The 57,671-nt window shown below is 34.7% G+C and carries 39 protein-coding genes and 1 pseudogene (1 of these 40 running past the window's edge); 24 read left to right on the top strand and 16 right to left on the bottom strand.

Annotation, left to right across the window (positions count from 1 at the left end; all coding sequences use genetic code 11):
* The coding region (locus tag BM289_RS13165) for a T9SS sorting signal type C domain-containing protein (RefSeq protein ID WP_091494250.1) at positions 1-2,070 on the top strand (2,070 nt) is incomplete at its 5' end.
* A 48-nt stretch (positions 2,071-2,118) separates the two neighbouring features.
* Here BM289_RS13165 and BM289_RS13170 read toward each other — a convergent pair.
* The 4 genes from BM289_RS13170 to BM289_RS13185 form a co-directional block, all read right to left on the bottom strand.
* The gene (locus BM289_RS13170) at positions 2,119-2,985 is read right to left on the bottom strand and encodes a cupin-like domain-containing protein (RefSeq protein WP_091494253.1); all 867 of its coding nucleotides are present in this window, start codon (positions 2,983-2,985) and stop codon (positions 2,119-2,121) included.
* Between the two features lie 80 nt (positions 2,986-3,065).
* Entirely contained in the window at positions 3,066-4,154 is a 1,089-nt protein-coding gene (gene bioB, locus BM289_RS13175; protein ID WP_091494891.1) for a biotin synthase BioB, read from the bottom strand.
* Positions 4,155-4,330: 176 nt separating this feature from the next.
* A complete protein-coding gene (locus tag BM289_RS13180) occupies positions 4,331-4,768 on the bottom strand; it encodes a hypothetical protein (RefSeq protein ID WP_091494255.1) in 438 nt (145 codons plus the stop codon).
* Between the two features lie 116 nt (positions 4,769-4,884).
* Positions 4,885-5,814, bottom strand: a complete 930-nt coding sequence (locus tag BM289_RS13185) for a bifunctional riboflavin kinase/FAD synthetase (RefSeq protein ID WP_091494258.1) — start codon at positions 5,812-5,814, stop codon at positions 4,885-4,887.
* Positions 5,815-6,004: 190 nt separating this feature from the next.
* Here BM289_RS13185 and BM289_RS13190 point away from each other — a divergent pair, with 190 nt between their 5' ends.
* Positions 6,005-8,683 (top strand): zinc-dependent metalloprotease, encoded by a 2,679-nt coding sequence (locus tag BM289_RS13190; protein WP_091494260.1) that lies wholly within the window; start codon positions 6,005-6,007, stop codon positions 8,681-8,683.
* Positions 8,684-8,806: 123 nt separating this feature from the next.
* On the opposite strand, the gene BM289_RS13195 is transcribed toward BM289_RS13190, so the two are convergent.
* Positions 8,807-9,490 (bottom strand): ComF family protein, encoded by a 684-nt coding sequence (locus BM289_RS13195; RefSeq protein WP_244165371.1) that lies wholly within the window; start codon positions 9,488-9,490, stop codon positions 8,807-8,809.
* Positions 9,491-9,588: 98 nt separating this feature from the next.
* On the opposite strand from BM289_RS13195, the gene BM289_RS13200 reads away from it, so the two are divergent.
* The 5 genes from BM289_RS13200 (at position 9,589) to BM289_RS13220 (ending at position 15,477) form a co-directional block, all read left to right on the top strand.
* Complete coding sequence (locus tag BM289_RS13200) at positions 9,589-11,130, top strand: glycine--tRNA ligase (RefSeq protein WP_091494263.1); 1,542 nt, start codon at positions 9,589-9,591, stop codon at positions 11,128-11,130.
* A gap of 262 nt (positions 11,131-11,392) precedes the next feature.
* Positions 11,393-12,211: a LytR/AlgR family response regulator transcription factor gene (locus tag BM289_RS13205; protein WP_091494266.1), complete on the top strand. Its 819-nt coding sequence runs from the start codon at positions 11,393-11,395 to the stop codon at positions 12,209-12,211.
* Between the two features lie 177 nt (positions 12,212-12,388).
* On the top strand, positions 12,389-12,634 hold the full coding sequence (locus tag BM289_RS13210) for a hypothetical protein (protein WP_091494268.1): 246 nt from the start codon (positions 12,389-12,391) through the stop codon (positions 12,632-12,634).
* 97 nt (positions 12,635-12,731) lie between these two features.
* Positions 12,732-14,789: an ATP-binding protein gene (locus BM289_RS13215; RefSeq protein ID WP_317043574.1), complete on the top strand. Its 2,058-nt coding sequence runs from the start codon at positions 12,732-12,734 to the stop codon at positions 14,787-14,789.
* The gene (locus BM289_RS13220) at positions 14,779-15,477 is read left to right on the top strand and encodes a response regulator (RefSeq protein ID WP_091494274.1); all 699 of its coding nucleotides are present in this window, start codon (positions 14,779-14,781) and stop codon (positions 15,475-15,477) included. The genes BM289_RS13215 and BM289_RS13220 overlap by 11 nt, the downstream gene beginning before the upstream one ends.
* Positions 15,478-15,600: 123 nt before the next feature.
* Here the strand turns inward: BM289_RS13220 and thiL are convergent, their stop codons facing one another.
* Together thiL and BM289_RS13235 are read right to left on the bottom strand one after the other, a co-directional pair.
* Positions 15,601-16,647, bottom strand: a complete 1,047-nt coding sequence (thiL, locus tag BM289_RS13225) for a thiamine-phosphate kinase (RefSeq protein WP_091494276.1) — start codon at positions 16,645-16,647, stop codon at positions 15,601-15,603.
* A 569-nt stretch (positions 16,648-17,216) separates the two neighbouring features.
* The gene (locus BM289_RS13235; RefSeq protein WP_091494281.1) at positions 17,217-21,272 is read right to left on the bottom strand and encodes a T9SS type B sorting domain-containing protein; all 4,056 of its coding nucleotides are present in this window, start codon (positions 21,270-21,272) and stop codon (positions 17,217-17,219) included.
* Between the two features lie 316 nt (positions 21,273-21,588).
* Here BM289_RS13235 and BM289_RS13240 point away from each other — a divergent pair, with 316 nt between their 5' ends.
* Both BM289_RS13240 and BM289_RS13245 read left to right on the top strand, forming a co-directional pair.
* Positions 21,589-22,068, top strand: coding sequence for a DinB family protein (locus BM289_RS13240; protein WP_091494284.1), 480 nt, complete (start codon positions 21,589-21,591; stop codon positions 22,066-22,068).
* A gap of 47 nt (positions 22,069-22,115) precedes the next feature.
* On the top strand, positions 22,116-22,613 hold the full coding sequence (locus BM289_RS13245) for a DinB family protein (RefSeq protein ID WP_091494287.1): 498 nt from the start codon (positions 22,116-22,118) through the stop codon (positions 22,611-22,613).
* A 40-nt stretch (positions 22,614-22,653) separates the two neighbouring features.
* On the opposite strand, the gene BM289_RS13250 is transcribed toward BM289_RS13245, so the two are convergent.
* From BM289_RS13250 to BM289_RS13285, 8 genes and pseudogenes are all read right to left on the bottom strand, one after another.
* Positions 22,654-23,613, bottom strand: coding sequence for a helix-turn-helix transcriptional regulator (locus BM289_RS13250; RefSeq protein WP_091494290.1), 960 nt, complete (start codon positions 23,611-23,613; stop codon positions 22,654-22,656).
* A gap of 148 nt (positions 23,614-23,761) precedes the next feature.
* Entirely contained in the window at positions 23,762-24,379 is a 618-nt protein-coding gene (locus BM289_RS13255; RefSeq protein WP_091494292.1) for an outer membrane beta-barrel protein, read from the bottom strand.
* Between the two features lie 228 nt (positions 24,380-24,607).
* Positions 24,608-24,718, bottom strand: a pseudogene (locus BM289_RS25850) (hypothetical protein); the annotation flags it as partial.
* The gene (locus tag BM289_RS13265) at positions 24,702-25,397 is read right to left on the bottom strand and encodes a DUF4276 family protein (RefSeq protein WP_091494295.1); all 696 of its coding nucleotides are present in this window, start codon (positions 25,395-25,397) and stop codon (positions 24,702-24,704) included. The pseudogene BM289_RS25850 and the gene BM289_RS13265, both read right to left, overlap by 17 nt.
* Positions 25,394-26,494 (bottom strand): AAA family ATPase, encoded by a 1,101-nt coding sequence (locus BM289_RS13270; RefSeq protein ID WP_091494297.1) that lies wholly within the window; start codon positions 26,492-26,494, stop codon positions 25,394-25,396. Before BM289_RS13270 ends, BM289_RS13265 begins: the two co-directional genes overlap by 4 nt.
* A gap of 92 nt (positions 26,495-26,586) precedes the next feature.
* The gene (lepA, locus tag BM289_RS13275) at positions 26,587-28,383 is read right to left on the bottom strand and encodes a translation elongation factor 4 (RefSeq protein WP_091494300.1); all 1,797 of its coding nucleotides are present in this window, start codon (positions 28,381-28,383) and stop codon (positions 26,587-26,589) included.
* Positions 28,384-28,546: 163 nt separating this feature from the next.
* Positions 28,547-29,248: an NUDIX hydrolase gene (locus BM289_RS13280; protein ID WP_091494302.1), complete on the bottom strand. Its 702-nt coding sequence runs from the start codon at positions 29,246-29,248 to the stop codon at positions 28,547-28,549.
* A gap of 47 nt (positions 29,249-29,295) precedes the next feature.
* Complete coding sequence (locus BM289_RS13285; protein WP_091494305.1) at positions 29,296-30,012, bottom strand: NUDIX hydrolase; 717 nt, start codon at positions 30,010-30,012, stop codon at positions 29,296-29,298.
* Positions 30,013-30,576: 564 nt separating this feature from the next.
* Here BM289_RS13285 and BM289_RS13290 point away from each other — a divergent pair.
* From BM289_RS13290 to BM289_RS13350, 11 genes are all read left to right on the top strand, one after another.
* Entirely contained in the window at positions 30,577-33,666 is a 3,090-nt protein-coding gene (locus tag BM289_RS13290) for a SusC/RagA family TonB-linked outer membrane protein (protein WP_091494308.1), read from the top strand.
* A 12-nt stretch (positions 33,667-33,678) separates the two neighbouring features.
* Positions 33,679-35,259 carry a RagB/SusD family nutrient uptake outer membrane protein gene (locus tag BM289_RS13295; protein ID WP_091494309.1) on the top strand — a complete coding sequence of 527 codons (1,581 nt, stop codon included), beginning with the start codon at positions 33,679-33,681 and terminating at the stop codon, positions 35,257-35,259.
* A gap of 17 nt (positions 35,260-35,276) precedes the next feature.
* A complete protein-coding gene (locus BM289_RS13300) occupies positions 35,277-36,146 on the top strand; it encodes a hypothetical protein (protein ID WP_244165372.1) in 870 nt (289 codons plus the stop codon).
* A 138-nt stretch (positions 36,147-36,284) separates the two neighbouring features.
* Positions 36,285-38,771, top strand: coding sequence for a glycoside hydrolase family 2 TIM barrel-domain containing protein (locus tag BM289_RS13305; RefSeq protein WP_091494314.1), 2,487 nt, complete (start codon positions 36,285-36,287; stop codon positions 38,769-38,771).
* A 124-nt stretch (positions 38,772-38,895) separates the two neighbouring features.
* Positions 38,896-41,295 (top strand): glycoside hydrolase family 31 protein, encoded by a 2,400-nt coding sequence (locus BM289_RS13310; RefSeq protein WP_091494317.1) that lies wholly within the window; start codon positions 38,896-38,898, stop codon positions 41,293-41,295.
* A gap of 344 nt (positions 41,296-41,639) precedes the next feature.
* Positions 41,640-43,646: a glycoside hydrolase family 97 protein gene (locus BM289_RS13315; RefSeq protein ID WP_091494320.1), complete on the top strand. Its 2,007-nt coding sequence runs from the start codon at positions 41,640-41,642 to the stop codon at positions 43,644-43,646.
* A gap of 382 nt (positions 43,647-44,028) precedes the next feature.
* Positions 44,029-45,600, top strand: a complete 1,572-nt coding sequence (locus BM289_RS13330) for a GH39 family glycosyl hydrolase (RefSeq protein WP_091494328.1) — start codon at positions 44,029-44,031, stop codon at positions 45,598-45,600.
* 87 nt (positions 45,601-45,687) lie between these two features.
* On the top strand, positions 45,688-47,925 hold the full coding sequence (locus BM289_RS13335; RefSeq protein ID WP_091494330.1) for a glycoside hydrolase family 3 C-terminal domain-containing protein: 2,238 nt from the start codon (positions 45,688-45,690) through the stop codon (positions 47,923-47,925).
* Between the two features lie 97 nt (positions 47,926-48,022).
* Entirely contained in the window at positions 48,023-49,513 is a 1,491-nt protein-coding gene (locus tag BM289_RS13340; RefSeq protein WP_208610253.1) for a cellulase family glycosylhydrolase, read from the top strand.
* A 114-nt stretch (positions 49,514-49,627) separates the two neighbouring features.
* Positions 49,628-51,574, top strand: coding sequence for a sialate O-acetylesterase (locus BM289_RS13345; RefSeq protein WP_091494332.1), 1,947 nt, complete (start codon positions 49,628-49,630; stop codon positions 51,572-51,574).
* 81 nt (positions 51,575-51,655) lie between these two features.
* On the top strand, positions 51,656-54,064 hold the full coding sequence (locus tag BM289_RS13350; RefSeq protein ID WP_091494334.1) for a glycoside hydrolase family 95 protein: 2,409 nt from the start codon (positions 51,656-51,658) through the stop codon (positions 54,062-54,064).
* A 226-nt stretch (positions 54,065-54,290) separates the two neighbouring features.
* Here the strand turns inward: BM289_RS13350 and BM289_RS13355 are convergent, their stop codons facing one another.
* Positions 54,291-54,836, bottom strand: a complete 546-nt coding sequence (locus BM289_RS13355) for a CvpA family protein (RefSeq protein ID WP_091494336.1) — start codon at positions 54,834-54,836, stop codon at positions 54,291-54,293.
* A gap of 382 nt (positions 54,837-55,218) precedes the next feature.
* Between BM289_RS13355 and BM289_RS13360 the strand changes: the two genes are divergently transcribed.
* From BM289_RS13360 to BM289_RS13375, 4 genes are all read left to right on the top strand, one after another.
* Positions 55,219-55,575, top strand: coding sequence for a hypothetical protein (locus tag BM289_RS13360; RefSeq protein ID WP_091494339.1), 357 nt, complete (start codon positions 55,219-55,221; stop codon positions 55,573-55,575).
* Positions 55,576-55,727: 152 nt separating this feature from the next.
* The gene (locus BM289_RS13365; RefSeq protein WP_244165373.1) at positions 55,728-56,177 is read left to right on the top strand and encodes a hypothetical protein; all 450 of its coding nucleotides are present in this window, start codon (positions 55,728-55,730) and stop codon (positions 56,175-56,177) included.
* Positions 56,178-56,261: 84 nt separating this feature from the next.
* The gene (gene pheS, locus BM289_RS13370) at positions 56,262-57,281 is read left to right on the top strand and encodes a phenylalanine--tRNA ligase subunit alpha (protein WP_091129601.1); all 1,020 of its coding nucleotides are present in this window, start codon (positions 56,262-56,264) and stop codon (positions 57,279-57,281) included.
* 164 nt (positions 57,282-57,445) lie between these two features.
* A protein-coding gene (locus BM289_RS13375; RefSeq protein ID WP_091494343.1) for a hypothetical protein crosses the window boundary here: on the top strand, positions 57,446-57,671 show its 5' portion. 182 nt of this gene lie beyond the right edge of the window; only the first 226 of its 408 coding nucleotides appear in the window; its start codon is at positions 57,446-57,448; its stop codon lies beyond the right edge, outside the window.

Genomic DNA, 57,671 nt, shown 5'->3' on the forward strand with positions numbered 1-57,671 from the left:
GGAGGAACAAGCAGGACCGCAACAGGAGTTGTGAGCGGAACGGCTTTTACGCCTTTTACTACTCCCGTTACCGCATCGACTACATACACATTGGTTTCTGTTACCGATGCGAACTGTACCAGAAGTTCCGGTTTTACGGGCGGTTCGGCAGTTATAACGGTTAATCCATTGCCCGCTACACCTGTAATTGGAACAGTTATACAGCCATCTTGTGTAACTCCAACAGGAAGTATAGTTTTAAATAGTCTGCTTTCAACTCCCAGTTGGGTAATTACTGAATATGGAACGGTTTCTCAAACTTATACATCATCAGGAACAACTTATACGATTTCAAATTTGAGCCCAGGAAATTATAATTTTACAATTCAGGAACCTTCCGGTTGCCCTTCATTGCCTACAGCAAATATAGAAATTTTAGCTCCAGTTACTAATACATGGAACGGGACAGCTTGGTCAAAAGGAAGTGAACCAGTATCAACAGATGCTATCCGATTTTCAGGGAATTATTCAACAACAGGTAATCTTAGTGGTTGCTCCTGTATGGTAGATTCAGGTGTAAATGTTACTGTGAATTCTAACCATACCTTGACAATTACTAACGCAGTTACAAATAATGGAGGAACATTAACTTTCGAAAATAATTCAAGCTTACTGCAGACTACTAACGCGGTAAATACAGGAAACATTATTTATAAAAGAGATTCTAAACCTGTAAGACGTTATGATTTTACACATTGGTCATCTCCAATTAAGCGTACACCTATATTTACGCTGCATGATTTGAGTCCATCTACATTGTTCGATAAGTTTTTTAAGTTTGATCCTGTTAATGGTTGGATTATAATCTATAATGGAACTGAAGAAATGACGCCGGGAAGAGGATATTGTATTCGAGCACCACAATATAATGATTTAAATTCCGCTAGTATTTTCAATAGCCAACTTACAGGGGTACCTAATAATGGAGATATTTTAGGACCGCCAGCTGTGGCTGGAAAATACAATCTTGTAGGAAATCCATATCCGTCTGCAATTTATGCAGATCAGTTTATCTATGATAATAGAGATAACATTTATGGGACAATTTATTTCTGGACGCATTCTACACTTCCTGCTCAGACTGTTCCAGGAGATCATCGTTTTTTTTATAATAATGATGATTATGCCATTTATAATTTATTAGGCACTATTGTTATTGGTGATATGGAAGGAACTCCTTCACCAACTGCAGGTAGTCAAAGTAAGCCAGACGGGTATATTGCAGCTGGTCAAGGATTTCTGGTTAGGTCAAAAACAAATCAAAGTGTGATTTTTACAAATTCGATGCGCGTGCCTGGAAATAATAGTCAATTTTTTAAATCGGCTTCAGCAACTGCAATAGAAAGACATAGGGTATGGCTGAATTTAACAAATACAGGAGGAGCCTTTAAACAACTATTAATTGGATATGCAACAGGAGCAACTAATTCCTGGGACAGCAGTTTTGATGCAGTGACTCTAGATGCTCATCCATATCTTGATTTTTATAGTATAAATGAAAATAGAAAACTTGTAATTCAAGGAAGAGCGCTCCCTTTTACAGTTTCAGATACAATTCCGTTGGGATATAGATCTGCTTTAGAGGGCGAATTTACAATAGCCATTGATCATGCTGATGGAAGCTTAAATACTCAAGCAATTTATCTTCAGGATAATGTAACTAAGAAAGTACATAATCTTACGACTGGAAACTACACTTTTACAACGGCAATTGGAGTTTTTAATAACCGTTTTGTACTCCGATATATGGATCCAAATGTTACTTTAGGGAAGGAAGATTTTACTAGTCTTGATAATATTATTTCTGTTTCAGTAAAAGACAAAAACATCAAATTGCAATCTTTTTCAGAAATTGTAAATTTAGAGGAAACTTCGGTTTATGATGTTGGAGGTAAATTATTATATAATAAAAAAGGAATTGATAATAAAGAATGGCTTATTAACAATCTACGCTCTGGACCACAGGTTTTGCTGGTTAAGATAACATTAGAGAATGGTCAAACTATAACTAAAAAAGTAATCTACCAATAGCTAAAAAAGTCGGTTGAGAAATTTAAAACTCAACCGACTTTTTTAGTGTTATGCTGAACGTCTTAAATTTTCATGTGTATTGGTGATTGCTTTTTCATTTTTGTAATCAATCCATTTTTGGCCTTTTAATTTTCGCATCATAATATCAAAATGGCGCATGATAAAAACATTGTAAGCGGCTTTTGATAAATTGGCAATATTCCTTGGAAATGCACGCAGGCTCATTGAAAATCCTGGAGTTAAATATTTCATATAGTGCCAATATCCTTCGGGCATGTACAACATTTCGCCATGTTTTAAATTGGTGATAAAACCTTCTGCATTTTTGAGTGCTGGAAATTTTTCGTAATCGGGATTGTCAAAATCAATGTCTTCTCTCGAAATTAAAGCGTGAGGGACTTTATACATATATTTGGATTGGTCTGGAGCAAAAATCATACATTGTTTTTCTCCATGAAAATGAAAATGCAGTATATTAGAATAGTCAATGTCATAATGCATAAATACTCTTGCATTTTCGCCTCCAAAAAAGAGCATTGGTAATTGTTTGACCAATTTCAAACCAATATCCGGCCATAAGAAGTCATCTTTTAAGGTTGGAACATCTTTCATTAGATTATAAAGAAAAATGCGGTAATTGGTAGGTTTCGATTCTAAAAGATTAATATAATCACTCATTTTCATTTTCAAATGAGCTTGATTGAATCCTTCTTCGTGGTTTACTGGACGATCATCATACAAAGGAACAGTAATGTCGCCTGCAATGGTATTAATATAGGATAATTTCCATTTTTGATACGCTGGCCAGTCTTCGGTCAGTTCTTCAACTACAACGGGAATTTGTTTTTTTACATATTGGGAAATAAAATCTTCTTTGGAGATTTTTTTAACCCTTTCTATTTGTTTTAATTTCATTTTCTAATAAAAAAAATTGCTTATAATTCTCAGCTACAAGCAATTTAGTAATATTTAATGAGATTTGTGAACTCTTTTGACTAAATTTTTGATTTAATCGATGCCTCAATATTTCTTTCAATTGTATGTTTTGGTCTTGACCATTTCGGTTTTTCACCTAAATCATTAAATTGAGAATCTGCAGCTTCAACCGTTTTGGGTTGCATTATTTTTATAAAAGGTTTTTGAGCAACCATTCCTAGAGTCTCGAACATTTTCATGTCTTCATTTACATCTGGATTTGGTGTAGTAAGTAATTTATCTCCAGCAAATATTGAATTTGCTCCAGCGAAAAAACACATAGCTTGGCCTTCGCGTGACATATTGGTTCTTCCTGCTGATAATCGAACTTGTGTTTCGGGCATTACAATTCTTGTGGTAGCCACCATTCGAATCATCTCCCAAATTTCAACCGGTTGTTCTTCTTCCATTGGCGTTCCTTCAACAGCAACTAAAGCGTTTATGGGAACAGATTCCGGTTGCGGATTTAAAGTAGAAAGTGCTACAAGCATTCCAGCTCGGTCTTCAATACTTTCTCCCATTCCAATAATACCACCGCTGCAAACGGTAACATTGGTTTTACGAACATTTTCGATAGTCTGTAGACGATCTTCAAAACCACGTGTTGAAATGATATCTTTATAATATTCTTCAGAAGTATCTAGGTTATGATTATAAGCATAAAGACCAGCTTCTGCAAGACGTTTTGCCTGATTTTCGGTTAACATTCCTAAAGTACAGCAAACTTCCATATCGAGTTTATTGATGGTGCGGACCATTTCTAAAACCTGATCAAATTCGTCACCATCTTTTACATTTCTCCAGGCAGCTCCCATGCAAACACGTGAAGATCCGTTTGATTTTGCTCTTAATGCCTGTGCTTTCACTTGGCTGACAGTCATTAAATCGTTTCCTTCAACTCCTGTATTGTATCTAGCAGCTTGTGGACAATAACCACAGTCTTCTGGACAACCGCCCGTTTTTATAGAAAGTAAAGTAGATACCTGAACAACATTGGGGTCGTGCTGTTCTCTGTGAATTGTTGCCGCTTCATAAAGCAAATCCATCAAAGGTTTGTTGTAGATGGATATGATTTCATCTTTTGTCCAGTTGTGTTTTTTAATACTCATGAATAATTTGTTTTTTGTTGGAGTATTAAAAGTAAGTAAATTATGATACCACACACCGTGAGCTTTCAGAAATCGATATTTGTATGTTTTTTTCAAAAAAGAAACACTCAATAATCATAAAATTTCTTAATTCTATGATTATTGAGTGTTTAAAAAGTCGTTTTTATTCTGATTATTTAATCAGCTGCATATTTGTTATTCCAATACAACATCATCATTAAAGTCACGATTACAGATGAAGCGATTCCTTCAAACAATAAACAAATGCAATAAGTTGGTACAGATGGATCTCCTCCGAACATAAATGTTTCAGATAAAGTTCTTACATAAGCGTCTCCACCTCGAGCATAGCTGTAGACTAGTAATCCAAATACGCTTAGCGATACTCCGACAACAGAAGTAGCCATTGCAGAAACAGCATTTGATACAAAATTGGTTTCTCCCTCATGAAGGTTCATCTGCATTGTCCTGTTAACACCGTAAAATATAAAGAATACATTAAGTGTTCTTAGATAAAACAAATCTGCTAAACCCAAAACATTCATTAGTAAAAAGTAAATGCCTATTCCGAGAAAAATCAAAAAACCGTTGGTAATTTCTTTAGGTAGTTTCATAGTGGTTACTTTTAAAGAAGTTAATAGTAAATATTTGAAAAACAGTGTTCTATCAAATTTACTAAAAAAATAACTACGATGATTTAAAAACCGTAAAAACTATGCGGTCTATTTTTTTAAAGAAGATTTATAAAGGCCAAAGCTTCGTTTTGATCTTGCTGAAGCTGTGCCTTTAAGGCATCAACAGAACCAAATTTCTGCTCTTCACGAATATAACGAAGTAAAGAAACTCTGATGTTTTGACCATAAATATCCTTGTCAAAGTCAAAAAGATGTACTTCAATGGTTTGTCTATCTCCATTAACGGTTGGATTAAAACCAATATTCATCATACCATAAACCACTTCGTTATTCACAATAGCTTTTACGACATACACACCAATTTTCGGAATTAGTTTATAATCTTCTTCGATATGGATGTTTGCTGTTGGAAAACCTATTGTTCTTCCTAATTGTTTTCCTTTTACAACCGCTCCGTTCAGGAAATAATCGTATCCTAAATATTCATTGGCCAAAGCCATATTGCCTTCGTTTAAAGCTTTTCTGATTTTGGTTGAACTTACTGAAACGTCTTGGATTTCTTCGGCAGAAATTTGTTCTACTTCAAATCCGTATGCTGTGCCGAAAGCAATTAAGTCATCAATATTCGCAGTTCGGTTGCGTCCAAAACGATGATCATGTCCAATGATTATTTTCTGAATCTGGAATTTGTCGACCAAAATGGTATGAACAAATTCTTCTGCAGTTAATCGTGAAAAACTTTCGTTAAAAGGATGAACGATTAAATTTTCAATGCCAGTTGCTTCAAGCAGTTCTATTTTTTCGCTAATGGTATTGAGCAGTCTAATCTCTGATTTCTCTTGAAGAACCATTCTTGGATGCGGAAAAAAGGTAAGAACCAAACTTTCGTATTTCCCGTTTTCAGTATTCTGTGTAATTCTTTCTAGAATTTTTTTATGACCAATATGCACGCCGTCAAAGGTACCAAGAGTTAAAATTGTTTTCTTGGTTGACTGAAAATCGTTTATAGAATGAAAGAGCTTCAAAACAAATTATTTAAGATGCTGCAAATTTATACTATTCTGTTTTAAATTTAATACTGAGAAATTGAATTATTAGCTAAGTTTATTTCTTTTTGTGAAAATATGCCGACTCGTCGATTAAAAAACATTAATTATCTTATATATTGCACAATCTAAATTAATTGAAGTAATTTTGATGTAATAATTTTAGGGTATGAAAAAACAATTACTTTGTATATTTCTTATTTTCTGTGGTGTGGCAGTAAATGCTCAAAATGATATTTTATGGCAGAAAATAACTTCATCATCATCACTTTCACAAAAAGCAAATAGTTCAGATTCTGGCAAATTGTACTTTAAGTTAAATGCAGATTTGCTTAGCGCTAAATTGACGTCTACAACTAGTAAATTCGCTTCTGCCACTGAAACGGAGATTACAATTCCTAATATTAATGGAACTTTTGAGCGTTTTGCAGTTTGGGAATTTTCGAATTTTGATCCAGAACTACAGGCTAAATATCCCGAAATTAGAGCTTATAAAGGAAGAGGGTTGGATGACAAAAGCGCTGTAATTTATTTTAGTGTTGCACCTATTGGAATTCAGACAATGGTTTTTCGCGGAGATAAACCGACAGAATACATTGAGCAAAATCCAGATAATAAATCAGAATATGTTTTGTTTAGATCAACAGACAACGCAGATTCGCAGATTCGGTTAGAATGTAAAACAATCGGTTCAATTTCTCAGAATAAATTTTCAACGACTGGAAAGACAGCTTCAAATGCTAAGCAGTTTAAAACGTTTCGTTTAGCTTTGTCATGCACAGGAGAATATGCAGCCTATTTTGGAGGAACAAAAGCAGGAGCTTTGACGGGAATGAATGCTACTTTAACGAGAGTAAACGGAATTTTTGATAGAGACCTTTCAGTACAGCTAGTTTTAATCGCCAATAATGATGCTGTAGTTTATACAAATGCCTCTACAGACCCTTATTCTATTGCAGCCGATGGAGCAAAAGATGGAGGAACTTGGGGACAGGAAGTTCAAACTACTTTGACCAATGTGATTGGGAATGCAAACTACGATATTGGACATTTGTTTGGTGCTTCGGGTGGAGGCGGTAATGCGCATTGTATTGGATGCGTATGCGTAGATCCAACATCTAGTGAACCTTATGGAAAAGGAAGTGCATTTACTTCTCCAAAAGATAGAAGACCTGAAGGAGATACTTTTGATATTGACTTTGTCGCTCACGAAATGGGACATCAATTAGGAGCCTCTCATACTTTCTCGTATGCTCTTGAAGGATTGGGAACAAGTTATGAACCTGGTAGCGGTTCCACCATTATGGGATATGCAGGTATCACAAATTTTGATGTTCAAAATAACTCCGATGATTATTTTTCGTATGCGAGCATTAATCAGATTCAGAATAATTTGGCAACAAAATCTTGTCCTGTTTCTACACCAATAACTAATAATCCGCCAATAATAGACGCAGGACCGGATTATACAATTCCAATTAGTACACCATTTGTTTTAAAAGGAACAGGCTCTGATCCAGAAGGAAGTACTATAACATATACATGGGAGCAATATGATAATGCAACTAATACCTCTGGAGAAAATAGTAAAACATACCCAACAAAACCAAATGGACCTATGTTTAGATCTTTGCCTCCTACAACTTCGCCTGTTCGTTATATGCCCGCTTTTAGTTCGGTTTTGAATAATGCTTTGACGACAACTTGGGAATCGGTTTCTTCTATAGCAAAAACAATGAATTTTACTTTGACAGGAAGAGATAATGCCACTCAGCCAGGAACGGCTCAAACCAGCACAGATGCTATGGTCGTTACGGTTAGTGCATCAGCAGGGCCTTTTGCAGTTACTTCTCAAAATACAGGAAACGTAGCTTGGGCAAAGGGATCGGCACAAACCATAACTTGGAGTGTTAACAATACAAATACGCTTCAAGGCTCATCCAATGTTAATATAAAATTATCTACAGATGGTGGTGCGACATTTCCAATTACTTTAGCTTCTAATACGCCAAATGATGGTTCTGAAACAATATTGGTTCCTTCCGAAATTACAGAATCTACTAATTGCAGACTTCTAATTGAACCCGTTGGCAACATCTATTATGCAGTTAATACTTCAGCATTTGCAGTTGGATATTCTGTTTCGACAACTTGTGCGACTTATAATTTTGATGGAAATTATTCAACGGGTAACAGCCAGACTTTTATTAATAAAACAGTCAGTGTGCCAGCTTCAGCAGGAACAATTTCTGATGTGAATGTTTCGGTAAATGTTACACACGATAGGTTTTCAGACCTTGAAATGCAGATTGTTAGCCCAAACGGAACAGTTGTAACTTTATTTAATAAGAGCTGTGGTACTACAGCTTCAACTTTAGCGCTTCAATTTGATGACAGTGGCACTAATTTAAATTGTGGCACAACGTCAAGCCAAATTGTAATTCCAGCAAGTGCTTTAACTGCTTTTAATAACGAAAATTCTCAGGGAACTTGGACTTTTGGTGTTCGAGATACACAAACAGGAGCTTTTGGAACTATAAATTCAGTATCGGTTAATATTTGTAATAAAGTTTATACGCTGGGAGATTCTGATTTTGAGAATATTGATTTTGCCTTATATCCAAACCCTAATCGAGGACGTTTTACGGTTCAGTTTAGTAGAGATTCAGTACGAGAAGTAAAAGTTTATGTTCACGATATTTTAGGGAAATATGTGTATGACAATACTTTTCAAGGTTCAGGATATTTTATTCAGGATATCCAGTTGCCAAATGTGCCCGCTGGACTTTATTTTGTAACTGTTACCGACGGAGACAGAAGAACAATAAAGAAAATTATAGTGTATTAAGATTCTTAAATTCCAAAAAGAAAATTCCAAATTCCAATGCTCATAACTATTGGAATTTGGAATTTTCTTTTTAGGATTTCTTTTTTATTGGAATTTAAAATTTAAAATATTTGGAACTTCCCATCAAGAGTGCGCCATCGCCATACAAACAATACTAATTTTTGCTCCAGGAATTTTTAAAAGTGCTCTGGAACAGGCTTCGAGTGTTGCTCCTGTGGTAAGTACATCATCTACAATTAGAAAATGTTTGTTTTGATTTTCTTCTGTCAAAACTGCATCAAAGATATTTTCGATATTTTCAGAACGTCCTAAAAGGTTTTTCTTGGATTGTGTTTTAGAATATACTTTTCTGAACAGAATATTTTCGTTAAAAGGGATTTGAAAACCCGAAGCAATTGCTTTTCCAAAAGTATCCACCTGATTATAACCTCGTTCTTTAAACTTTTTTTTATGAAGCGGAACAGGAATTACAGCATCAAAAGGAATTTCGAAAGAGACTTCTTTTAAATCTTCAACATACCAGTTTCCCAAAACAGTTCCAATTTCCTGATGGCCTTTGTATTTTAGGTTATGAATGAGTTCTTGAACCATTCCTTTTTTATTGAAATATAAAAATGCTGCTGCAAATTGAATATCAACTTTGCCGTAAAACTTTTTGATTGCCTCATTTTTGGGATTCAAATGATATTGAGTGAGAGGCATTTCATGGCGGCAATGTGTACAGAAAACCGTTTCATTCTGCAGTAAAAGAGCACGGCATCCGTCGCAGACTTTTGGAAAAAACAAGTTTATTAGGTAATTAATCACAAAAAGAAAGATTTTATTTACGAAAATAACAAAATCAATGGTTCAATCTTTATTATTTTTCTTTTTTTTAAAGGTACTTTTTATATTTTTGCATCACTATGGCAAAACAAGAAGATATATTTAAGAATGTGGTTTCGCACGCAAAAGAGTACGGATTTATTTTTCCGTCAAGCGAAGTTTACGACGGTTTAAGTGCAGTATATGATTATGCACAAAACGGTGTCGAATTAAAAAAGAATATCCGTGAATATTGGTGGAAATCAATGGTTCAGATGAATGAAAATATTGTCGGCCTTGATGCTGCGATATTGATGCATCCAACAACTTGGAAAGCTTCTGGACACGTTGATGCTTTCAACGATCCATTAATTGATAATAAAGATTCTAAAAAGAGATATAGAGCGGACGTTTTGGTGGAAGATTATGCTGAAAAAATTCACCAAAAAGCACAAAAAGAAATTGACAAAGCAAAAGCTCGTTTTGGAGATGCATTCAACGAACAAGAGTTTATTACAACCAACGCTCGAGTTATTGAATATTTGGCTAAAGAAAAAGAAATTAGAGAACGCTTAGGACGTTCTTTAGGAGCTGGAGATCTAGACGATGTAAAAGCTTTGATTGAAGAATTAGAAATTGCTGATCCTGAAACGGGTTCTAAAAACTGGACAGATGTTAAGCAGTTCAACTTAATGTTTGGAACTAAATTGGGTGCTTCTGCAGAAAACGCAATGGATTTATATTTACGTCCAGAAACGGCTCAAGGTATTTTTGTAAACTTTTTAAATGTTCAGAAATCGGGTCGTATGAAAGTTCCTTTTGGAATTGCTCAAACGGGTAAAGCCTTCAGAAATGAAATCGTTGCAAGACAATTCATTTTCCGTATGCGTGAATTCGAACAAATGGAAATGCAATTTTTTGTTCGTCCAGGAGAAGAAATGAAATGGTACGAGCACTGGAAAGAAACGCGTTTAAAATGGCATTTGTCTTTAGGTTTAGGTAAAGAAAATTACCGTTACCACGATCACGAAAAATTAGCGCACTACGCAAACGCGGCAGCAGATATCGAATTCAATTTCCCATTCGGATTCAAAGAATTGGAAGGAATTCACTCTCGTACTGATTTTGACTTAAAAGCACACGAAGAATATTCAGGAAGAAAATTACAATACTTTGACCCTGAATTAAATGAAAACTATGTTCCTTACGTAGTAGAAACTTCAGTAGGTTTAGATCGTATGTTCTTGGCAGTTTTTGCTACTTCATTAAAAGAAGAAACATTAGAAGACGGTTCTACAAGAACAGTTTTACAGTTGCCGGCAGTTTTAGCTCCAACTAAAGCAGCAGTTTTACCATTAGTTAAAAAAGACGGCTTACCAGAAGTGTCAAGAAAAATCATTGAAGATTTGAAATGGGATTTCAATGTGGCGTATGATGAAAAAGATGCTGTAGGACGTCGTTACAGAAGACAAGATGCTTTAGGAACGCCTTTCTGTATTACAGTTGATCATCAGACTTTAGAAGATGAAACGGTAACCATTCGTCATAGAGATACAATGAAACAAGACCGTGTAAAAATTGCTGAATTAAGAGGGATTATCGAAAACGAAGTTTCGATGAAAAACTGGTTGATGAAAATGTAATCTTTACATACTATAGTATAGATCCCAAATTCCGTAAAGGAGTTTGGGATTTTTGATTTTTAAAAAGACGTATTTTATCGATGTTTTTTGCATTTCATCTTTATGTATCAACATTTTAATGTAATGTGTTAACAATGAAATGTTTAAAAATCTAAAATCCGTATTTTTAAATGCGGAAAAATGCCGAGAAACTATTTTTTTTCGCATAGAATCAAATTAGATTATTTTGATTGTGAAGTGAGAAAAGCAACAAAACCAAAAATTGAAAAAGTATTCGTATATTATAGTTGATGATGATGCTGAAAGTATTTTGAAGACCAAAACAACCGCGGCAGGTTTTTCAGAATTATCTTTTACGGCTTCGGCATCAAATTTTCAAGAGGGTTTAAATTTGGTTTTAGAGCATAAACCATCCTTGGTTTTTCTAGAAATCGATCCTAAAAATAAAGCTAGTGAATTGTCTCTCGCTTTTATCAGTGAATTGCACCGTTTCTTTCAGGAAATTCCGAAAATTATTATTACGACCAATAAAAAAGACAAAGCCTTTGATGCCATTCAATACGGTGTCTTTGATTATATATTAAAACCTGTTGCCCATGTTGATTTTCTAAAATCGGTTTTAAGACTTAAAAAAGCCAATTTAGACAGCAAAACACCACAATTTATAGAGGAACCAACTTCTATCGTAATCGATAATGTAAACAACGTTACAATTCCTCAAAATGTCGAAAAACCTTTAACAATCTGCATCAAATCATATGGTGATTATCGATATTTAAACGCAGCCGACATTTGTTACTTTCAAGCCGATAATAATTCGACAGATATTTATTTGAATACTGGTGAAATGATTACGGCATTTAAAACGTTAAAGCATTTTGAGAGTGTTTTGACGTATCCTTTTATCCGAATTCACAACAGTTATGTAATCAATCGTAATTACATTGCACGAATTCATAGCGGAAACTCAATCTGTTACATAAAAAATTCCTCAAAAAAGATTCCTTTTTCTAAAACCTACAAAACAAATGTGGATCAAATAATTTCTGATTTTGCTGCAGGAAATTACTTAGAAATCTAAAAACCAGACGTTTACACGAATTTGCTATCCATTGGCTATCAATTGGGTATGATCTACCATAAACTCAATTTTTTGTATAAATTTTTTTCGAACTCGGTATTAGTTTTACACCATGATTCGCAACAAACAGCAAGTCATTCTCCAAAAAAATAGACAAACATTTAAAAACCTCAGGTCATGAAAAAAGCAACATTGACAATCGGATTATTTTCTTTAGTAATGGTAGCAACTTCTTTTGCAACACCAGAAATCCCAACAAACTTCGCACTTAGAGATACTGTTCCTCCAATTGATGGTGGTGCTGCAGGTGGAGTTCTTAAGAAGCCAGACCGTTTTGCAATGAATACTGAATTGTCTAAAACTAGAAATGTAAACTTTGCTAGCGTTAATCAATCTGTTGGAAATGATAAAAAAGTAGACTAATCTACAATTGAAATAAAATAATAAAGCTGTCAGATTTGACAGCTTTTTTTTGTGTCTAAAGTTTTTTACTACTTTTGGTAAAATTCAAAAAGAACAATTGAAAGAAATAAGCAAAATAGTATTACTTATCCTCTTAGTTTTGATGGGCTGTACCCAGAAAACAGGACCAAATGACGATACAGTTTCTTCTATAGACAGTCTTCCTGTCTATCTTTCTCTTGCAAATGAGAATAACATTTCGCTTCAATCCAAACAGAATTATAATCTTAAAGCGCTTAATATAATTTTAAGTCAAAAAGATGATTCTTTAAATAAGGTAAATCTTTTCAAGGTAGCCAATCGTTATTATAATATGAGCGATTGGAAAGCTTATTTCAACACCACAAAGTTGATTTTGGAAAGAGCAGAAAAATCTAAGGATTCAACAAACATGGCAAAAGCCTACACTTATTTAGGCGATTACTATTTATCTCAATCTATTTCGGATAGTGCTTTCATGAATTATTATAAAGCTGAAAAGACCTATTTGAAGATAAATGACCAATTAAACTTAGCAAAAACATTTTTAAACAAAGCTAATTTACAATACAATGAAGGTGATTTTTTTGAAAGCGAAATAGCAGTTTTTAAAACTTTAAGTATTTTAAAAAAAGAAAAAAATGTAAATGAACTTTTATATGAAAGTTATAATTTATTAGGCGTATTATACAATGAAAGAGAAGAATATAAGAAAGCATTAGAATTTCAAAATAATGCATTGGATATTCTGCAGGATAAATCTATACCAGCCGAACTTCAGTATAAAGCGGCTTCATTAAATAATATTGGTTTCATATACATGAATATGGGCAATTATAGACAGGCGAAAATCTTTTTTGAAAGAGCTTTGAAACAAAAAAATCTTTTTGGAGATAGAGCCAGTTTGTATGCAATTTTGCTGGATAACTTAGGATATACTAAATTTAAATTAAATGATTCTGTACAATTACCAGATTTGTTCTACGAATCTTTAAGAATTAGAGATAGTCTCGATTTAGTTTCGGGTGTAGTTTCATGTAAAATTCATTTATCAGAATATTTTGCTTTTAATAAAGATACAGCTAAGGCATTAGAGTTATCAAAACAAGCATTAACCCTTTCGCGAAGTACTACAAAATTTGTAAATACTCTAGAAGCACTTAAACAAACGGCCGTTGTCGATCCAAAAAATGCATCTGTTTATTCTAGAGAATATATCAAACTCAATGATAAAATGTTGAAAGCAGAACGAAAAATGGGAGAAAAATTCTCTCGAATCGAATATGAAACCAATGAAATAAAAGATCAAAATTCCAGTCTTCAGGAAAAAAATAAAACCTTGGTTTATGTCTTTAGTATTTGTACATTGCTTGGGTTGTTTTTTTATGTCTATAAAACCCAACAAGCCAAAAACCGTGAGTTGCTTTTTAAACAGCAACAACAGATTGCAAATGAAGATATTTACAATTTGATGATTTCACAACAAAATGAAATTGAGCTTACTAGAATAAAAGAAAAAAAAATGGTCGCGCAGGAATTACACGATGGAGTGTTGGGGCGCATGTTTGGTATTAGAATTAGTTTGGATAGTCTGGATAAGGTTGATGAAGCTGAAGCTGCTTCTAAAAGAAAGAAGTATCTCGCAGAATTAAAGAATATAGAACAAGATATTCGTGAAATTTCTCATGATTTAAATAGGGAAAAATCGGAATTAATTAATAATTTTGTTTTGATTCTGAATAAACTATTTGATAATCAAAGAAATACGTTTAGTTCAAAACTAATTACCTCTTTTGATCCTGATGTGAAATGGGAATTAATTAGTAATATTGTTAAGATTAATTTATATCGAATTCTTCAGGAAGGACTGCAAAATTGTAATAAGTATGCCAAGGCCGATATTATTAAAGTAGAGTTTAAGAATGAAAATGGTAATTTGGTCTTAAGTATCGAAGATGATGGAATAGGGTTTAATACCAATAAAACCAAAAACGGAATTGGTCTGCATAATATCGAATATAGAGCAACAGAATGTAATGGTACAGTTACTATAAAATCTGCCAAAGGAGAAGGAACGGTCCTAATTGTAAAAATCCCTATAGACCCAAATAATAACCTGCATAATAATGACATTTGATTTAACAGATTCAGTTTCGCAACTAGTTAAAAAGAATATTTTAATAGTAGATGATCATCCATTTATTATTGAAGGATATAAAAACGCAATAACTCGTTATAATCCAAAGCAATATGAATTTTTTATTGCGCAAGCACACGATTGTAAATCAGGATATGATATAATAGAAAACAACAACACGCCACAGTTTGATATTGCTTTTTTGGATATCAGTATGCCTCCTTATGAGGAAAAAGAGATTTTTTCGGGGGAAGATTTGGCAAAACTACTTCTCGTAAAAATGCCTTCCTGCAAGATTATTTTATTGACAATGTATACAGAACTTCTAAAAATTAAAACTATAATTAGAAGTATCCAACCTAATGGATTAATCATTAAAAATGATCTTACTTTTGACGAACTGCTTTCGGCTTTTGATAAAGTAATGAAAAATGAAAAATACTACAGTCAGTCAGTTGTAAAAATGCTGAACCAAACGACTCACAATGCTATTGAAATTGATCAATATGATAAACAGATATTAATTAATCTGGCGAAAGGATCATCTATTACCGATATGCTTATAAATATTCCTATCTCTTTGAATGCAATCGATAAAAGAAAAAAACACCTCAAAGAATTATTGAAAATAAGAAGTGGCTCTGATGATGATTTAGTGAGAGAAGCTAAAAGTAAGGGGCTTTTTTAAAAAGAAATTCCAATTAGAAAATTCCAAATTCCAATAAAAAAAGAAATCCCAAAAAAGAAATTCCAAATTCCAGTAGCTATAAGCATTGGAATTTGGAATTTTTTTATTGGAATTTTTAAAAATCTATTCTGTCAAGGCATCCCATCCTCGTGCTTTTAGAGCAATTTTGGTGTTGGCACGAGTTACAAGATGGATTCCTTCATTTTCTTCTGTCATGTGACCGATAACAGAGAAATTTGGATTTCCTTTTATTTTGTCAAAATCGTTGATGTCAATTGTAAATAGAAGTTCATAATCTTCTCCGCCGTTAATGGCAACAGTTGTGCTGTCGATATTAAACTCTTCACAAGTAGAAATGAACTGCGGGTCTAAAGGGAGTTTGTCTTCATATAAATTACAACCCACTTTTGATTGTTTGCAGATATGAATAATTTCAGAAGATAATCCGTCTGAGATATCAATCATTGCTGTTGGTTTTATGTCCAAAGCATGAAGTAAAGTTCTAACATCTTTTCTTGCTTCTGGTTTCAGCTGACGTTCTACTAAATAAGTATAAGGATCTAAATCTGGCTGATTGTTTGGATTAACCTGAAAAACTTGTTTCTCACGTTCTAAAACCTGTAATCCCATATAAGCCGCACCCAAATCTCCGGTTACAACCAAAAGATCTGTTTTTTGAGCTCCATTTCTGTAAACCAATTCCTTCTCATCAGCTTCTCCAATAGCAGTAATGCTGATAATTAAACCTTTTTGAGATGATGTAGTGTCGCCACCAATTACATCGACTTTATACTCTTTTGCAGCATGTGCGATGCCATCAAACAATTCTTCTAATGCTTCAAGAGGAAAACGATTTGAAACTGCTACAGAAACCGTTATTTGGGTTGGTTTCGCATTCATAGCACAGATGTCAGAAACATTTACGACAACAGCTTTGTATCCTAAATGTTTTAACGGCATATAAGCCAAATCGAAATGAACTCCTTCTATCAATAAATCAGTAGAAACAACTACTTTTTTGTCTTTAAAATCAAGAACAGCAGCATCATCGCCTATACTTTTTAAAGTAGATTCCTGAGTAACATCAAAGTTTTTGGTTAAATGGTCTATTAAACCGAATTCGCCCAATTGCGCTATACTGGTTCGCTGCGGATTTTTATCTTCTATCATTTTTTCTGAGTTCCAAAGTTTGTAAGCTGCAAAGGTACAAAGTTGAGGATTGAATAACTATAAACAGAGTTCGATTATTAGTTTGAAGCAGAAAGATTTGATTTTTTTATTGAGATTGTCTTGATTTTACTCCAAATGAACTTTACGAAACTTTGACTAAAATATGAAAAAGAGTAAAATAATTAAGACTGAACAATGAATTAATAGTGAACCTAAATGTTCTCTATTTGAGAATGTTTTTATCAAATTAGCAATTGTGAGGATTCCGATAATAAAAGGTGCGAACAAAATTAATATTGCATTTGGACCTGGTGCACAGATTCCATGAGGGAGAACGAAAAAAAATAGAAATGAAATTAAAATATAGGCTGCATAAAAGACCAAAGTTTTTAAAATATTTTTGTGACTAGCAGTTTGTTTTGTAAAAATATTTTTCAAATTCAGTTGATTTAAAGACAAATTTGTGATTATACCCAAAGCTTTTTCTTTATTCCAAATATAGAAAAAATAATATCGTATTTACAAAATGTTCCTGTGGTCGAGTGAAGGATTGTAGTGCGCGCAAATCATTATCGCTTCATACTAAAATGATCTTTGAATTCTTGAACCGCGCCATTTTGAGTATAAGTAACCTGAAACCAATAATCAGAAGAAGGAAGCGGACTGCCATTGAAATTTCCGTCCCAGCCTACGCCAGAAGGTTTAATCATTTTGATGAATTTACCATAACGATCGTAAATAGTGATGACGGCATCAGGCTGATCAGCAAGATCTGGGATGTTCCAGGTATCGTGGTAACCATCATTACTAGGAGTAAAAAATTTAGGATATTTGAGCACTTTGGCAAATAAAATAAGATTGTCACAATTGGCTTTGATATCTCTTATTGTAATAACATGTTCTCCTGAATCTACATCCTTAAATATATTGCTGGTTTGAAAATCGCCATCATCCAGCTGGTATTCGTAGATTCCAAAACCATTTGTTAGGTTTACGATAATGTCTATATCATCCTCAAATTCATCCGAAATCGTTACGGTTGCAATAGCTGGACTTGATTTTTCGACGGTTACAGTGGCTGGGTTATAACCGCAGTCATTACCAACATCAGGTATGTTTTTAATAGGGATAACGGTATAAATACCTTCTTGAGTTGCAGTATATGTTGGTCCCGTACCCATTTTATTGTTATTAAAATACCATTCAACAGTATAATCTGGTGAATTAATTCCGGAATTCAATACCACAGAATTTAATAATGCTCCAGTTTGATAATCGACACAAATGATTCCGTTTTGTACAGAGAAATTTTTTAAAGGATAGATAGTAATGTAAAAATCATCCTGAGCAAAACAGTTAGAATTTGTAGGCGATGCAGCATAGATATATAATGTTTGGCTGGTATTTATTTTTTGGCCTGCTGTAAATAAAGTTCCAGTTGCATTGGGACCGCTGTAATAACTTCCAACTGCTAAAGGAGGTAAAGTGTAGCTTTCGCAAATGGCAACATCTGGAGTATTAGTCAACACGGGAGTCTGAGAAATAGTGACCGAAAAACTTTTTTCGCTAACACAAGTCAGACGTGTACCTGAAACAGCATAAACATAAACGGTCTGGGAGGTTTTTAATATAGTTCCTGCTGGAATAATTGGACCTTTTCCGCTTGGTTGACTATAATAATTTCCCAACGTCAGCGGAGGCAAAGTATAACTGTCGCAAACATTTATGTTACTGAAATTACCGACATCTATTCCTAGATAATTCACTTTAAAAAAGGTTTCATTACTGCAAGAAGTAAAATCGGGCCATTCGTTGTAAATATAAATAGTCTGCGTGGTGTTTATGGCAGTTCCTTCTGTTAACTGTGTTCCTAAACCATGCGGACCTCCCGTAGCGGTATAATATTTTCCGTTTCTCAGTTTGGGAAGTTTAAAATCGTTGCAGGTTACTACGTCTGTGAAACTGTCAACAGGAGGAAGAGGTTTTATTTGAACAGTAAAACTATGTTCGTTTGAACATTCGGGACCAACTGAATAAACATAAATAGTTTGTGTTGCCGTTATAATGTCACCTGCTTTTAATCGTGTTCCTCCACCGTTGGTTTTTGTAAAATAGTTACCGTTTACCAATGGTGGTAAAACATAACGTGCACATTCCAATCTATTGACGGGAGTATCTACAGGAGGAAGCGGTTTTATGGTAATTACATATTTAAGATTTTCGGTGCAATTGGGGGAAGTAGTTGTTGCCGCATAATAATACACAGTTTGTGAGCTGGTAATCACGGTTCCGGCTGGAATACTTTTGCCTTGCCCTCCGGGGCTTTCATAATAACCGCCAATGGGAATTGCAGGCAAAGTAAAACTGCCACATCTTGAGATTGGAACAAAAATGGGAGAATTTACAATATCAATTTTAAAAGAATGCTCATTGGTACATCTTCCGTCATTTGCAAAAACAAATATCGTCTGACTGGAAGTTATTTTATCTCCCGCTTTCAAAGCTTTGCCCAAACCGCCTGATGCTGTAAAATAATTTCCGTTTGTTAAAGGAGGCAAAGTATAGGAATCACAAGTAACAACATTCGCAGGTTTGTCTATTTCGGGCAGTGGATAAACGGTAAAAGGAACTGGAATATCTCGACATACAGCCCCATTAATTACAGCATAATAATAAATAGTCTGACTTGCTGTAAAAACCGTTCCTTCGGGAATAACATCGCCGCGTCCTCCAGACTGCGTGAAAAAACCGCCCGCAGGTACTCGTGGCACAACATATTGGCCACAGGCTTCTTTTTTAAAACCAATTTCGTAAATCAGCGTTACATTAAAACTGCTTTCATTGGTACAGTTGTTTGTAGTTGGGCCTTTGTAAATGTAGTAAGTCCCGCTTTTGGTAATAACATCTCCGGGATTTAGTTTAGTTCCCGTTCCATTTATTGAAGTGTTGTATTCGCCATTTGTAATTGGTGGCAGGGTATAACTGTCGCAGGCAATTACGTTTGGAATTTTATCTACAATTGGCAACGGATTAATAATTACATTGAAATTAACGGTCGTATAACAAACCGAATTTGAAATATTTTCAATACGAACCCAGATCGTTTTTGGTGATTGTGATAATGACGTAGTGAAAACTTTAGGGTCTGCAATATTGTTTCGGGCTTGATTTGCATCCGTTTCGCTCTGATAATATCTGATTTTGTATTGGGAAGAATTTAATCCGTTTAAGATGATTGGTTCCTGAACAGTTAAATCAATGGCTACATTTTTGGAAACAGTATCACAAGCATTTAAGTCTGACGGTTTTATCACATTGATTGGGTCTGTTACCAATAAATTAAATGAAATTAAATTATCACAAAAGAAGGTTTTATCATAAATAGGCACCACTTTTATATATATGGTTTGATTCCCTGAACTTACATAAGATTTTAATTGACTTTCGGGAATAATAGGTTGGTTGGCATTAGCTGCGGCTAAAGAATCAAAATAATAAATAGAATATTTAGCTGGATCGATGCCTAATTCAGTTAAATTGTTCTGAGTCAAATCATATTGATAAGTGCCGGTTGTACTATAACAAGCAGTTAAGTTTTTAGGAGTTTTAATAATTAAATCAGTAATTACAACTTCATCCTTAACCACACAACCAGAAAGTGTTGCAGTAACTCCATAAGTTCCAGCTTTATCAACTGTCAAAGAATTGCTGGTTTCATTCGGAATTACTGTTCCGTTTAATGTCCATACATAACTGAAATTCCCCACTAAATCAGATTTTAGTGTGATTTTTTCGCCTTGGCAAAGGATTCTGTCAGGACCTAAATCCATAGTAGTCATAAAACTGCCTCCTTTTATAAAAACTGCCGAATCGTAATTGCTGTCGTTATAATCGCCAATAGCCAGTTTTATGCGATAAGTTCTGTTTGAAATTACGGTTGAAGAAGCGGTTAAAACTTTGGTTTCTCCTCTCATATTAATAGCTGACTGTGCTGGATTGGCAACATTATAACGGTCAAATAAATTAGCATTGGCAGATAAACAGGACGAATTATACTGCTGGTCTCTAATATTTTTGACCGAAACTGGGGTTGTTGTTCCAGGAACTATGGCGAGATTTGTAGAAATTCCTGTTGTTAAATCCGTTAAAATAAAAGCAAAAACGTCGCTAAAACCGCACTGAAATTCACCGTATTCATTCGAGGCAAAAAGGAAATCAAAACTAAAATTACTAGATAAAGGCGTAAAATCAAACTGAAGAAAACTGACATCTGTTACCGGTACAACTTGTCCGTTGTTGTCACTGATTAGCTGTAAATCAGGATCAGTAGCATTATTTAATTTACTGCTTTCATTGATACCAGTATAGGATCCTTCAGTATATTTGGCCATTCCGTTTCGTATAATGATTCCGCTGGAAATGGGGAAGTTTGGATTAGTACTGGTAAATTTCCCGATTCCCTGATGTGAGGAGAATTTAAAATTGCTTTCGTTTGAACAGCCATTCTGCATTAATTCTGCTCGTATCAGTTCAGGAATACCCAAGCTTGTAGTATCGACTATGATTCCTTGTGATGAAGATATAGCCGAACAAAATAATAAAAGTAGAAGTAGAGTCGCTCTCATAATTCATATTTTTATTAGTTGGGTTATTTAAAATTACGAAATTATTTATTTTTAAAATTATGATTATCAGTATTTTATGATTTTTTAACCTTGTTTAAACAAAAATGAAAGAGAATTTTAATTGTGTTAAATTATTAGAGAACCGCTTGTAAATAAAGAGCCTAAGTTGTTTAAATAGAAAAGAGAAGCGTTAGTTTTTGTTATGATTAAAGAATGAATTCTAAAATATTTTAAAAATTATTTTTTCCTACTGACAAACTGTTGTCACCGACCCATTCTACTTTTGAAGTATTAAAAATATTTAAACTTTAAAACCATGAAAACATTAGCTGCACAAGTAATTACACAAGAAGATTTATTGAAACACTGGCAAGGTCATCGTGCTCTTACACGTCGATTAATTGAGATTTTTCCAGAGAAAGATTTCTTCGAATTTTCAATAGGAGGAATGCGTCCTTTTGCAAAACTGGTTGATGAACTTTTAGCTATTGCAGTTCCAGGACTTAGAGGAATTGTAACAAAACAAACTGAAGCATTTTCAGAAGGAGGAGAAAAATTGATTTTTAAAGCACAGTATCTTGAAAAATGGGACGAAGCTACAGAAGAAATCAATAAGTATTGGGAACAATTGTCTATTGAAGATTTCAGCGAAACGTTTAATCTTTTCGGACAATACGAATTCCCAATTATTCAGAATATCTTATATTTTATTGATAACGAAGTACATCACAGAGGACAGGCTTATGTGTATTTAAGAGCTTTAAATATCGAACCGCCATTTTTCTGGGAGAGATAATTGATGATTTTTTCCTAACTTAATAGTATAAATCTAAAATTAAGACAATGAGTTTAAAGAAAATAATGTCCAATTATGCCGATTATAATTTATGGGTAAATCAGCAATTTGTGAACTGGCTTTCGCCAAAGTCAGATGAATTGTTGTATGCCGAAGTTCCTTCGAGTTTTTCAACTATAATGAAAACACTAGACCATATTTGGTCTACAGAAGAATATTGGTTTTCTGTAATTTCTCAAAAAGATGTTTCTCAAAAGAAGGCAGAAAACGAATTATCTAAAGAAGAGATTTTTGAAGGATTGCTCAATTCATCTGCAAAATTGAAACACTTCATCAACTCATTGTCTGAAGAAGATTTAAGCACAGAAATTAAAATAACAAATCCGTGGTTTGAATGTGAACTGCCAATTGCAGATTATCTGATTCAGGTAATTAATCACGGAACATATCACCGCGGACAGATTGTAACCATAGGAAGAAATATCGGAATCACTGATGCTTCAAATACAGACTACAATTTTTACAATGTGATAAAACAGAAATAAACGAAAAAACTCCTGAAGATAATGTTCTCAGGAGTTTTTTTTATGATAACCTTTCCCTATTGATGTCCAGTAATTTTAGAACGTTTGTTTTTAATACTTCAGGTTCCAGAATTTCAGCATAATCTCCAAACATCAAAAACCATCTCGGAAAAGCATTATTGATATCTCGGGACATAAAGGTCATTTCGATTTTATCATCAACTTCTTTTTGTGAAATAAAACCATGATATTTTCTCTCGCTAGCTAAATATCTTGCTATTTTACGGTCAATTAAAAGGCGGACTTTTGTTGTTGGACAGGTTTCTGTTTTAGTCAAATAAGTTTCTAAATCATCGTGTTCAATTGTAAAATTAACGTCGGTTTTTTTAATTCCCTGAATTCGGTCGGTTCTAAACTGACGGTAATCTTTTCGAAGATGACAATATCCTAAAAAATACCAGTTATTATTATCGTGAAAAACTCCAATAGGTTCCAGATTACGTTGTGTGGTTTCGTCTTTCTCAAAAGTTTTATACGTCAAAAGAATCTGTTTTTTCTCAGCAATACCTTCAAAAAGAACCGATAGTGTGTTTGGCGAATTATCATTAAACATCGGTTCTGCAGTTTGCATGACAATTCTGGATTCGATATTGGACAGATAATCTTTATCGGTACTTCTTAAAACCGATTTTAATTTAAACATGGCAGATGCATAGTGTGTGCCCAAAGAAGGATCGGTGAATTTTTGCATTAGTTTTTCGGCTGCAATAAAACTACTTACTTCTTCACGTGTGAACATAACAGGAGGCAGTCTATAACCGTCCATCAAAGCGTAACCCACACCAGCTTCACTGTAAATAGGAACTCCAGATGCTTCTAACGTTCTTATATCTCTATAAATAGTTCGCAAACTACAATCAAAACGATCGGCCAATTCCTGTGCTCTTACAATCTTTTTAGATTGCAATTGGATTAAAATTGCGATAATCCGGTCAAATCGTTTTGGAGTTTCGTCGAGCATTTTTTTAAGATTCTAAGGTTCTGAGTTGCTGAGATTCTAAGTTTTTTTGCTGATGCAAAGATTCAAAGATACAAATGAAAGTATTAAAGAAAATAAAAAAAGCTGTCCCAAATTGAGACAGCTTTACTGTATGATTTGCGAAAAAGACCTAGAATCTATACAAAACTCCAAATTGGGGCTGATCAAAAATATTCTCAAATAAGTTGATGTTTAATTGAAAAGTATCCGAAGATGGGCCATTTTCTGGAGAAACGCTGTTGTAAGCCAAAACATTTGCCAGCACAAAAGTTACTGCAATATTTTTGGTTACAAAGTAGTTTAATCCAACATTGATGTCAGCAGTTAAGCTGTTGTCGGTATCGCTACCAACAAGAGGTGTTTCGGTTTTGTTTCTTCCGTAGCCTAAACCAAGTTCAGCATAAGTTTTAAAACGTTTTTTGTCCAATTCCAAGAAATAGTAACGGGCAAAAGCGCCAACTCCAAATACATTTGTTTTTACCTGAGTGGTTTCTACTTTATTGCTGGCATAGTTTAGTTTGGCACCAACTGCAAATTTATCGTTTAGTAGATAGCCAAACTTTGGACTAAAGCCATAATAGTCGGCCTCACCGCCAGTACTAATTTTAATAGAACCTTCAAGAAACATATCTCCTTGTTGAAAAGTCACACCTTTTGCAGAATTCATTTCCTCTTCCGCTTGGTATTCCTGAGCGTTTGCGAAACAAAATGTGAAAAGAGCTAAAATAATTGAAAATTTGGTTTTCATAGTTTTACATGTTTTAAAAATTGTAAGATTAAAAATACTTTTTCTCAATTTAAATAGCTCTTTGTTTATTCGAACGGGTTAAAAAACAATTTATTAGGTTAATTTTTGTATAATTTTGTAAGTTTTGTCTTTTTAATTTTTAGGCTTAATCCAATAAAAAAACCGACAACTTTCGCCATCGGTTTCTCTATATTCTATGTTCTTTTCTCTATTTTGTAAAAGAAAATCTTAGTCATTCAATTTCAAAACAGCCATAAATGCTTCTTGAGGAATCTCAACATTTCCTACCTGACGCATACGTTTTTTACCTTTTTTCTGTTTTTTAAGAAGTCTTTGTTTGTTGTAATTTTTCTATTAGAGTCTCAATCCAATTTTTAAATCTAGGACATTTCTTTAATATTTTTTCAATACCTGTTAATTCTGCAATATCAATTCCATCAATTATTTTTTCATAGTTTTTTCCATCTGCTTTGTAAATGGCATCTAGACGTTTTGATGGAGCTCCATGTTCTGATCCATTAATATCTTCAATGTTCTCATATTGTTTGCAGATTTCCAAAACTGAATTTTTTATCTTTTCACTTTCAAGATAAAATCCTTCTTCAGGATCGGAAAAAAGTAGAGTTTCCATTTCGTGTTTTTGAATATATGGTATGAAAAATCTATATGGTGTTATATTCTGAACAATGTCGTTAAGTTTCGATTCTAAAAAAATTATTCGATCATCTGTTAGAGTATATTTCAAAGAATCACTATATCCAGGTAATTTTCGTTCACTATTTAATTGAAAGTAATCAACCAGCGTTGTTATTATAGGCTCGTTATTATAATTTAATACAGGTGTAATTGTATTAATGAAATGTTGAATGTTGTTAAATCCATGGCCACCGCCACTCATGGTTATTGGATATCCTTGTATATGGCATGAAATCCCTTGAGAGTAGAAATATGGGATTAGAATTTTATTGACAAATTCTAATTCAGTTTCACCTTCTACAATAAAATATAAATCTTTCATGGTCTTCCTCCAATTACATTCTTAGACCATAAATCACCTAAAGTATATTTGTTCAGCCATTCAGTTAAATTTTCATTGCTTTGCAATCTTTTCAATACAGATTGATTATTTTCTCTGTCAACAGTTATAATGTTTTCAAGGTCAAAATTATCGACTAGATTTACAGATTGAGTTGAAATTATGATCTGGCTAGATGCTGAAGCCTTTTTTACTAGTCCTGCTAATTTATTAATAGCAAATGGATGTAGACCTAGTTCAGGCTCATCAATTATTATAGTATTTGGCAGATTAGGTTGAAGTAAAAGAGTACATAACGCAATGAATCTAATTGTTCCATCCGAAAAGTTTTTTGCATCAAAATAAATATCTGGTTGGTTTTTCTCGATCCACTCTAAAGAAATATAATTAGGATTTAATCTATTTGGTTTAAGATCAAATCTATCAAAGAAGGGAGCAATTGAGCGGATTGCTCGTTCAATTTTTTGAAAACTTTTAGGTTCTTTTTCTTTAAGATAATATAAATACGATGCTATATTGCTTCCGTTCTCTTTTAAATAAGCATTATCATTGACATCGCTTGAGCTTCGTAATGGAGAATTGTTGCTTGTGTCGTGAAAATGATATATTTTAAAAGTTTTTAAATAATGACTTACCCAGCCACTAATTCCTGATTTATTGCCATTTTTTAAAGAACTTTCTCTAGAGTTGTAGCTAATTCTATTCCATGCCCAGCCAGAGCCATATAAATTAGATAAATCACCTTTAGATTTATTAAAACCAGTTTCTTCTTCAGCTATAAATAATTTATTATCATTTGTAGCCTGTAATTTAAAGCGATATCCATTTTTTTCATTAAATTCAATATAAGACTTTATCTCTGTTGTAAATTTTCTGCTAAAATGTAATAAACTGTCGGCTCCTTCTACAATAGAAAAATTTTCTAACCTTTCTTCGTAAATAGTATTGATTAATTTAAAAAATGAAATAAAGTTAGATTTACCCACACCATTAGAACCAATAAGAACATTTATAGGATTAAGCTCTATTTCAAGGTTCTTAATTGACTTATAGCCTTCTATTTTAATTTTATTTATCATTAATTCAAATATAAGTATTTCATGCTTATAAAAAAACCTTAATAAATATTTTTTATTAAGGTTTTTCTCATATAAAAAGATTGGTTTATAATCTAATCATTCAATTTCAAAACAGCCATAAATGCTTCTTGAGGAATTTCAACGTTTCCTACCTGACGCATACGTTTTTTACCTTTTTTCTGTTTTTCAAGAAGTTTACGCTTACGCGAAATATCTCCACCGTAACATTTTGCGGTAACGTCTTTACGAAGCGCTTTAATCGTTTCACGAGCAATAATTTTAGCTCCAATTGCCGCTTGAATCGGAATGTCGAATTGCTGTCTTGGAATCAATTCACGCAATTTTTCGGTCATTTTTTTACCGATGTTGTAAGCGTTGTCCTCATGAATCAATGCAGAAAGCGCATCAACAGTTTGAGCATTCAAAAGAACGTCCAATTTCACTAATTTTGAAGTACGCATTCCAATTGGAGAGTAATCGAATGATGCATAACCTTTAGAAACGGTTTTTAAACGATCATAGAAATCGAATACAATTTCCGCCAAAGGCATATCAAAATTCAATTCAACACGCTCAGTAGTTAAGTAGGTTTGGTTGGTAATTAAACCACGTTTTTCGATACATAAACTCATTACGTTTCCAACGAAATCGGCTTTTGTAATAATTGTTGCTTTAATAAAAGGCTCTTCAACTCGATCCAATTTTGAAGGCTCCGGTAAATCTGAAGGATTGTTTACAACAATTGGTGTTTCTGGGTGTTTCTTTGTGTAAGCTAAGTACGAAACGTTAGGAACTGTTGTAATTACAGTCATATCGAACTCACGCTCCAAACGTTCCTGGATAATTTCCATGTGAAGCATTCCTAAGAATCCGCAACGGAAACCAAATCCTAGTGCCGCAGAACTTTCAGGAGTAAATACTAATGAAGCGTCATTTAATTGTAATTTTTCCATCGAAGAACGTAAATCTTCGTAATCTTCTGTATCAACAGGATAAATACCTGCGAATACCATTGGTTTTACATCCTCAAAACCTGCAACCATATTCGTTGTCGGAACTTTTGCATCTGTAATCGTATCACCAACTTTTACTTCACGAGCTTCTTTAATTCCAGAAATCAAATAACCAACATCTCCAGCCGAAACTACATTTTTAGGAACCTGATTTAGTTTTAAAGTTCCAATTTCGTCAGCAAAATATTCGTTATCAGTAGCCATGAATTTAATCTTCTGTCCTTTTTTGATTTCACCGTTTACAACTCTAAAGATTACCTCAATTCCACGGAACGGATTGTAAACCGAGTCAAAAATCAAAGCTTGTAACGGCTCTTCTGGATTTCCTTTAGGAGCAGGAATTTTTTCGATAATGGCTGCTAAGATATTCTCAACACCAAAACCAGTTTTTCCAGATGCATGAATAATATCTTCCAATTTACAACCTAATAAATCGATGATATCATCACTAACTTCTTCTGGGTTTGCACTTGGTAAATCGACTTTATTCAAAACCGGAATGATTTCTAAGTCGTTTTCAAGTGCTAAATATAAGTTTGAAATCGTTTGTGCCTGAATACTCTGTGCCGCATCAACAATCAATAATGCTCCTTCACAGGCAGCAATAGATCTCGAAACTTCATACGAAAAATCTACGTGGCCAGGGGTATCAATTAGGTTTAAGATATATTCTTCGCCTTTGTATTTGTATTCCATCTGAATGGCATGACTCTTAATGGTAATTCCACGCTCGCGTTCCAGATCCATGTTGTCAAGCAACTGTGCTTTTTCTTCACGGGCTGTAACGGTTTGTGTAGCACTTAGTAATCGGTCTGCTAATGTACTTTTACCGTGGTCAATGTGTGCAATAATGCAAAAATTACGTATCTTCTTCATTTTTAATATCGGTTCTCTAATCGATTTTAAGTGTTTTTTTGGGAATAATACACACTAAAAACAATTGCTCTAAAGCGTGTTATTAAGGCGCAAAGATAGCGCAAAGTTTTGGATTCTGGAATGCTGATCTCAGATAGTTGAAAGATGTGAATTAAAATTGGTGTTAATATTCAAAATTAAACCCTTTTTCAGTTAATTTTTTGTACATCTCGTCATCAAATTTATAAAGTTTAGCGGCTCTGTGCGAAACGTCTTTTTGCTTTTCATCCAATGCTGTAAGCAATTTCATGTGTAAAATTTTTCGTCTGAAATTGGATTTGTCCAATTCGATGCCCAGAATTTCTTCATACAAATGCATCAATTGTAATAAGGTAAATTTTTCTGGCAGTAAATTAAAGCCAATTGGTGCCTGACGCACACGATTACGAAGCTGTAATAAACTGAATTCCAGAATTTCATTATGATCAAAAATCAAATCTGGAATTTCGTTTATTTTATACCATTTGGCTTCAATTACTCTTAAACTCGCTTTGATATTATAATCTTCCCGATTGACCAAAGTGTAATAACCAATGGTAACGACGCGTCTTTCTAGAACACGTTTCGGATTTGTAAATGCTTTTAATTGTTCAAGATAAATATCTTCAAGTCCGGTAAGTTCCTGCAAAATACGCTGGGCGGCATCATCGGCACTTTCGTCGCGTTGTAACCATCCGCCGAGAAGTCCCCATTTACCTTTACTTTCGCCTTGCGCGTGCTGCACTAAGAGAACTTCGAGACTCTCTTTATTAAAACCAAAGAAAACACAGTCAATTGTGATTCCTTCAACAGCGGGTTTGTGGTCGTTAGTAGTTATTTCTGTCAATTTAGTGTTGTGTTTCGAAGTTTAAAAAGATTTTAATGAATTAAAAATCAGAATTCAAAATTAAATCCTTTTTGAGTTAATTTCTCATAGATTTCAGGATCAAATTTGTAAAGTTGTGCCGCTCGATGCGAAACATCTTTTTGTTTTTCATCTAAAGCAACTAATAGTTTCATATGAAGAATTTTTCTTCTAAAGTTAGGTTTGTCCATCTCGATTCCTAAAATTTCTTCGTACAATCTCATGAGTTGTAATAAAGTAAATTTTTCAGGAAGCAGATTAAATCCAATAGGGGTTTGACGGACTTTGTTTCTAAGATGTTGTAAACTATAAGCTAGAATTTCGTTATGGTCATAAATCAAATTAGGAATGCTGTTTATTTTATACCATTTGGCATCTGAAGCCGTAAAACCTGCCTTAATATTGTAATCTTCTCTTTTTACAAGAGCATAATAGCCAATCGTAATGACACGTCTAAGCGGAAAACGATCTGGATCTCCAAAGGCTTTCAGTTGTTCCAGATAAATATTGTCAAGACCAGTCAGCTCATTCAATAATCGATGCGCTGCATTGTCTGTGCTTTCTTTTTTATAAATCCATCCTCCTGGCAGACCCCATTTTCCTTTACTGATACCTTCTCCGTGCTGCACCAGTAGTACTTCAAGACTGCCTTTGTCAAACCCAAAAATAACACAGTCAATTGTAATCGCATTCATAGCGCTGTGCTCATTTTTTGAAGCAGTTCTGTCATCTACATTTTCAACCATATTCAAGATAAATTTTGACAAATTAAATAAATAAAATGATTATTAGCCTTCTTCAAAGCTTTATATTTTTTTTAACGAAACAAAAAATTGATAATCAGTTAATTAAAAATGCATTAAAAACTGCGTTAAAATATATTATTTCTTAAACGGCTGATTGTCAATTTTATAAAACGTTGATTTTTCTATATTTTTTATTTCGATTTCATTTTTCTTTTTACAGCATTGATAAAAATGAAACAGTATTTCTCAGAATTGAAAAAAAATAACCCTAATATTTTGTTAATATAGAAAATTTGTTTTACACTTGTAGTCAAATTTACCATAAGATAAATTCAAATTGACTATAAGTAAAAAGGCAAACCTACAACTTAACTTAAACTTACCACAAATGTTTTTTTAGAAATTGATTTTCGAATCGATTTTGATACTTATAGTCTGCAAGTACTAAATGTTGGAAATGAGATTCAGGCCCTCATTTTTGATATGACCTGCTTGGGAAGCTTTTCCAGATTTCTCTTAAGGTAGAAATTACTAACTATAACTTAAACTTAATCAATTCTTATTATGAAAAGCAAAAATTGTATTAAAACAACAAAGCTGTCCTATTTTATGGCGGTGCTGCTTAGCGTATTTATGATGCAGTTTGGATTTGCACAAGAATCCAAAACTGTAAGTGGAACAATCACTTCTGCCGAAGACGGATTTGGTGTTCCGGGAGCAACTGTACAAGTACAGGGAACAAAATCGAGTACGATTACCGATTTTGATGGAAAATATAAAATTGAAGCCAAAACAGGCGATGTTTTAGTAATTACTTTCGTAGGATTTAAAACACAGAATATTACAGTCGGCGCTCAAAAAGTAGTCGATGCGGTTTTACAGCCAGAAACAGCGGAGCTTAAAGAAATTGTAGTAATTGGTTATGGTACTCAAAAGAAGAAAGTTAATACAGCTGCAACTTCTTTGGTATCAGGAAAAGACATTCAGCAGGTTGCGAGTCTTGATGTTACAAATGCCCTACAAGGCCAGGCTTCAGGGGTTTCTATAACTTCTTCTTCTGGTCAGCCTGGTGCGAATATGGTGGTAAATATTCGTGGTGCTGGTACAGCGGGAAATAGTGATCCGCTTTATGTTGTAGATGGTGTTGTTGTGGATAACGGAATCGGATATTTGGATCCTTCTGTTATTGAAAGGGTTGACGTTTTAAAAGATGCTTCTGCAGCTTCAATCTATGGAGCAAGAGCAGCAAACGGGGTAATTTTGGTTACAACTAAAAAAGGAAAAGATGGTAAGATGAATGTGTCTTTCAATTCATATACAGGTTTTCAGCAGATTGCCAAAAAACTGGATTTGATGAATACACAGGAATACACAACAATCATTAATGAAGCGCTTGTAAATTCTGGATATTCTCCTTTATACACTAAAGCTCAAATTGCGGGATTTCCTAATACTGACTGGCAAGATTATTTATTTAATGAAGGTGCTATTAAACAAAATCACTCTTTATTAATTACAGGTGGTGACCAAAAGTCTACAATTGCAACTGGTTTGTCTTACTATGGACAAGAAGGTATGATTGGTGGTTCAACAAGTCAGTCTCAATACGATCGTGTTACTTTTACTGTAAACTCTACTTCGGAGGTTATTAAAGATTATTTGAAAATTGGAGAAAACTTTACATTTTCAAATGTAAAATCAAGCGGTATTGCTGATGATGGTATTTACAACAATGCTATAAGATCCTTCTTAAATGCTGCTCCAATTGATCAGGTCTATGATGAAAATGGAGGTTTTGCTCGTTCAATTATCTCAAATGACGTGACGAACCCTGTTGGATCTTTATATTATAACAATTTTAACCAAACCAAAACGAATCGTTATGTAGGTAATATTTTTGCTGAATTAAAAATTATAAAAGATTTGACTTTTAGAACTAGTTTTGGTGTTGACATGACAGACAGTAACTATCGTTCTTTCAGACCTGTTTATTCTCTTTCTTCAAATGATAATAACACAGTTTCAAGTGTTACTCAGAGTTCGACAAAATCAATGGGATGGATTTTTGAGAATACACTTCAATACAAATTCAATTTAGCTTCTTCTCATAATTTTGATGTTTTAGTAGGTACTTCTGCTAAAAAGAATACTTCTGATTATATGGAAGGACAGGGAAGAAATTTAATTTTTGATGATTTTGCACATGCTTATTTAGATAATGCAAAAGACCCTACATCAAATGTAGTGAAAGGTAATCGTAGGGATTATGCAATTCAGTCTTACTTCGGACGTTTATTGTACGACTACAACAATAAATACTTATTGTCGGCAACGGTTCGTCGAGATGGATCATCAGAATTTGGTCCAGATAACAAGTACGCAATTTTTCCTTCATTTTCTGCTGGTTGGAATTTAGATAAAGAAGCTTTCTTTAAAGAAAATAAAGTTTTGAATGCGTTTAAATTGAGAGCAAGCTGGGGACAAAATGGGAATGACCAATTTTCAAGAAGATTCGCTTATATGTCTGTGGTAAATTCAACAGATAAAACATACCACTTTGGAACAGGAGACGAAACATTATTAGTAGGTTCAAGCCCTGATCAGTTGGCAAACCGTAACTTAAAATGGGAAACTTCTGAACAGTTAGACTTAGGTTTTGATGCTACTTTGTTTGATAAATTGACCTTAACTTTTGACTATTATGATAAAAAGACAAAAGACTGGTTGGTTCTTGCTTCTATTCCTGCTTATGCTGGAGCAACAGCACCTTACATAAACGGTGGAGACGTAAGCAATAAAGGTTTTGAAATTGGTTTAGGATATAGAACTCGTATTGGAAAAGATTGGAATTTTGGCATCAATGCAAACCTTTCTAAAAACAAAAATGAGGTATTGAGAATTGCTAACAACGAAGGAATTATTCATGGAGAATCTAACATTTTATTCCAAGGTTTAGATGAGATGAACCGTGTTCAGGTTGGAAAACCAATGGGGTATTTCTACGGATTAAAAACAGCGGGAATTTTCCAAAATGCAGCTGAGGTTGCAGCGGGAGTTCAGCCAAATGCAGTTCCTGGAGATGTTCGTTTTGTAGATTTAAATGGTGATGGACAAATCGATGCTAATGATAAAACTCAAATTGGAGATCCAAATCCGGATATTAACTACGGTATCAATTTAGATATATCATACAAAGCTTTTGATTTAACAATTAATACTTACGGTACGGCGGGAGGGCAAAATGTTTTTGGAATTCACGATTACACTCGTGCTTACACGAATAATACAACAGATGTATTAAACAGATGGACAAGTGAAGGAACTTCAAATACAGTTCCAAGAGTAACTTACGGAACAGATGATAATGGTAACTACACTAAATTCTCAGATTTGTATATTCAGGATTCAGATTTTTTCAGAATTAAAAATGCTACAATCGGATGTGATTTGACGAAGTTAACAGACAGATTAAAATTCTTCTCTAAATTCAGAGTATACGTTGCAGGAAATAACATTTACACATTCACTAAATACAAAGGAATGGATCCGGAAATTGGTTTCGGAAACGTAAATCAGTCTTGGGCAAAAGGAATTGATGTTGGATATTATCCACAGCCAAGAACTTATATGATGGGGCTAAATGTTAACTTTTAATTTTTGAAAACGATGAAAACATATATAAAATTATTTGCTCTTTCAAGCTTACTTACTTTAGGAGCTTGTTCGGAAGATTTTTTGGAAAACGAACCATATACAGATAAGGTAACAGAGAATTTTTATAAAACACCATCTGATGCTTTTGAAGGTTTGGTAGCCGTTTATGACGTATTGCAGAGAGAAGCTTACGGTACACAATTAATTGTGAGTGAGCAGGCTTCTGATAACTGTTTTGGAGGATTTGGAATTGCAGATCCAACTGTAGATTTACAATGGGATCGATTTCAATACACTACAGATAAAGATATGAATGCTCTAACATGGACAAATTCTTATCTTGGAATTTATAGAGCTAACGTTTTATTGGAAAACTTAGACAAAGTAAACTGGGGATCTCAAACAGCTTTAAAAACTAGATATGAAGCTGAAGCACGTTTCTTAAGAGCGCACTTTCATTTTCAGGCGGCAAAAATGTTTGGAGATATTATTCCGCTTGATCATACTGTTACAACAAGTGAATTTGAACTACCAAGACAGACTCCAGAAGTTACTTATGCTTTAATTGCAAATGACTTAAAATTTGCAGCAGATAACTTAGGTCCTGAAAACTATTCACAAGCAGGAAATGCAAACTATGGTCGCATTACCAAATGGGCTGCTGAAGCTTATTTAGCGAGAACATTTTTATTTTACACCGGGACTTACAACAAAACAGATTTAGCTGGTGTAGTTACAAAAGCACAAGCGACTACTTACATAAACGATGTTGTAAGCAACAGTGGTCACGGATTGGTAGCTGATTTTGCTAATTTATGGTTGGCGGCTTCTTTTGCAAATTTTGCTGGAGAAGATAATACAGAAATGGTTTGGGCTGTTCGTTTTAACGGTTCAGGAAAAGGTAACTGGGATCTTCACGAAGGAAACCGTTTTCAGGTTAACATTGCGCCACGTGGAGGTTCAATTGGAAGATATGCAACAGGATGGGGAGGAGCAACCGTAAATCCAAAATTAGTGGCAGCCTATGATAATGCAGATACTAGAAAAGCGGCTTCATTTATTGATTATGTAGGCGAAGGACTGAATTTTGATGCTCAAGCTAGGGAACAACGCCAGTATACTGGTTATTCTTGGAAAAAATATTGTCCAATTACAAATGAAGCTGGAACAGCAGTTGTAGAAGCAAACGGAGGAAATTTCCAAATTGACAACTATCAGGATTATGCTATTATTCGTTTTGCAGATGTTTTATTAATGGCTGCTGAATTGAATTTAGATACTAATGCAGCTTTGGCTCAAACAGATTTAGATAGAGTTCGTGATCGCGCATTCAAAAATACAGCACACAGAATTCCCGTGACAAAAGCTGTTATCATGGAGGAACGTCGTTTAGAGTTGGCATTAGAAGGATTACGTTACTTTGATTTAATCAGACAAGGAATGGGTGTGATGAAATCTGCTATTGATAACAATACTGGAGATTCTCAGTTTAATGTGACCTTTAGACCAGAAACTTTAGGATGGTTTGCTTTACCGCAATCGCAAATCGTACTTTCAAATGGTACTATTCAGCAAAATCCAGGTTGGAATTAACTTAAAACAAATTGATTATGAAACGTATATTATATATAGTATTAGCGGCTGTAACAATCAGTTCGTTTTTATTCTCTTGCGAGCCTGTTGAAGATCGTGAAAGCTTACCTTCAGTGACACTTACTCCAGAAACACTTCAGTTTTCTATAACTCAAAATACAGCTAAAAAGAATGAAGTAGTATTAAAAAATGAAGACCCAACAGTTATTCCGTATTGGAGATATGTTGATGGTAACGGAAATGAACTTGGACATTCTAATAAAAGTGATGATAAAGTAAATTTTCCTTTTGCTGGAAAATACACTATTTACTATACAGCATTTGTTAGAGGAGGTTCAGTTGAAGCTGCTCCAGTGACAATTGATGTTCCAGAAAACGATGATACTTTTTTCAGCGATCCTAGATGGGAAAAACTGACTAACGGACAAGCAGGGAAAACTTGGGTTTTATATATGACTGCACCTTTAGAGTTTATTGGAAATACGCCAAGCTATGTTAATAGAGCAGTGAGTGGGCCGGGATGGTGGCCAAATCTTTCTGATATCTCTTGGGCTGGTTTGGAAAACAAAGATTGGGGAGAAATCACTTTTGATCTTGATGGAGGATACAATGTTTCGGTAACGCAGACAAACCCAACATTAGGAAGCACACAAAAAATAACCAAAGTAGGAACATTCAATTTTAGTCTTACAACAGGTGAAACAAACGACAGAATTTCTTTTAATGGTGGAACAGAAATGCTTCACCCAAATGAAGCTAGTTATTTCAGTCCGTCATTCAGTTTTACCAATGTAAAAATTGTAGAACTTACCGATACAAGTTTATGTTTTATTGCTATTAGAGCTGATAATGATTATTTGATTTATCACTTAGTACCAAAATCATAAGTTAGTTAGTTTTGAAGTCTCAGTTTTAAACATATTTCTAATGTGCTTTAAGACTGAGACTTAAATTGTTAAAGTAGAAATATTCGAAATCGTTTTTTTATTTCTATCTTCAATTCTTTAAAAAATAAAAAAGTACCAATGCATATTAAAAAAAGCATAAAAAGTATAAGTTTATTAGCAGTCGTAGCTGGAGTTTTTTTCTTGAATTCCTGTGCTAAAAAACAAGATGCATTTGTAAACAGAAAAGTTTCTTTTAATGCAGACTGGAGTTTTCATCTTAATGATAGCATAATCGATAAAGACACCATTGGGGCTTCAACCAAATGGAGAACTCTTGATGTTCCTCATGATTGGAGCATTGAAGGAAAATTTGATGAAAAAAGCCCTGCAGGTTATGGCGGAGGCTCTCTTAGCGGAGGTTTAGGCTGGTACAAAAAAACATTCAAAGTTGCTACAGAAGACAGTACAAAAATTACTTCAATCACTTTTGACGGCGTTTACAGAAACAGTGAAGTTTGGATAAACGGACATTATTTAGGAAAACGTCCAAATGGATACATTGGTTTTCAATATGAAATCTCTCCTTATTTAAATTATGGAGACAAAAGCAACGAAATAATTGTTAAGGTTGACAATTCAAAACAGCCCAATTCACGTTGGTATTCAGGTTCAGGAATTTTTAGAAATGTCTGGATTGAAACTACAGATAAACTTCATGTAGGACAATGGGGAACTTACATTACAACTCCAAAAGTAACAGCAGAAAAATCTTCTGTAAGTATTGAAACAACAATCAAAAATCAATATGCTGAACAAAAAAAGGCTGTTATAACTACTACTATTTTTAAAGAAGATACTAAAGTAACATCGGTTACTCAAAATATAACAATTGGTGCCAATGCCAATCAAATCGTAAAACAATCGGCAGAAGTTGAAACGCCGATTTTATGGTCGGTTGAAAAACCAGAATTGTATACAGCAGTTACCGAAATTTCGCTTGACGATAAAATCATCGATCAATACAAAACCAATTTTGGAATCAGAGATTTTAAATTTGATTTGAACAAAGGTTTTATTTTGAATGGAAAACAAGTCAAAATAAAAGGAGTTTGTATGCATCACGATTTAGGTCCGTTAGGTTCTGCAATCAACACGCGTGCAATCAAACGTCAGTTAGAGATTATGAAAGAAATGGGCGTAAACGGAATCAGAACCTCTCATAATCCACCTGCTCCAGAACTTTTAGAACTTTGCGATAAAATGGGTTTCATTGTTATGGATGAAGCTTTCGATATGTGGAAGCAAGCCAAAACGAAATACGATTACGGAAACGATTGGGACAAATGGCACAAACAAGATCTAATCGATCAATTGCTTCGCGACCGAAATCATCCAAGTATTTTTGTTTGGAGCATCGGAAATGAAATTCCAGAACAATGGAATGAAAAAGGGGTTGAAATTGCCAAAGAATTAGCAGCGATTACACGCGAGTACGACAAAACGCGTCCGTTAACTGCAGCAATGAATCCGCCAGTAAATATGAATATTGATGCCGTGACTTTACAGTTTGAGAAAAAAGATGTATCGATTAACCCGCTTGCTGGATCAGGAGTTTTAGATTTAATAGGATACAATTATGCGCATCAAACGTATGAACATCATCTAAAAAACTTCCCAAATACACCATTCATTGCAACTGAAACTACTTCGGGTTTACAGACAAGAGGATATTATGATGCTGTTTCAGACACTATCAAAAAATGGCCGGTTAGCTGGGATAAAAAATTTGAAGGAGGAAATCCTGGAAATACGGTTTCAGCCTACGATCAGGTGCAGACACCTTGGGGATCTACGCACGAAGCCACTTGGAAAGTCATAAAAAAACATGATTTCCTTTCAGGAATGTACATCTGGACAGGTTTTGATTATATCGGAGAACCAACGCCATACGAATGGCCATCGGTAAGTTCGTATTTCGGCATTGTCGATTTAGCCGGTTTCCCGAAAGACGTGTATTATATGTATCAAAGCGAGTGGACAGATAAAACGGTTCTTCATATTTTCCCACATTGGAATTGGAAAGTCGGACAAACCGTTGATGTTTGGGCCTATTACAATAAAGCCGATGAGGTGGAACTTTTCGTAAACGGAAAATCAGTTGGAAAAAGAAGTAAAAAAGGAGATGATTTACATGTAATGTGGAGGATTCCTTTTGAAGATGGAACTCTAAAAGCGATTTCTCGTAAAGATGGCAAAGTGGTTTTAGAAAAAGAAATCAAAACAGCTGGAAATCCTTCGCAATTAAAATTAACTGCAGATAGAAGCACCATCAAAGCGGATAAAAATGATTTGTCATTTATCACAGTTGATATTTTGGATGACAAAGGAACTTTAGCACCAAATGCCAATAACGAAATTAATTTCTCTCTAAAAGGAAATGGAAAAATTGTAGGCGTTTGCAGTGGAGATCCAGTTAGCCACGAATCGTACAAAGGAAATAAACATACAGCTTTGGCTGGAAAATGTTTGGTCGTGATACAATCTGGAGATAAATCTGGAAGATTAGAATTAACTGCTAAAGCGAATGGACTAAAACAATCGACAATTGTAATTACAGTAGAATAAAATACCACGTTCCTGCAAGGTTTCCAAAACCTTGTAGGTATAGAATAAGTTTTCGATAAAAAATAATAGTAAGACCTACAAGGTTTTGGAAACCTTGTAGGATGGAAAATATAAAAATTAACTAATGAAAAACTCACAACTAACCGCATTGTTTTCAGCTTTTATGCTTGGATTTGTTTTGACGCCAAAAGCATCAGCTCAAATCCAAAACGCAGATGTACTAAACGCACCAATCGATATCAGCAAAGATTTTCAGAACTATCTGAATACGTTTTATTTCGCAGACGAATTGGCTTCTTTTGATCCAGCAACTGCAAAGGGAACGATAAAATATTTGAGATACAATTACAAAACGCGTCAGGCTTTCAACAACATGATGATGAAACCAGATGTGGAAAAAGCAAACGAATTTCCAACAACGGAATATGCAGAATCTCCTGTTTTGCCATTCGAAATTCAGTTCGTTTCTGATAGAACTCTTCGAATCAAAACGACTTCAGGGCCACAGTTTCATCCACAAAAAGAATCCTTGATGTTGGTTGACGGCGTTGCACCAAATCACCCAGAATTATGGAAATATGCTAAAATCGAAGGTGGTCACAGCTATACAAGCAAACACGGTAGAGTTGAAATTTTGACAAAACCTTGGCACGTAAAAATCTATGATGAAAAAGGAAAATTACTCACAAGTACACTTCACGATACTGACTTTAAAAACACCTATACACCGACACTTCCGTTTTCTTATGTTCGCAGAAACAGCGATTATTCAAGAAGTATGGGCGCGGCTTTCAGTTTAGAACCAGACGAAAAAATATTTGGATGTGGTGAATCATTTACGCAATTCAACAAACGCGGTTCAAAAGTAGTTTTATGGACAGATGATGCGAACGGAATCCAAAATGAAACCATGTACAAACCAATTCCGTTTTACATGAGTAGCCGTGGTTATGGCGTTTTCATGCACCATTCAACACCAATTACAGTGGACTTCGGAAAATATTTTTCAAGTGCCAACGAAATGTATATTGGAGACGACGAAGCCGATTTGTTTTTCTTCATTGGAGAACCAAAAGACATCTTAGATCAATACACCAATTTGACTGGAAAGGCAGCAATGCCACCACTTTGGTCTTTCGGTTTCTGGATGAGCCGTATTACGTATTTCTCTGAAAAAGAAGGAAGAGACGTAGCAAGAGATTTACGTAAATACAAAATCCCAACCGATGTTATTCATTTTGATACAGGTTGGTTTGATGTAGATTGGAGAAACAACTATGAGTTTGCAAAATCTCGTTTCCCAGATGCAACCAAAATGATGGCTGATTTGAAGAAAGACGGTTTCCAGGTTTGTCTTTGGCAGTTGCCTTATTTCACGCCAAAGAACACTTTGTTCCCAGAAATCATGGAGAAAAATTTAGCCGTAAGAGACCGAAAAGGAAATCTTCCTTATGAAGATGCGGTTCTGGATTTCTCAAACCCAGAAACCATTTCCTGGTACCAAGGAAAATTGAAAAAACTATTTGACGAAGGTGTAGCCGTTTTCAAAGTAGATTTTGGAGAAGCAGCACCGCCAGACGGAATTTACCATTCTGGAAGAACAGGTTTCTACGAACATAATTTATATCCATTACGATACAATAAAGCGGTTGCAGAAATCACTCAAAAAGAAAAAGGATACACTTTAATCTGGGCTAGAAGTACTTGGGCCGGATCACAGCGTTATCCTTTACATTGGGGCGGAGATGCTGAAACTTCAAACGGCGCAATGTCGGCAGAATTACGTGGCGGACTTTCATTAGGTCTTAGCGGATTCAGTTTCTGGAGTCATGATGTTGGAGGTTTTGCAACCAAATCGCCTGAGAATATTTACAGAAGATGGACGCCATTTGGAATGTTCACATCGCACGTAAGAAGCCACGGTGAACCTCCGCGTGAGCCTTGGTTATATAGCAAAGAATTCTTGGAAGGATTTAGAAAAGCAGATAATATGCGTTACGAATTAATGCCATATATCTACGCACAGGCAAAAGAAAGTTCTCAAAAAGGATTGCCAATGATGCGAGCTCTTTTTGTAGAATATCCAAATGATCCGGGAGCTTGGTTAATTGATAATGAGTATTTATTTGGTTCAAGTATGTTGGTTGCACCGCTTTTTGAAGAAGTTGAAGAAAGAGATGTTTACCTTCCAGAAGGAACTTGGATTGATTACCAAACTAAAAAAGTGTACCAATCAGGATGGCATAAAATCAAAGCGGGCGAAGTGCCAATCGTAGTTTTGGTAAAAGACGGAACTGCAATTCCACACATTGGTTTAGCGCAATCTACAAAAGATATGGATTGGAGCAAACTGACATTAAAAGTATTTGCAAGCGACAAAACCACTTCGGCAACAGCCAAAGTATTTTTACCAGAAGGCGATGCTGTACAAGAAATAAAAGTGAACAAAACGGGAAACAATTTTGATGTAACAGCAAATCCATTAAACGGAAAAACTACTATCAAAACAGAGTGGATTAAATAAAAAAGTTAGCCACGAATTGCACGAATTTTCACAAATTTAATTCGTGTAAATTAGTGTAATTCGTGGCAAAAAATAAAAATATTTAAACACATAGAAACATAGGTTTTTATTTGTGAATAAAAGAAGTTAGAAAGAAACTAGTTTCTCACGCATAGACTATGTGAATTTATGCAAGTGAAACGCCTTTTTTAAAGACTTTAATAAGCTATGATTCTATGTGTTTAAAAAATATAGCCACAGATTAAAAAGATTAAAAAGATTAAATCTGCACAATCTGCCAAATCTGCGAGAGAAAAGAAAAAAATCCTTTTAATCTGTGCAAAAAAAACATAATACCAAAAAACATGAAAAACTATCTAATTCTCCCAGCCGTACTGTTTTCAATAGCAGTTGGCTACAGTCAAAAAACTAAGAATGCTTACGAATTGGCATCGCCAAACGGAAAGAATACAATCAAATTTGAGCTGGTAAAAAATGCTCCAAAATATGCAGTTTCTCACGGAAAGACAGAAGTAATTTCTCCGTCGGATATGGGATTTGTATTGAAAGGAAATGAAGATTTAAGTTCAAACTTTGAAATAAAAGGGGCAAAAACTTCTACGTTTGACGAGACTTGGGAACAAGTTTGGGGAGAAAAGAAAAACATCAGAAATCACTACAATCAATTGGTAGTCGATTTACAGCAAAAAACAGGAAACAAAAGAAAACTACAAATTCAGTTTCGTGCTTTTGATGACGGAGTTGCTTTTAGATATGTGTATCCAAAACAAAATGTAAAAGACAGTATTTTCATCATGGATGAAAAAACAACTTTCAATTTAAAAGAAGACGGAAAAGCATGGTGGATTCCGGCAAACCGACCAGATCGTGATGAATATTTATTTAAAGACGCTCCGGTTAGTACACTTGATACCGTTTTGACTCCATTAACAATCGAAAGTAAAAGCGGATTGGCGTTAAGTTTCCACGAAGCCAACTTGTATGACTTCGCGAGTATGACTTTGGTAAACACTAAAGGAACTGAATTAAAATCGGATTTGGTGCCTTGGGCCGATGGAGTAAAAGTTCGTGTAAAAGATTCGTTTACTTCTTCTTGGAGAACGATTCAAATTGGAGAAAATCCAGGTGAATTGATTACTTCTTATTTGGTTTTAAATCTTAATGAACCAAATAAATTAAAAAATACAAACAGCTATTTCAAACCGTACAAATATTTAGGAATCTGGTGGGGAATGCACATTGGGAAATATACTTTCTGGGAAAGCGACAAACAAGGTGCGACAACCAAACATGCTGAAGAATATATTGATTTTACAGCAAAAGAAGGCTTTCATCATTTATTAATCGAAGGATGGAACAAAGGCTGGACGCCAGCTTGGTATGAAAACCGCATGCACATGTTCAGTTTCACGAAAAGTGCTGACAATTTCGACTTAGAAAAAGTAGTAGAATACGGAAAGAAAAAGAATATCGAATTAATCGGATATCACGAAACAGGTTCAAACTTAATTAACTATTTAAAAGAAGTTGATGAAGGTTTTGCCTTGTACAAAAAACTTGGAATTCATACTGTAAAAATCGGCCACGTTGGTTCTAGATTGAACATGAAACAAATGCACTTCGGACAGTTTGGAGTAAATTATTTCAGATACATTTTAGAAAAAGCAGCGCAATACGATTTAGCGGTTCTTTACCACGAATCAATTAAAGATACAGGAGAAAGAAGAACGTATCCAAACATGGTTTCAAGAGAAGCAGCACGCGGACAAGAATATAACGCTTGGAGCGAAGGAAATCCGCCAAACCATTTAAGTATTATTCCGTTTACAAGATTGCTTTCTGGTCCAATGGATTTTACGCCTGGAATTTTTGATGTTGAGGTAAAACAAGGCTATCCAGGAAAAAGAATTCAAGGAACAGTTGGACAGCAATTGGCATTGTATGTAACGATTTATTCTCCAATTCAAATGTTGGCTGATCTTCCAGAAAACTACGAAGGAAAACCAGCGTTGCAATTCCTAAAAGATGTTCCGACGGATTGGGAAGACACTAAAATCTTAGAAGGAAAAATTGGCGAATACATCACAACAGTAAGAAAAGACAGAAACAGCGCCGATTGGTATTTAGGCACTTTGACCAATGAAAAACCAAGAAATGTTGAGGTTTCATTATCATTCTTAGATCCAAATGCCACTTACGAAGCACAGATTTATGTGGATGCAGAAGGAACAGATCAAAAACACAATCCGGAAGCAGTAGCAATTTCTAAGAAAACGGTAAAAGCTTCAGATAAATTACAATTGAAATTAGGCGGTGCTGGTGGTGGAGCTGTTAGATTCAAAAAAATGTAATTTGGGTTAGAAGTTAAGAGTTAGAGGTTAAGTGTTAGATGTTAAACCCGACAGGTTTTTAAAACCTGTCGGGTTTGATTAACGCAAAGATTACGCATAATTTGTAGAGACGCATTGCAGTGCTTCTAACATATATTAGAAATAAAATATTTAGCCACAGATTAAAAGGATTGAAAAGGATTTTTTCTTTTTCTCTCGCAGATCTGGCAGATTGTACAGATTTAATCTTTTTAATTCTTTTAATCTGTGGCATATTTTTTTGCAGATTGAAAAAATAAAAAATCTGCTTGATCTGCCAGATCTGCGAGAGAAGAAAAAGAAAAGAGTCCTATTATCCCGATAGCTATCGGGAGTGGCAAAAAATAAACAAAACCATTTTCAGATGAAAAGAATTTTAATAATACTCGTTTTAATTCATTCAATCCAAATAATTGGACAAAATAATAATGCTGAAAACAGAACCATAAAAGTTGATTATAAAAAAGAAGCAGGAAAATTAAACACCATGTTTAAAGAATGCATTGGTGCCGGAAGAGCGAATGAAGGTCTTCGTGCAGATTGGCAGCAGCAATTGGCATTGGTTAAAAAAGAATGCGATTTTAAGTACATCCGTTTTCATGGTTTATTGTCTGATGATATGGCGGTTTATCGTGAAGACGAAAAAGGAAAACCAGAATACAATTACCAATATGTAGATGTTTTATTTGATTATATTGTGAGCCTGAAAATGAAACCGTTTGTTGAATTAGGTTTTATGCCGAATGCTTTGGCAAGCGGAAAAGAAACCATTTTTTGGTGGCGCGGCAATGTAACGCCTCCAAAAGATTATAAAAAATGGGAAGATTTAGTTCGAAATTTAATTCAGCATTTCAAAGAACGTTATGGAGATGAGGAAGTAAAAACATGGTATTTTGAAGTTTGGAACGAACCGAATTTATCTCCAGGATTTTGGACTGGAACTCAGGAAGAATATTTCAAATTATATAATTACGCAGCTCGTGGTGTAAAAGCAGTAAATCCAGCTTACAGAGTCGGCGGACCAGCAACAGCAGGTTCAGCATGGGTTGCTGAAACAATTGATTTTTGTGCAAAGAATAATGTTCCGATGGATTTTGTTTCAACACATACTTATGGAGTGAAACATGGTTATTTGGACGAATTCGGAACTTCGGGAACAATTTTGAATCAGGATGAATGGAGTGTAAGCGGTGAAATTATCAATTCAAGAAAATTGATTACAGAATCTGTTAAACCAAATCTGGAATTGCATTACACAGAATGGAGCTCTTCTTATACGCCAGCAGATCCAATTCACGATAGTTATCATTCGGCAGCTTATATTCTGCAGAAATTAAAACAAGTCGGCAATGCAGCAAATTCCATGTCGTATTGGGTTTTTACCGATATTTTTGAAGAAGCAGGGCCAAGATTTACGCCTTTTCATGGAGGTTTCGGATTATTGAATACGCAGGGAATTAAAAAACCAGCCTATTTCTCTTATTATTTATTGAATAAATTGGGAGAAACAGAACTTCAAAATTCAGATAAAGCTTCTTGGACTTCTAAAAATGCAAAAGGCGATGTGCAGGTTTTGCTTTGGGATTTTACGAATACGCATCCTGGTGATAAAGAATTGAATCAAACCTATTACATTAAAGATCTTCCATCAAAAGAAAAAGGAAAAGTGAAAGTTGAAATTGACGGAATGCAAAAAGGAAAATATCTTTTAGAAATTTACAAAGTCGGTTATAAAGTGAATGACGCTTACGCGGATTATCTGGCGATGAATAAACCAAGTCAATTAACACGTGAGCAAGTTAATTCAATAAAAGAGAAAAATAACGGCGCGCCGATTTCTACAGAAAAAGTTACAATTGACGGAAAAGGAACTTTTAGCAAGGAATTTAAAATCAATGAGAATGATGTTTTTTTTCTTAATTTAATCAAACAATAAAACCACAAACAATATAATTATTAACTGGATTTGAAGTCTATGCGTGAGGAATCAAAAAACTTTAAATCCAAAAACACCTAACTATCTATGAAAAACAAAATGATGTTCCTTTCAGCAACTTTGGTTTTTGCATTCTTTACTTCTTGTAAAAATGATGCACAGACCTTAGCTTCAAATTCGACGCAGACCGAAGAATACGTTGGAAAAGAAATAAGCGCAGACCACGATGCAGAAATCGATAAACTGATTTCACAGATGACATTGGAAGAAAAAGTAGGAATGCTTCACGGAAACAGCATGTTTGCAAACGCAGGCGTAAAACGTTTAGGAATTCCGGAATTAAAGATGGCCGATGGTCCATTGGGAGTTCGCGAGGAAATTTCAAGAGACAATTGGGCTCCAGCAGGATGGACAAACGATTTTGCCACATATTACCCGGCAGGTGGAGCTTTAGCAGCAACTTGGAACGCAGAAATGGCGCATACTTTCGGAACCAGTTTAGGAGAAGAATTGCGTGCCAGAGATAAAGATATGTTGCTTTCGCCAGCCATCAATATGGTAAGAACTCCGCTTGGAGGAAGAACTTACGAATACATGTCTGAAGATCCATTTTTGAATAAAAAAATTGCCGTGCCTTTGATTGTTGGTTTACAAGAAAAAGATGTAATGGCGTGCGTAAAACATTACACAGCAAACAATCAGGAGACAAATCGTGATTTTGTCGATGTACAAATTGACGAACGCACACTTCGTGAAATTTATCTTCCTGCTTTTGAAGCTTCGGTAAAAGAAGCAAAAGCATACAGCATTATGGGAGCTTACAATAAATTTAGAGGTGAATATTTATGTGAGAATGATTATATGTTGAATAAAATCCTTCGTGACGAATGGGGATTCAAAGGTGTAGTAGTTTCAGATTGGGCTGCGGTACATTCAACAGCAAAATCTTTGAAAAATGGTTTGGATATTGAAATGGGAACGCCAAAACCTTTCAATGAATTTTTCTTAGCCGATAAATTAATTGCAGCCGTAAAATCTGGAGAAGTTTCAGAAAAAGAAATTGATCTGCATGTAAAACGTATTTTAAGAGTTTTATTCCAAGTGAAAGCAATGGGCGGAGGCGAGCGTGTAAAAGGAAGCATCGCAACCGAAGCACATTACCAAGACGCATACAAAATTGCAGCAGAAGCAATTGTATTGTTGAAAAATGAAAATAATGCATTACCATTAAAATTAGACGGAGTAAAATCTATTGCGGTGATCGGAAACAATGCAACAAAGAAAAACGCTCTTGGCGGATTTGGAGCTGGTGTTAAAACAAAAAGAGAAGTTACGCCTCTTGAAGGTCTTAAAAACAGACTTCCTTCATCAGTTAAAATCAATTACGCAGAAGGATATTTGGAGCGTTACGATAAAAAGAACAGAGGAAACTTAGGAAATATTACGGCTAACGGACCAGTTACAATTGACGAAATAGATCCAGCAAAAGTTCAAGAAGCGGTTGATGTAGCTAAAAACTCAGATGTTGCGATCATTTTTGCGGGTTCAAACCGTGATTACGAAACTGAAGCTTCAGACCGTAGAGATTTGCACTTGCCTTTTGGACAGGAAGAATTAATCAAAAAAGTATTGGCAGTTAATCCAAAAACTATTGTAGTAATGGTTGCCGGAGCGCCTTTCGATATTAATGAAGTAAGCAAAAAATCTTCTGCTTTAGTTTGGAGCTGGTTCAATGGTTCTGAAGGTGGGAATGCTTTGGCTGATGTTATTTTAGGAAAAGTAAATCCGTCAGGAAAATTACCTTGGACAATGCCAGTAGCTTTAAAAGATTCTCCTGCGCATGCTACAAACAGTTTTCCTGGAGACAAAACAGTAAATTATGCTGAAGGACTTTTGATTGGATACCGTTGGTTTGATACTAAAAATGTGACGCCGTTATATCCTTTCGGTTACGGATTATCATACACGACTTTTGCGCTTGATAATGCAAAAGCAAATAAAGATTCGTACGCTCAAAACGATGTAATTGAAGTTACAGTTGACGTTAAAAACACAGGAAAAGTAGACGGAAAAGAAGTTGTTCAATTATATACTTCAAAATCTGATTCTAAAATTACTCGTGCAGCACAAGAGCTAAAAGGATTCAAAAAAGCGGATGTAAAAGCTGGAAGTTTAGAAAAAGTAACCATCAAAGTACCAGTTAAAGAACTGGCTTATTATGATGTTGCGTCTAAAAAATGGACAGTTGAGCCTGGAAAATATACTATCAAATTGGGAACATCTTCAAGAGATATTAAAAAAGAAATTCAAGTAACAATTAAATAAAACTTGTTATTGCTATAAAATAAACAAACCATCGACGCCAGCCCATAAAAAGCTGGCGTTGATTTTAAAAACTTACACTTAACTTAAACCAAACCAAATGAAAAAAACAATCAAAGATTATCTCCTGTCTTTTGTTTTATGTTTTGCTTTTTTAGGAGTTTCAGCTTGCAGTTCAGATAAGGAAAATACATCAGTTAGTATAAAAACATTGACAGCAAGCTCAAATAAAATTGATTTTGAAAGCAAAGAAAATACAATTGAAATAACGATTAATTCTAACGGCATTACTTGGACTTTGAGTAATCCTGCGAGTTGGATAAAATTGAGTCAGACTACTGGAACATCAGGACAAACAGTGGTAAAAATTACCGCTTCAGAAAATACGACTACGGCTCTTCGAAATGCAGTGATTACATTAACAGGCAATGAAGTACCGTCTGCGACAATTTCAGTTTCTCAGGTCGCAGGAAGTTTATATCCGAGTTATAATACAAATCCAATTGTAGCGGATGCAAGTGGAATGGGAAGTTCTGCAGTTGAGTTGGCAGCAAAAATCAAATTAGGCTGGAATATCGGAAATACGTTGGAAGCAACCGGAGGAGAAACAGCATGGGGAAATCCAAAAGTAACGAAAGCTTTGATTGATGCTGTAAAAGCAAACGGTTTTAATGCGATCAGAATTCCGTGTTCTTGGAACCAAAATTTAGAAAATGCCGCAACAGCAAAAATCAAAACAGATTGGTTGAACCGAGTTAAAGAAGTGGTTCAATATTGCGTTGACAATGACATGTATGTTGTAGTAAACATTCACTGGGACGGCGGCTGGCTGGAAAACAATATTACCGAAGCTAAAAAAGTAGAAAACAATGCCAAACAAAAGGCTTTTTGGGAACAAATTGCAACGCATTTAAGAGGTTTTGACGAACATTTACTTTTTGCAAGTGCCAACGAACCAGCAGTTGAAGATGCTACCCAAATGGCAGTTTTAAATTCGTATCATCAGACTTTTATTGATGCGGTTCGTTCTACAGGAGGAAAAAATGCAATGCGTGTTTTAGTCGTTCAAGGTCCAACAACAGATATTGAAAAAACAAACAAATTAATGACTACATTGCCAGTAGATAAAGTTGCAGGCAGAATGATGGTCGAAGTTCATTATTATTCTCCGTGGAATTTTGCAGGTTTGACCAAAGATGAAACTTGGGGAAAAATGTTCTATTACTGGGGAGCAGGATTTCATTCTACGACCGATACAGAACGAAATGCAACTTGGGGAGAAGAAGCCGATTTAGAAAAGAATTTCAAATTGATGAAAACGCAATTTGTAGATAAAGGAATTCCAGTTTTATTGGGAGAATTTGGAGCAATTCGCAGAACAACTTTAACTGGAGATGCGCTGACTTTACATTTAAATTCAAGAGCCTATTATTTAAAAACGGTGGTAAAAACAGCAAAAGCAAACGGACTATTGCCCTTTTATTGGGACGAAGGAAGTTTAGGAAATAACGGTTTCGGAATCATTAATAGAACCAACAATACTGTTTTTGACACACAAGCTTTAAATGCATTATTAGACGGATTAAAGTAAAAAATTTAGCTTAAACCACATAAGTGATATAAGTAAATTTAAGTACATTGCTAAATAAAAACTTAAAATATCTTATATCACTTATATGGTTTAAAAAATATTAAAATCAAAAAAATGAAAAAGAGTATAATATTTATTTTTCTGTTAATTAGCATTTTAACTAATGCTAATGTGAGAATGCCTTTAATATTCTCTGACGGAATGGTGCTCCAAAGAGACAAACAAATTCCGATTTGGGGTTTTGCCGATGCGAATGAAAGTGTAGAAGTCCATTTCAACAAACAAATTAAGAAAACAACAGTTGATAAAAACGGAAAATGGACGGTAAATTTAAGTCCAGAAAAAGCGGGTGGACCATTTGAATTAATTATTATCGGAAAAAATAAAATCACCATCAAAAATGTTTTGGTTGGAGAAGTTTGGATTTGCAGCGGACAATCGAATATGGAATTTCAGGTTTTCAAAACCATGAACGCCGAAAAAGAAATTGCAGATGCTAATTATCCAATGATTCGTCATTTTAGCGTGGCACAAGATTTAAGCGGAACTCCAAAAGACGATTTAAAACAAGGAAAATGGGAAGAAGCCAACAAAGAAAATGTAGGCAACTTTACAGCAGTTGGATATTATTTCGCTAGAAAACTGTATTCAGAATTAAAAATCCCAATCGGAATCATCAATACTTCTTGGGGTGGAACGAATGTAGAAACCTGGACAAGCCGCGAAGCTTTCGAAAAAAGCAATGAATTCAAAAACATGATTGCCGATGTTCCGAGTTTGAATGTTGACTCTATTTCAAAACTATATGCCAGAAAAATGAAAGAAAGAGTCGAAAAAATTCAGGGAACTCCCGTTAGCAATGACAATGAGAAATCATTTAAAGAACTTTCTTTTAATGATAATTCTTGGGGCGAATTAAACACGCCAGGTTTATGGGAAAATCAGCCGCTGGGCGATTTAGATGGTGTGGTTTGGATGCGAAAAACCATTACACTTTCGGCAGAAGACATTAAAAATAAAGCTACATTAAGTTTAGCAAAAATCGACGACGAAGATATTACATATGTAAACGGAATCGAAGTGGGCCGAAATACACAATGGGATGCGAGACGTATCTATCAGATACCCGAAAATGTATTAAAAGAAGGGAAAAATGTAATTGCTGTTAGAATTGTCGATAACAGCGGAGGTGGCGGTATCTATGGAGAATCTCAAGATTTGAAATTAACAATAGGAAGTAAAGTTATTCCGCTTGACGGAAATTGGAAGTTTAGAGTTATTATGGTCAAAGCGGCATTATCGCCAAACAGTTATCCCTCGCTATTGTACAATGCCATGGTAAATCCATTGGTTCCTTATGGAATTCAGGGTGTTTTATGGTATCAGGGAGAAGCCAATGTATGGAGAGCAGCAGAATACAAAAAATCATTTCCGTTAATGATCAACGATTGGAGAACCAAATTCAAACAAGGAAATTTCCCTTTTTACTTCGTTCAATTATCCACTTTTGATGAATTTGGAGGAAACAGCCAAAAAGGAAGCCGTTGGGCAGAACTTCGCGAAGCACAATCTGAAACGTTAAAACTGCCAAACACTGGAATGGCCGTGACGACTGATATTGGAAATGCAAAAGACATTCACCCAACCAACAAACAGGACATCGGATTACGTTTGGCAGCAACAGCGCTAAACAATATTTACGGGAAAAAACAAGTTTACAGCGGACCAACTTATAAATCTCAGGAAATAAAAGGAAATCAAATTATCCTGACTTTCGATAACATCGGCAGCGGATTATCAACGCCAAATAACGATGAATTAAAAGGTTTTGAAATTGCAGGTAAAGACAAAGTTTTTCATCCCGCTAAAGCGATAATAAAAGACAATAAAATAATCGTTTCAAGTGATAAAGTTCAAAATCCCGTAGCAGTGCATTACGGTTGGGCAGATGATGATACAACAATTAATCTTTTCAACAAAGAGAAATTTCCAGCGTCGCCATTTAGAACTGATAATTGGGAAATGATTACGGCAAATGAGAAATATAAAGTGAGTAAATAGTTATTTGAAGGTACAAGAATTAATACGATAGTTTTTGTAGAAATACCAGATGCAAAAAACATAATCCAAAACAATAATCCTATGAATCCAAAAATCATTAAAAAAATATTTCTCCTCTTACTTCTCACATCTTGCTATACAACCATTTCAGCACAGTCCAAAAATGTTTTATGGTACAAACAACCTGCAGAATTTTTTGAAGAAAGTTTAGTTTTAGGAAACGGAAAAATGGGAGCGACTGTTTTTGGAGGCGCCAATTCAGATAAAATTTATTTGAATGATATTACGCTTTGGTCGGGTGAACCCGTAAATGCCAATATGAGCCCAGAAGCTTACAAAAATATTCCAGCAATTCGTGAAGCTTTACAAAAGGAAAACTACAAACTTGCGGAAGAATTAAATAAAAAAGTTCAAGGAAAAAACTCCGAATCGTATGCACCTTTAGGAACATTAGAAATTAATAATTCCGAAAAAGGAAAAGCGGTCAATTATCATCGCGAATTGGATCTTTCGAATGCCATTTCAAAAGTAAGTTACGAAATGGCGGGCATAAAATATACTCGCGAATATTTTGTATCTGCTTCAGATAAAGTGATGATCATCAAATTGACAGCCGATCAAAAAGGAGCTTTGAATTTCGATATTAATCTAAAAAGCCTTTTGCAGTCAAATGTTGAAGTTCGAAATAATATTTTGGTGCTGAGAGGTTCTGCTCCAATTCATGAAAATGCTGGATATAATGTTCCCCAAAAATATCTGAATTTAAAAGATAGAGGTACAAGATTTACAGGTTTAGTTCAAATCAAAAAAACAGATGGGACGATTACAAGTTCCAGGGAAACCTTAACGTTAAAAGATGCGACTGAAGCGATTATTTTTGTTTCTGTCGCAACAAGCTTTAATGGTTTCGACAAAAATCCGGCTTCAGAAGGTTTAGACGATGTGTCAATTGCGTTAGAAAATCTGAATAAAGCTTACGCAAAAGCATTCGACAAATTAAAAGAATCTCATATTGCCGATTACCAAAAATTCTTCAGTCGTGTCAACTTAGATTTAGGAAAAACAACCGCTCCGGATTTACCAACAGATGAACGTTTATTGCGTTATACTGACGGAAAAGAAGATAAAAATCTTGAGATTTTATATTTCAATTTCGGACGTTATTTGTTAATCAGTTCTTCGAGAACTTTGGGCGTTCCGGCAAACTTACAAGGACTTTGGAATCCATATGTAAATCCGCCCTGGAGCAGTAATTATACAATGAATATCAATCTGGAAGAAAATTACTGGTTGGCAGAAAACACCAATCTTTCTGAAATGCATACGTCACTTTTGAGTTTCATTAAAAACCTTTCGGTAACAGGAAAAATCACTGCTAAAACTTTTTACGGTGTAGATAAAGGTTGGGCGGCAGCGCACAATTCAGATATATGGGCAATGACCAATCCGGTTGGACAATTCGGAAAAGAAGACCCCATGTGGGCATGCTGGCCAATGGCAGGAGCTTGGTTGAGTACCCATATTTGGGAACATTATGCTTTTAGTCAAGATGTAGCTTATTTGAAAAAAGAAGGTTATCCGTTAATGAAAGGTGCTGCAGAATTTTGTTTGGGCTGGTTGGTTCCAGATAAAAACGGAAACTTAATTACTTCGCCATCAACTTCGCCAGAAAATCAATATAAACTGGCTGACGGCTTTGTGGGTGCTACATTATATGGAGGAACTGCCGATTTAGCCATGATTCGTGAATGTTTTGATAAAACGATAAAAGCGTCAAAAGTCTTAAATACAGATGCCGATTTCAGAAAAAAACTGGAAACAGCACTTTCAAAACTGTATCCGTATCAAATTGGTAAAAAAGGAAATCTTCAAGAATGGTATTTTGATTGGGAAGATAATGACCCAAAACACCGTCATCAATCACATTTATTCGGACTTTTCCCTGGTGATCATATTACACCTTTGAAAACTCCTGATTTAGCAGAAGCCTCAAAGAAAACATTAGAAATAAAAGGAGACGAAACCACAGGTTGGTCAAAAGGATGGAGAATCAATCTTTGGGCAAGACTTTGGGACGGAAATCGCGCTTATAAAATGTATCGTGAATTATTGCGCTACGTTGATCCAGACGGAAAGAAAACGGACAAACCAAGAAGAGGAGGAGGAACTTATCCGAATTTATTTGATGCTCATCCGCCATTTCAAATTGATGGAAATTTTGGAGGCGCAGCTGCCGTTGCCGAAATGCTGGTTCAATCAGACGAAAACGAAATCCGATTATTGCCTGCTTTACCAGACGCTTGGTCAGAAGGTTCTGTAAAAGGAATCTGTGCTAGAGGAGGATTTGAAATTGAAATGAATTGGACCGATAAAAAACCGCAAAGAGTAACTGTTTCTTCTAAAAATGGTGGGAAAACAACTTTGATTTTTGGCGATAAAAAACAAGAGTTTGTTTTGAATAAAGGAGAAAAGAAGGAAATCAATTTTTAAATAAGCTTCGGAGAAGCGCAATATTTATAGAACAGAATAGACATCTACAAAATAAAGCTCCAGCGGAGCGAAATATAATTTTCGCAATCAAATATTTCGCTACGCTTGAGCTTTTTTACATTCGTGTGATTTAATTTCTATAAATATATCGCCTCGCTGAGGCTTTTGAATAACAAACCCGACAGGTTTGAAAACCTGTCGGGTTTAATTCTTGACAATGTAAGTATTATTTATCTGTCTGTTCTTTTTCTTCTTCTGGTTTTTCAGAATGTTCCTTTTTGAACGTTTCGTACCATTTTTCAATCGATGGATAAACAAAAGCAGCCACTTTTTTCACTGGATTATAAAAAATAGAATGATCTAAAGTTTCTTTTTTAGCGAATGTATTATTGAAATTGATTTTCTCAAACAAAGCAATAAAAATACTCAGAATCAGAATGGTCTTTAAAACCCTGAAAAAACCGCCTCCGAGTTTATTCATCCAACCTAACATGGCAAAATCGGCAATTCCGGTTAAAATTTTTGCTAAGAAATAAACGCCAATAACGACTAAAATAAAAGTCAGGATAAAAGCTGTAATTTGAATGTTGGTTGGATTCCAAGAAACGTGTTTTGAAATCATTCCTGTCATTAAAGAGGAAAATTTAATGGCAAGATAAATTCCCAACAACAGGGAAATAAAAGAAGCAACTTCTACAAAAAGTCCGTTTTTAATGCCTTTATACAAACTGTATCCTAAAAGCGCGGCTACAATAATATCAAAAAAACTCATGTTTGGGTTTTGTGTTAAATGAGGAGCAAAGATAGGTTTTTTGAGGTTCAAAGTGACAGAGTTGCAAAGGTTCAGAGGTTGTAAATAATGATAAACATAAACACTTAGAAAACACATAATAAGACGTTTCAATTGTAATAACAAATTGTTATAACTGTTTGGGCTATGTGTTAGAAACTAGTTTCTTTTAGTTTAGTTTTTGACTTAATCCTGATAGCTATCTGGACTATGTTGCTATGTGTTTAAAATTTTTAGGCACATTGTATATGAACTATGTATCTTTGCTAAATCAAAGTTTAGAAATCAGACTGCGATTCTGCCCCCCTTCAGAATCAGTTTTTCAACAATCTAATATCTAAAATCAACAATCTAAAATCACATAATGTCTAGAGATATACAGTTAAAAGAACGATGGGAAAAGCTCGTCGATATGCTTTCAAATCAGTTTTCGCAAGGCGAAGACTTAGATTTGGATGCCATAATTTACCTAATTGGAGTTCAGGAACTCGGAAAAGTGCATCGTCAATTTAAGAAAGACGAAAAATTAAATCTAATGCATATTGCCATTTGCAGATTGTTAGAACCTTATGGTTATTACGAATTTGATTTTTTTGATAGCGAAGGCTGGCCACACTACAAAATAAAAGAACAATTACCGCCGTTAAAAGCAGGTGAACAGTCGGTTTTAATGAAAGAAGCAATTGTAAATTATTTTTTGGAAAGAAAACTTATTGAGTAGAGTCCAGTTTACAGTCTCAGTCTCAGTTTGCAATTTGGACAGAGACTGAGACTGAATACTGAAAACTAAATAAAATGTGCAGATACGCAATGACATCCTATAAACCTCATTATGCTTGTTTTAATTGTCGAAAGACTTTTAAAAGAAGATTGATGGTGGATATAAAAAAAGGAGAAGTATCGGTTTTTGAAGCCAAATGTCCGCAATGTGGAGAATTAATGGCCAATATGGGACTGGATTTTGAATCACCTAAAAAAGACGATGTCAAAAAGTGGGAACATATTAAAAGTTTATTTTCTGTTGGTATTACATTTCATTCTTGCGGTTGCAGCGGGCCAGGGTATATTCCGAATTCAAAAGAAAAATTAATTGAATATTTTGAAGGCATAAAAAAGACCTATTTTAAAAATATGGATTTTTGGCGCACCAGAATTGAACCTGCTACAAAACAGGAAAAAGAAAGGGATTCGAATAAAAACTGGCATGAATTAAATCGCATTTCTTCGAATTTTAGAAAGGAAACAGTAACCAATCAGGAAGGTTTAGATTATTGGCATCTAAAGATTAAACAAGTTGAAGAAAAGTTAAATCTGATAAAATAATTTACGGAAAACCTAAAACTGCGTCTGAGACCGCACACTTTCAACTAAAAACACTAAATTTGTACTCTCAATTATCGAAGGAAAATGATAGATAAGATAAAACAGCACATAGAGGAAGCTAAAGCCTTTAATGAGAAAAATAAAGAATCGTTAGAACAATTCCGTATTAAATATTTAGGAAGTAAAGGTTTGCTTAAAGAACTTTTTACTGAATTTAAAAATATTCCAAACGACCAGAAAAAAGATTTTGGACAAGTAATCAATACTTTAAAAGCGGTTGCTGAAGAAAAAGTAAAGCAAATTCAGGAAGAGCTTGAAAGCAAAGAAGAGTCTAAAGGAGTTTTTGGAGATTTAACGCGTGCTGCAGAACCAGTAATTATTGGTTCGCGCCACCCAATTTCTATCGTTAAAAATCAGATTATAGATATTTTTGCTAATATCGGATTCAACGTTTCTGAAGGTCCAGAAATCGAAGACGACTGGCATAACTTTACCGCATTGAACTTGCCAGAATATCATCCAGCGCGTGACATGCAAGATACGTTTTTCATTCAGACCAATCCTGATGTGTTGTTGCGTACGCATACATCATCTGTTCAGGTGCGTTATATGGAAAATCATAAACCGCCAATCCGTACGATTTCTCCAGGACGTGTTTTCCGTAATGAAGCTATTTCATCTCGTTCGCACTGTATTTTCCATCAAGTGGAAGGATTGTACATTGACAAAGATGTGTCTTTTGCCGATTTGAAACAGACATTACTTTATTTCACAAAAGAAATGTTCGGAAAATCTAAGATTCGTCTTCGTCCGTCCTATTTCCCATTTACAGAGCCAAGTGCCGAAATTGATATTTATTGGGGACTAAAAACAGAAACCGATTACCGTATCACAAAAGGAACAGGCTGGTTGGAAATTGGAGGTTGCGGAATGGTTGATCCAAACGTTTTGAAAAACTGTGATATTAATCCAGATGAATACAACGGTTTTGCTTTCGGAATGGGAGTAGAGCGTATTGCGATGCTTTTATACCAAATTGGAGATATCCGTATGTTCTATGAAAATGATGTTCGTTTCTTAGAGCAGTTTAAAGCTAATATTTAGGAGCTGTTTCCTGCTGTCCGCTGTATCTTTTGTCTCGTTGAAAAAACGAGACAAAAGGATGCCGCTTCCATCAGGGCTAGGGCTTTACGTTATAAATTACCTTTACAATAAACAAACCTTTGTGGAAGCTTTAGGCTTTGACAAAGGTTTTTAAAATTTAATAGATGAAAAAAGATATAATAATTCCAGAAGTCGAAAACGTATTTCTTGCCGCTGTTCAAGAATGGAGTGACGATTTTATGGAAAAAGTGTGGTACGCTTACTTGGTTAATGATAGTGATTTTAACTTAGACAGCGTTATGGTGGTTTCAAAAGCGTTTGGAACGATTGATGGCGAAATGAAGAAAACATCAATTCTGCGTCATGCATTTGTTGAGGTGCCTTCGGTTT

Origin of the sequence: Flavobacterium phragmitis (genome assembly GCF_900112575.1) — a bacterium.
GTDB lineage: Bacteria > Bacteroidota > Bacteroidia > Flavobacteriales > Flavobacteriaceae > Flavobacterium > Flavobacterium phragmitis.

Bases quoted from the DNA above. Each gene is read 5' to 3' on its own strand.
- bioB (WP_091494891.1), bottom strand. From the start codon at position 4,154: ATGAGTATTAAAAAACACAACTGGACAAAAGATGAAATCATATCCATC.
- BM289_RS13270 (WP_091494297.1), bottom strand. From the start codon at position 26,494: ATGATAAATAAAATTAAAATAGAAGGCTATAAGTCAATTAAGAACCTT.
- lepA (WP_091494300.1), bottom strand. From the start codon at position 28,383: ATGAAGAAGATACGTAATTTTTGCATTATTGCACACATTGACCACGGT.
- BM289_RS13240 (WP_091494284.1), top strand. From the start codon at position 21,589: ATGAAAACATTAGCTGCACAAGTAATTACACAAGAAGATTTATTGAAA.
- BM289_RS13350 (WP_091494334.1), top strand. From the start codon at position 51,656: ATGAATCCAAAAATCATTAAAAAAATATTTCTCCTCTTACTTCTCACA.
- BM289_RS13310 (WP_091494317.1), top strand. From the start codon at position 38,896: ATGAAAAACTCACAACTAACCGCATTGTTTTCAGCTTTTATGCTTGGA.
- BM289_RS13220 (WP_091494274.1), top strand. From the start codon at position 14,779: ATGACATTTGATTTAACAGATTCAGTTTCGCAACTAGTTAAAAAGAAT.
- BM289_RS13200 (WP_091494263.1), top strand. From the start codon at position 9,589: ATGGCAAAACAAGAAGATATATTTAAGAATGTGGTTTCGCACGCAAAA.
- BM289_RS13180 (WP_091494255.1), bottom strand. From the start codon at position 4,768: ATGAAACTACCTAAAGAAATTACCAACGGTTTTTTGATTTTTCTCGGA.
- BM289_RS13345 (WP_091494332.1), top strand. From the start codon at position 49,628: ATGAAAAAGAGTATAATATTTATTTTTCTGTTAATTAGCATTTTAACT.
- BM289_RS13335 (WP_091494330.1), top strand. From the start codon at position 45,688: ATGAAAAACAAAATGATGTTCCTTTCAGCAACTTTGGTTTTTGCATTC.
- BM289_RS13360 (WP_091494339.1), top strand. From the start codon at position 55,219: ATGTCTAGAGATATACAGTTAAAAGAACGATGGGAAAAGCTCGTCGAT.
- BM289_RS13190 (WP_091494260.1), top strand. From the start codon at position 6,005: ATGAAAAAACAATTACTTTGTATATTTCTTATTTTCTGTGGTGTGGCA.
- BM289_RS13290 (WP_091494308.1), top strand. From the start codon at position 30,577: ATGAAAAGCAAAAATTGTATTAAAACAACAAAGCTGTCCTATTTTATG.
- thiL (WP_091494276.1), bottom strand. From the start codon at position 16,647: ATGATAGAAGATAAAAATCCGCAGCGAACCAGTATAGCGCAATTGGGC.
- BM289_RS13235 (WP_091494281.1), bottom strand. From the start codon at position 21,272: ATGAGAGCGACTCTACTTCTACTTTTATTATTTTGTTCGGCTATATCT.
- BM289_RS13265 (WP_091494295.1), bottom strand. From the start codon at position 25,397: ATGAAAGATTTATATTTTATTGTAGAAGGTGAAACTGAATTAGAATTT.
- BM289_RS13245 (WP_091494287.1), top strand. From the start codon at position 22,116: ATGAGTTTAAAGAAAATAATGTCCAATTATGCCGATTATAATTTATGG.
- BM289_RS13355 (WP_091494336.1), bottom strand. From the start codon at position 54,836: ATGAGTTTTTTTGATATTATTGTAGCCGCGCTTTTAGGATACAGTTTG.
- BM289_RS13315 (WP_091494320.1), top strand. From the start codon at position 41,640: ATGAAAAACTATCTAATTCTCCCAGCCGTACTGTTTTCAATAGCAGTT.
- BM289_RS13250 (WP_091494290.1), bottom strand. From the start codon at position 23,613: ATGCTCGACGAAACTCCAAAACGATTTGACCGGATTATCGCAATTTTA.
- BM289_RS13330 (WP_091494328.1), top strand. From the start codon at position 44,029: ATGAAAAGAATTTTAATAATACTCGTTTTAATTCATTCAATCCAAATA.
- BM289_RS13365 (WP_244165373.1), top strand. From the start codon at position 55,728: ATGGTGGATATAAAAAAAGGAGAAGTATCGGTTTTTGAAGCCAAATGT.
- BM289_RS13255 (WP_091494292.1), bottom strand. From the start codon at position 24,379: ATGAAAACCAAATTTTCAATTATTTTAGCTCTTTTCACATTTTGTTTC.
- BM289_RS13340 (WP_208610253.1), top strand. From the start codon at position 48,023: ATGAAAAAAACAATCAAAGATTATCTCCTGTCTTTTGTTTTATGTTTT.
- BM289_RS13295 (WP_091494309.1), top strand. From the start codon at position 33,679: ATGAAAACATATATAAAATTATTTGCTCTTTCAAGCTTACTTACTTTA.
- BM289_RS13305 (WP_091494314.1), top strand. From the start codon at position 36,285: ATGCATATTAAAAAAAGCATAAAAAGTATAAGTTTATTAGCAGTCGTA.
- BM289_RS13210 (WP_091494268.1), top strand. From the start codon at position 12,389: ATGAAAAAAGCAACATTGACAATCGGATTATTTTCTTTAGTAATGGTA.
- pheS (WP_091129601.1), top strand. From the start codon at position 56,262: ATGATAGATAAGATAAAACAGCACATAGAGGAAGCTAAAGCCTTTAAT.
- BM289_RS13170 (WP_091494253.1), bottom strand. From the start codon at position 2,985: ATGAAATTAAAACAAATAGAAAGGGTTAAAAAAATCTCCAAAGAAGAT.
- BM289_RS13300 (WP_244165372.1), top strand. From the start codon at position 35,277: ATGAAACGTATATTATATATAGTATTAGCGGCTGTAACAATCAGTTCG.
- BM289_RS13285 (WP_091494305.1), bottom strand. From the start codon at position 30,012: ATGGTTGAAAATGTAGATGACAGAACTGCTTCAAAAAATGAGCACAGC.